General features: G+C 51.5%; 53 protein-coding genes and 2 pseudogenes (1 of these 55 only partly in view). 52 read left to right on the top strand and 3 right to left on the bottom strand.

All coding sequences use genetic code 11. From position 1 onward, the window contains the following. The 12 genes in view from FGQ86_RS04170 to FGQ86_RS04115 are tightly spaced (at most 4 nt apart) and all read left to right on the top strand, a layout consistent with a single transcriptional unit that may run on beyond the window. Positions 1–314 carry the final stretch of a glycosyltransferase gene (locus tag FGQ86_RS04170; RefSeq protein WP_033124826.1) on the top strand. It extends 727 nt beyond the left edge of the window, so only the last 314 of its 1,041 coding nucleotides appear in the window; its start codon lies beyond the left edge, outside the window; its stop codon occupies positions 312–314. After that, positions 295–1,710, top strand: coding sequence for a hypothetical protein (locus FGQ86_RS04165; protein ID WP_138303057.1), 1,416 nt, complete (start codon positions 295–297; stop codon positions 1,708–1,710). Before FGQ86_RS04170 ends, FGQ86_RS04165 begins: the two co-directional genes overlap by 20 nt. Beyond that, entirely contained in the window at positions 1,685–2,746 is a 1,062-nt protein-coding gene (locus tag FGQ86_RS04160) for a glycosyltransferase (protein WP_052083860.1), read from the top strand. The genes FGQ86_RS04165 and FGQ86_RS04160 overlap by 26 nt, the downstream gene beginning before the upstream one ends. Before the next feature lie 2 nt (positions 2,747–2,748). Next, positions 2,749–3,318: a hypothetical protein gene (locus FGQ86_RS04155; protein WP_033124828.1), complete on the top strand. Its 570-nt coding sequence runs from the start codon at positions 2,749–2,751 to the stop codon at positions 3,316–3,318. Next, on the top strand, positions 3,303–4,277 hold the full coding sequence (locus FGQ86_RS04150) for a glycosyltransferase (RefSeq protein ID WP_052083862.1): 975 nt from the start codon (positions 3,303–3,305) through the stop codon (positions 4,275–4,277). Before FGQ86_RS04155 ends, FGQ86_RS04150 begins: the two co-directional genes overlap by 16 nt. A 4-nt stretch (positions 4,278–4,281) precedes the next feature. Then, positions 4,282–5,298, top strand: a complete 1,017-nt coding sequence (locus FGQ86_RS04145) for a glycosyltransferase family 2 protein (protein WP_033124829.1) — start codon at positions 4,282–4,284, stop codon at positions 5,296–5,298. Then, the gene (locus tag FGQ86_RS04140; RefSeq protein WP_033124830.1) at positions 5,295–6,320 is read left to right on the top strand and encodes a glycosyltransferase family 2 protein; all 1,026 of its coding nucleotides are present in this window, start codon (positions 5,295–5,297) and stop codon (positions 6,318–6,320) included. Before FGQ86_RS04145 ends, FGQ86_RS04140 begins: the two co-directional genes overlap by 4 nt. Before the next feature lie 3 nt (positions 6,321–6,323). Next, positions 6,324–7,391, top strand: a complete 1,068-nt coding sequence (locus tag FGQ86_RS04135; RefSeq protein ID WP_033124831.1) for a polysaccharide pyruvyl transferase family protein — start codon at positions 6,324–6,326, stop codon at positions 7,389–7,391. After that, on the top strand, positions 7,384–8,937 hold the full coding sequence (locus FGQ86_RS04130; protein WP_052083864.1) for an oligosaccharide flippase family protein: 1,554 nt from the start codon (positions 7,384–7,386) through the stop codon (positions 8,935–8,937). Before FGQ86_RS04135 ends, FGQ86_RS04130 begins: the two co-directional genes overlap by 8 nt. After that, entirely contained in the window at positions 8,921–10,075 is a 1,155-nt protein-coding gene (locus tag FGQ86_RS04125) for a Coenzyme F420 hydrogenase/dehydrogenase, beta subunit C-terminal domain (RefSeq protein ID WP_138303056.1), read from the top strand. Before FGQ86_RS04130 ends, FGQ86_RS04125 begins: the two co-directional genes overlap by 17 nt. Then, on the top strand, positions 10,021–11,061 hold the full coding sequence (locus FGQ86_RS04120) for an acyltransferase family protein (protein WP_081957953.1): 1,041 nt from the start codon (positions 10,021–10,023) through the stop codon (positions 11,059–11,061). The genes FGQ86_RS04125 and FGQ86_RS04120 overlap by 55 nt, the downstream gene beginning before the upstream one ends. Then, positions 11,058–11,750, top strand: a complete 693-nt coding sequence (locus tag FGQ86_RS04115; RefSeq protein ID WP_138303055.1) for a Wzz/FepE/Etk N-terminal domain-containing protein — start codon at positions 11,058–11,060, stop codon at positions 11,748–11,750. Before FGQ86_RS04120 ends, FGQ86_RS04115 begins: the two co-directional genes overlap by 4 nt. On the opposite strand, the gene FGQ86_RS04110 is transcribed toward FGQ86_RS04115, so the two are convergent. Further along, complete coding sequence (locus FGQ86_RS04110; protein WP_033124839.1) at positions 11,732–12,706, bottom strand: hypothetical protein; 975 nt, start codon at positions 12,704–12,706, stop codon at positions 11,732–11,734. The genes FGQ86_RS04115 and FGQ86_RS04110 overlap by 19 nt on opposite strands. A 114-nt stretch (positions 12,707–12,820) precedes the next feature. On the opposite strand from FGQ86_RS04110, the gene FGQ86_RS04105 reads away from it, so the two are divergent. The 7 genes from FGQ86_RS04105 to FGQ86_RS04075 all read left to right on the top strand — a co-directional run bounded on the left by FGQ86_RS04105 (position 12,821) and on the right by FGQ86_RS04075 (position 21,711). After that, complete coding sequence (locus FGQ86_RS04105) at positions 12,821–13,690, top strand: metallophosphoesterase (protein ID WP_171031509.1); 870 nt, start codon at positions 12,821–12,823, stop codon at positions 13,688–13,690. Between the two features lie 435 nt (positions 13,691–14,125). Next, on the top strand, positions 14,126–15,529 hold the full coding sequence (locus FGQ86_RS04100; RefSeq protein WP_033124841.1) for a 2-isopropylmalate synthase: 1,404 nt from the start codon (positions 14,126–14,128) through the stop codon (positions 15,527–15,529). Positions 15,530–15,534: 5 nt separating this feature from the next. Continuing rightward, a complete protein-coding gene (locus FGQ86_RS04095; protein WP_033124842.1) occupies positions 15,535–16,203 on the top strand; it encodes a GntR family transcriptional regulator in 669 nt (222 codons plus the stop codon). 46 nt (positions 16,204–16,249) lie between these two features. Further along, positions 16,250–17,449 (top strand): NADP-dependent isocitrate dehydrogenase, encoded by a 1,200-nt coding sequence (locus FGQ86_RS04090; protein ID WP_033124843.1) that lies wholly within the window; start codon positions 16,250–16,252, stop codon positions 17,447–17,449. A 305-nt stretch (positions 17,450–17,754) separates the two neighbouring features. Further along, a complete protein-coding gene (locus tag FGQ86_RS04085; RefSeq protein WP_052083871.1) occupies positions 17,755–18,666 on the top strand; it encodes a substrate-binding domain-containing protein in 912 nt (303 codons plus the stop codon). Continuing rightward, positions 18,645–20,756: a polyphosphate kinase 1 gene (gene ppk1, locus FGQ86_RS04080; RefSeq protein ID WP_330635873.1), complete on the top strand. Its 2,112-nt coding sequence runs from the start codon at positions 18,645–18,647 to the stop codon at positions 20,754–20,756. Before FGQ86_RS04085 ends, ppk1 begins: the two co-directional genes overlap by 22 nt. Before the next feature lie 43 nt (positions 20,757–20,799). Next, positions 20,800–21,711: a CorA family divalent cation transporter gene (locus FGQ86_RS04075; protein ID WP_033124845.1), complete on the top strand. Its 912-nt coding sequence runs from the start codon at positions 20,800–20,802 to the stop codon at positions 21,709–21,711. Between the two features lie 54 nt (positions 21,712–21,765). On the opposite strand, the gene abc-f is transcribed toward FGQ86_RS04075, so the two are convergent. After that, positions 21,766–23,697, bottom strand: coding sequence for a ribosomal protection-like ABC-F family protein (gene abc-f / locus FGQ86_RS04070; protein WP_138303053.1), 1,932 nt, complete (start codon positions 23,695–23,697; stop codon positions 21,766–21,768). Between the two features lie 186 nt (positions 23,698–23,883). Here abc-f and FGQ86_RS04065 point away from each other — a divergent pair, with 186 nt between their 5' ends. From FGQ86_RS04065 to FGQ86_RS03935, 27 genes are all read left to right on the top strand, one after another. After that, positions 23,884–24,537 (top strand): redox-sensing transcriptional repressor Rex, encoded by a 654-nt coding sequence (locus FGQ86_RS04065; RefSeq protein ID WP_033124847.1) that lies wholly within the window; start codon positions 23,884–23,886, stop codon positions 24,535–24,537. A 147-nt stretch (positions 24,538–24,684) separates the two neighbouring features. Then, entirely contained in the window at positions 24,685–26,181 is a 1,497-nt protein-coding gene (locus tag FGQ86_RS04060; protein WP_033124848.1) for a bifunctional ADP-dependent NAD(P)H-hydrate dehydratase/NAD(P)H-hydrate epimerase, read from the top strand. A 3-nt stretch (positions 26,182–26,184) separates the two neighbouring features. Further along, positions 26,185–27,354 carry an alanine racemase gene (gene alr, locus FGQ86_RS04055; protein WP_033124849.1) on the top strand — a complete coding sequence of 390 codons (1,170 nt, stop codon included), beginning with the start codon at positions 26,185–26,187 and terminating at the stop codon, positions 27,352–27,354. An 80-nt stretch (positions 27,355–27,434) separates the two neighbouring features. Continuing rightward, entirely contained in the window at positions 27,435–27,782 is a 348-nt protein-coding gene (locus tag FGQ86_RS04050; RefSeq protein ID WP_033124850.1) for a type II toxin-antitoxin system PemK/MazF family toxin, read from the top strand. A gap of 57 nt (positions 27,783–27,839) precedes the next feature. Further along, positions 27,840–28,613, top strand: a complete 774-nt coding sequence (locus FGQ86_RS04045) for a hemolysin family protein (RefSeq protein ID WP_330636985.1) — start codon at positions 27,840–27,842, stop codon at positions 28,611–28,613. A 46-nt stretch (positions 28,614–28,659) separates the two neighbouring features. Then, entirely contained in the window at positions 28,660–29,391 is a 732-nt protein-coding gene (locus FGQ86_RS04040) for a YebC/PmpR family DNA-binding transcriptional regulator (protein WP_033124852.1), read from the top strand. 12 nt (positions 29,392–29,403) lie between these two features. Then, on the top strand, positions 29,404–30,168 hold the full coding sequence (locus FGQ86_RS04035; protein WP_052083874.1) for a CFI-box-CTERM domain-containing protein: 765 nt from the start codon (positions 29,404–29,406) through the stop codon (positions 30,166–30,168). A 22-nt stretch (positions 30,169–30,190) separates the two neighbouring features. Next, positions 30,191–31,471, top strand: a complete 1,281-nt coding sequence (locus FGQ86_RS04030) for an O-acetylhomoserine aminocarboxypropyltransferase/cysteine synthase family protein (protein ID WP_033124853.1) — start codon at positions 30,191–30,193, stop codon at positions 31,469–31,471. Positions 31,472–31,523: 52 nt separating this feature from the next. Continuing rightward, the gene (locus tag FGQ86_RS04025) at positions 31,524–32,276 is read left to right on the top strand and encodes an ATP-dependent Clp protease proteolytic subunit (RefSeq protein ID WP_242842804.1); all 753 of its coding nucleotides are present in this window, start codon (positions 31,524–31,526) and stop codon (positions 32,274–32,276) included. A gap of 175 nt (positions 32,277–32,451) precedes the next feature. Then, a complete protein-coding gene (locus FGQ86_RS04020) occupies positions 32,452–34,917 on the top strand; it encodes a DNA translocase FtsK (RefSeq protein ID WP_033124854.1) in 2,466 nt (821 codons plus the stop codon). Between the two features lie 58 nt (positions 34,918–34,975). Then, complete coding sequence (locus FGQ86_RS04015) at positions 34,976–36,646, top strand: formate--tetrahydrofolate ligase (RefSeq protein ID WP_033124925.1); 1,671 nt, start codon at positions 34,976–34,978, stop codon at positions 36,644–36,646. Positions 36,647–36,703: 57 nt separating this feature from the next. Then, positions 36,704–38,053 carry a chitobiase/beta-hexosaminidase C-terminal domain-containing protein gene (locus tag FGQ86_RS04010; protein ID WP_033124855.1) on the top strand — a complete coding sequence of 450 codons (1,350 nt, stop codon included), beginning with the start codon at positions 36,704–36,706 and terminating at the stop codon, positions 38,051–38,053. 138 nt (positions 38,054–38,191) lie between these two features. Beyond that, positions 38,192–39,205, top strand: coding sequence for a GH25 family lysozyme (locus FGQ86_RS04005; protein WP_052083877.1), 1,014 nt, complete (start codon positions 38,192–38,194; stop codon positions 39,203–39,205). 374 nt (positions 39,206–39,579) lie between these two features. Next, positions 39,580–40,617 (top strand): recombinase RecA, encoded by a 1,038-nt coding sequence (recA, locus tag FGQ86_RS04000; protein ID WP_033124856.1) that lies wholly within the window; start codon positions 39,580–39,582, stop codon positions 40,615–40,617. Between the two features lie 3 nt (positions 40,618–40,620). After that, on the top strand, positions 40,621–41,238 hold the full coding sequence (locus tag FGQ86_RS03995) for a regulatory protein RecX (RefSeq protein ID WP_033124857.1): 618 nt from the start codon (positions 40,621–40,623) through the stop codon (positions 41,236–41,238). A gap of 72 nt (positions 41,239–41,310) precedes the next feature. Next, positions 41,311–42,864, top strand: a complete 1,554-nt coding sequence (rny, locus tag FGQ86_RS03990) for a ribonuclease Y (RefSeq protein ID WP_033124858.1) — start codon at positions 41,311–41,313, stop codon at positions 42,862–42,864. 70 nt (positions 42,865–42,934) lie between these two features. Further along, complete coding sequence (locus FGQ86_RS03985; protein ID WP_033124859.1) at positions 42,935–43,477, top strand: NUDIX hydrolase; 543 nt, start codon at positions 42,935–42,937, stop codon at positions 43,475–43,477. An 89-nt stretch (positions 43,478–43,566) separates the two neighbouring features. Further along, positions 43,567–44,103: a hypothetical protein gene (locus FGQ86_RS03980; RefSeq protein WP_033124860.1), complete on the top strand. Its 537-nt coding sequence runs from the start codon at positions 43,567–43,569 to the stop codon at positions 44,101–44,103. A 53-nt stretch (positions 44,104–44,156) separates the two neighbouring features. Then, on the top strand, positions 44,157–44,894 hold the full coding sequence (locus FGQ86_RS03975) for a tyrosine-type recombinase/integrase (RefSeq protein WP_033124927.1): 738 nt from the start codon (positions 44,157–44,159) through the stop codon (positions 44,892–44,894). A 199-nt stretch (positions 44,895–45,093) separates the two neighbouring features. Beyond that, positions 45,094–46,275, top strand: coding sequence for an iron-containing alcohol dehydrogenase (locus FGQ86_RS03970; protein WP_033124861.1), 1,182 nt, complete (start codon positions 45,094–45,096; stop codon positions 46,273–46,275). A gap of 167 nt (positions 46,276–46,442) precedes the next feature. After that, complete coding sequence (locus FGQ86_RS03965) at positions 46,443–47,330, top strand: sulfide/dihydroorotate dehydrogenase-like FAD/NAD-binding protein (protein ID WP_033124862.1); 888 nt, start codon at positions 46,443–46,445, stop codon at positions 47,328–47,330. Further along, positions 47,330–48,718, top strand: coding sequence for an NADPH-dependent glutamate synthase (gltA, locus tag FGQ86_RS03960; RefSeq protein ID WP_033124863.1), 1,389 nt, complete (start codon positions 47,330–47,332; stop codon positions 48,716–48,718). Before FGQ86_RS03965 ends, gltA begins: the two co-directional genes overlap by 1 nt. Before the next feature lie 99 nt (positions 48,719–48,817). After that, positions 48,818–49,297, top strand: coding sequence for a 23S rRNA (pseudouridine(1915)-N(3))-methyltransferase RlmH (rlmH, locus tag FGQ86_RS03955; protein WP_033124864.1), 480 nt, complete (start codon positions 48,818–48,820; stop codon positions 49,295–49,297). Positions 49,298–49,380: 83 nt separating this feature from the next. Continuing rightward, positions 49,381–49,908: an SMI1/KNR4 family protein gene (locus FGQ86_RS03950; protein WP_347562474.1), complete on the top strand. Its 528-nt coding sequence runs from the start codon at positions 49,381–49,383 to the stop codon at positions 49,906–49,908. A 230-nt stretch (positions 49,909–50,138) separates the two neighbouring features. After that, entirely contained in the window at positions 50,139–50,840 is a 702-nt protein-coding gene (locus FGQ86_RS03945) for a hypothetical protein (RefSeq protein WP_033124866.1), read from the top strand. Between the two features lie 155 nt (positions 50,841–50,995). Then, positions 50,996–51,841, top strand: a complete 846-nt coding sequence (locus FGQ86_RS03940) for an AraC family transcriptional regulator (RefSeq protein WP_033124867.1) — start codon at positions 50,996–50,998, stop codon at positions 51,839–51,841. Further along, positions 51,831–52,742: a DMT family transporter gene (locus FGQ86_RS03935; RefSeq protein WP_138303052.1), complete on the top strand. Its 912-nt coding sequence runs from the start codon at positions 51,831–51,833 to the stop codon at positions 52,740–52,742. The genes FGQ86_RS03940 and FGQ86_RS03935 overlap by 11 nt, the downstream gene beginning before the upstream one ends. Here FGQ86_RS03935 and FGQ86_RS16660 read toward each other — a convergent pair. Next, positions 52,732–52,986, bottom strand: a pseudogene (locus tag FGQ86_RS16660) (FKBP-type peptidyl-prolyl cis-trans isomerase); the annotation flags it as partial. The gene FGQ86_RS03935 and the pseudogene FGQ86_RS16660 overlap by 11 nt on opposite strands. Before the next feature lie 757 nt (positions 52,987–53,743). Between FGQ86_RS16660 and FGQ86_RS03925 the strand changes: the two are divergent. The 6 genes and pseudogenes from FGQ86_RS03925 (at position 53,744) to FGQ86_RS03900 (ending at position 57,564) form a co-directional block, all read left to right on the top strand. Then, positions 53,744–54,136, top strand: a complete 393-nt coding sequence (locus tag FGQ86_RS03925) for an RNHCP domain-containing protein (protein ID WP_138303050.1) — start codon at positions 53,744–53,746, stop codon at positions 54,134–54,136. Then, positions 54,120–54,530 carry an RNHCP domain-containing protein gene (locus FGQ86_RS03920; RefSeq protein WP_033124928.1) on the top strand — a complete coding sequence of 137 codons (411 nt, stop codon included), beginning with the start codon at positions 54,120–54,122 and terminating at the stop codon, positions 54,528–54,530. The genes FGQ86_RS03925 and FGQ86_RS03920 overlap by 17 nt, the downstream gene beginning before the upstream one ends. A 123-nt stretch (positions 54,531–54,653) precedes the next feature. Next, positions 54,654–55,385, top strand: coding sequence for an HAD family hydrolase (locus tag FGQ86_RS03915; protein ID WP_138303049.1), 732 nt, complete (start codon positions 54,654–54,656; stop codon positions 55,383–55,385). Positions 55,386–55,421: 36 nt separating this feature from the next. After that, positions 55,422–56,075, top strand: a pseudogene (locus tag FGQ86_RS03910) (formate/nitrite transporter family protein); the annotation flags it as partial. A gap of 79 nt (positions 56,076–56,154) precedes the next feature. Then, positions 56,155–57,171, top strand: a complete 1,017-nt coding sequence (locus tag FGQ86_RS03905) for an aldo/keto reductase (protein WP_138303047.1) — start codon at positions 56,155–56,157, stop codon at positions 57,169–57,171. A 15-nt stretch (positions 57,172–57,186) separates the two neighbouring features. Next, positions 57,187–57,564, top strand: coding sequence for a DUF5655 domain-containing protein (locus FGQ86_RS03900; protein WP_033124873.1), 378 nt, complete (start codon positions 57,187–57,189; stop codon positions 57,562–57,564). Positions 57,565–57,671: the final 107 nt, after the last annotated feature.

Here is a 57,671-nt window from a genome sequence, read left to right as displayed (position 1 = left end):
AAGACAAAAGAATCTCATCCGGTCAGCTTGTCATTTTACAGGCAAAACAATTTGCAAAGCCTGTAATTGTGACAGAATCACGGGCCGTGGAAGAATATATAAAAGATGGGGTTGACGGATTTATTATCAGAAAGAGTGAGGGGGAACTGGTGGAGAAAATCTGTATGCTTTCCGAGGATCCGATCTTGTACAGGCGCATGTGCGAGGCTTCCAGGAAAAGTTATGAAAACAGTTTTTCTTTGTATGCGTTGGGTGAGCAGATTGTAAATTGTTTAAAAAAGACAGGCAGGCTATATGATGAAAATACAAGGTAAAAAGAAAACGTTTCTTCTTTTCATAGCGGGATATGCAATCGTCTTTGCTATGATGTTTATAGGAATCAGAGAAGATTATATGATACTGGAGACAGCAGCGCTTTGTGGTGGGGGATGTATTCTTTTACTTTTGAGGCGTCCGGCCTGGATCATCTACCTGATGATCTTTTACTGCTGTGTGGAAAAATGGATGATTTCTCAGTTCGGGATGCCGGATAGCCTTGATTTAGCTATGGATCTTATGATGCTCCTGTGCCTGGGACTGGCTTTGAAAACTCTGTTTGAAAAAAACGATAGATACTATTTTGTGTTTCCACTTGTTCTGGCCGGCGCCTTTTTTGTGATAGGTACGCTGTCAGCACTTTTCCAGCAGGTGGATATACTGCTGATCTGTTGGTCCTACAGAAATCTAATGAGGTTTTTTCTGTTTTTCTTCTCCTGTGTTGTTATTCTAGATGTCGATGATGTGGAAAATCTTATGCGGCTTTTTTCCTGGCTTTTTCATGCCAATATTCTTATCGTATCTTTCCAGTTCTGGATACAGGGATACAGTCAGGATAATCTGGGAGGACTATTTGGAACGCAGATGGGATGTAATGGATATATGAACACTTATTTGTGTATATATGTCTCTTTTGTCTGCGTGATGTATATGGCTCGGAGACTTTCGTTTTGGATCTTTCTGTATGTCTCTGCGGGAAGTTTGTATATAGCTGCTCTGAGTGAGTTGAAATTCTGGTTTATGGAATATGTGCTGATCCTGGCAGTAAGTATACTTCTGACGCGGTTTTCTTCCAGAACAATCTTGATGCTGATAGGGGCGGCCGCAGGACTCTTTATAGGATTGCAGTTGTTTAATGCAGTCTTTCCGGGATGGGAGTTCTCTGTGAATCAGATTCTGGATTATACGGGACAGGGGGGATACAGTACGGAGACAGACTTGAACCGTCTGACGGCTATATCCCGGATTTGCAATGAATTTCTGCATACCATTTCGCAGCGGTTGTTTGGATTTGGTCTGGGAAGCTGTGAGACTTCCACATTTTTTAACAGCGGCTTTTTCCAGCAGTATGGCGAGACGATCCATTATACTTATCTGCTGCAGGCGTTTTTGTTTCTGGAGACAGGATTTGTCGGATTATTCCTGTACCTTGGATTTTATATAAGCATATCTGCAAAAGCACTTATTATGCGCCGTTTTCTGGATGAAACGGCCCAAATCTATTGCGGGACAGCAGCCATATGTGCTGTTACTTGTATTTTGCAGGTGTTTTATAACAGTGCTCTACGTGTGGAAAACAGTGGTTATCTCGCGTATTTTATGCTGGCAGTGCCTTTTATCTTTATGAAGGGAAGGAGTGGGGAAGAGAATGATGAGTCCATTAAAAAAGATTAGTATTATTGTACCTGTATATAACACTGGAATCTATCTGGATAGATGCATGGAAAGTCTTGTCAAACAGTCTTTGAGAGACTTTGAAATCATTATCGTAGATGACGGATCTGAAGAAATATGCAGCCGGCAGTGCGATCAGTGGGCTGTTAAGGATAACAGAATCTGTGTGATACATAAAAAAAATGAGGGCCTTGGGTATGCACGGAATACTGGTATAGCTGCGGCAGAGGGAGAGTATGTTGCCTTTGTGGATTCGGATGATTACATAGCACCTGATATGTGTGAAAAGCTGTATGACAGAGCAAAAGCATCCAACGCGGATTTGGTCGTGGGCGGTTATATAAAAAAATATGACAGCGGATATGAGCAGTGTTTCCGAAATGAAGGGATTCCTGATAAGATTATCGGCGAGGATGTTATCAGGATCCTGCTAGCCAATATGTTGGGCTCCCGGCCGGAAGACAGATATGATGATCGTATAGGGATGTCTGTTTGGAAAAATCTGTATTCCAGACAGTTGTTTGATAACGAAGATGTTCGGTTTCCGTCAGAAAGGGAATATATTTCTGAGGATATTATTTTTCACATCCGCTGCCTGAAATATGTAAGATGTGCGGAAGTGCTCCATGCCCCGGTATATTATTATTGCCAGAATGCGGGAAGCCTTTCAAAGTCATACAGAAGCGATAGATTTGAAAAGATAATCCGGCTATTCTGCTATGAGAAAAAGCTTCTGAAGGAGATGGGAGCATACCAGTATGGGAAGTTGCCATTGCAGCGCACTTTAATTGCAAATGTGCGTACCTGCATCATGATGGAGGCATCTGTCGGCAGGAGAAATGGTGAAGCGGGAAAGTCAAAAAGAAAGATACTTGCATATTGCCGTGAGAGTCATATTTCTGAGGTCCTGCGGGAATATCCCTGGCAGAAGCTGCCGGTCAAGCAGAGGATATTTTCATTGGCAATGCTTTTAAAATGGAAGAACATTTTGTATATCCTTGCCTGTCTTCAAAATAGATACAGAGGAGGAAACTGACTGTGATTGATACAAGAGAAAAGTTAAAGGCATGCCTGAAAAAGGAAAAAGCTTTTTATATTACTGGAAAAACAAAGCGTACTCGGCTTGTAGAATGGGTTGCGCAGGATCCCTGTGTCAGAATATGGAAGTATCAGAAAGCGCTGAGATATACAGAATTTTTTTGCAGTCAGTCCGGCATTGTGAAGTGGATCATGTATCCTTTGATGAGAAGAAAGAAAAACCGGCTTGGGCTGAAACTCGGATTGGAAATTGTGGAGAATTCTTTTGATGAGGGCCTGATTATCTATCATACAGGGAATATCGTGGTAAACGGATATGCCAGGATTGGGAAAGACTGCCGTCTTCACGGCTCGAACTGTATAGGAAATAATGGAGTATCTGAGGAAACACCAAGGATTGGAGAAAGGGTGGATATAGGTGCAGGAGCAATTCTGATAGGCGGAATTACGATTGCCGATGACATTACGGTGGGAGCAGGCGCTGTTGTGAATACTTCTTTTACAGAGCCGGGTATTGTGATAGCGGGAATTCCCGCCAGAAAGGTGAAAAACAAATGGACAGAGGCATAATGAGAGGGAAGGAACAGCCGGTTTTGTCCATCATTGTTCCTGTTTATAATGTTGAGAAGTATATTAGGGATTGCCTGGACAGCATCCTCGCACAATCTTTTCAGGAGTTTGAAGTAATCTTAATCGATGATGGATCCAGTGATCAGAGTGGAGCAATCTGTGATTTGTATGCGGAGAAGGATGAACGGATCCATGTGGTCCATAAGGAAAACGGAGGACTTTCCTCTGCTAGAAATACGGGATTGGATCTGGCAAAAGGTCTATATGTGGGGTTTGTCGATTCGGATGACTGGATCTCTGCCACTATGTATGAGCACCTTCTTCAGGCGGTGAGAACAGAGGACGCAGATATAGCCGCCTGTCGCTGGGTGGAAGAGGAACATATACAAAAGTTTAAGAGTGTACATACATATACCTGGAATAGCGAAGAGGTCCTCAGACATTTTTTCCTGCGTCAGATTACAGAGAGCGTATGTGACAAGGTGTTTGCCGTAGAAATGTGGAGGAATGTACGTTTCCCAGAAGGTGAGATCAATGAGGATACGATTACTTTGTTCAGTCTGCTCCTAAAGTGCCGTCGTGCTGTCTTTGTGGACACAGAGGAGTATTATTACCGTGCGAGAGAGGGAAGTATCACAAAGTCTGGGTATTCACGGAAATTCCGTATTGTAGAAAGCCATCTGAGGAAAATGCGAGAAAAGGTTTTAGATCGACTTCCTTCGCTGAAAAAATATGTGGACTATTTCCTAAGCGTACATTACTATTGTTTGCTCCTCTCTGTTTTGAAGAGCGGGGAATTCCATACTTTTAGGGATGACTACAGATATTACCGGAAAAGATTTGCAGAAGTATTTCCAGCTTTTATGTGGAGGGGAACTGGGAAAGAAAAGGACAGGGTGATAGGGCTGGCTTTGCGTTATAGTCCGGTTTGCTTGATCAGACCTCTGCTTCGGAGATAAGACAATGGAAAAAGTTACAATCATAATACCGGCCTATAATGCCGAGGGAACAATAGAAAAATGTATACGAAGCGCCTGCGGACAGACATATCCGGAATTGGAGATCATCGTAATCAATGACGGATCTTCCGATAGAACGGAGGAAATATGCAGGTGTTTTGGGGAGAAAGATTCCCGTCTTATTGTCAGGACGACAGAAAATCGTGGGGTAAGTGCGGCAAGAAATCTTGGACTAGAGTTGGCTTCAGGAACTTGGATCGTCTTTTTGGATGCAGATGACATTCTTTTGGAGGACGCAGTAAAAGAGCTGATGAAATACCGGACAGGCACAGATTGGGTTATCGGGAACTACTATATGTCAGAGCAGGGCGGCAAGGGAACAATTATGAGACATGCACAGTATTTTACGGAAGCTGTCCACAGGGGTATGAAAAGTGAACTTCCTGAGTTGTGCTGTAGCAGGAATTTTCACTGTGTGTGGGGAAAATTGTTCAAGGCGAAGCTGATCTCGGAGTATGGCCTCTACTTTCATGAGGACAAAAGCTATGGGGAGGATCTGCTGTTCAATATGGACTATTTTTCTTTTGTGCGCAATTTTACTATTCTGCGGAAGGAGGTATATGGGTACTGTTATACATATGGAAAGGGCCTGGGGACCAGACTGATTGACAATGAGTGGGAGATCCAGAAGGATATATTCCGCGAAATGGAGTACCGCATAAACAATGTCTATCGAATCGATGAGACAGCATACGAAAGGATCAATCATTTTTATTTTTCACAGGCGGTTTCGGTCATCCAGAGGATTGCAGGGGAAAAAAGACTTGAAAGATTAGAGAGAAAGAGGAGAATACAGACTGTAACGGACTCTTGGGAATTTCGGGAGATCGTTCAAAGAGAAGCTGCGTCCGGAAGATTGCATCCTTTGGATCGGATTCTGCTGAGGCACGGTTTTTTATACAGCAAAATTCATGAGTTTTATGCTGCTCATAAGCTTAGACGAAATCAGGAGGAAGCATGAAGACAATTCATATCAGTATTATCATACCTGTGTATAATGGGGAACTCTATTTTCAAAGATGTGTGGATTCCATATATAGACAAAAGGAAGATAGATATGAGGTCATACTTATAGATGACGGGTCCACAGACAATTTTTATGAAAAATGCAGGGAATACATAGAAGGAAACATGAAGTTCCGCCTTATCAGACAGAAAAACAGAGGGGTAGGCGCCGCAAGGAATCTGGGCATATCAAAGGCCCAGGGAGAGTGGATTTATTTTCTGGATATAGATGACGAGTTGGAGGATGGTGCTCTGGAGGAAATGCTGCAAATGACAGATTCTGACATTCAGTGGCTTGTCATGAATTTTTATAAGCATGTGGTGGGAGAAAAAAAGAAGGCACCGCTTGCACTTTCTGACTATATCATAGGCATGCACTCCGGATATGATAATCTTCCTAGAATGTTGAATGAAGAGCTCTTCATGTATCCGTGTGCCAAGTTATACAGTAGGCAGATTATTGTGGAAAACGGGCTTCAGTTTCCGCAGGGGATCAAGTATGGAGAGGATATCAGGTTCAACCTGGAATACTTCAGATACGTGCGAAATTACAGAGTGGAGAGCAAACCAGTCATGACCTATCATATTGATCAAGGAAAAGGTGCTGGTAGTGCTTACTATAAAAACTCATTTGAAATGCAGATGGATATAGACAAAAAAATACTGGAAATGGATCAGACATACTATCATATCAGTCTGAATGCACAAAAGGAACTGAATCACTATTTCTTTCGTCAGGGGATCAATACGGCAGCCGCCTATCTGACTGTATGGAAGAGCCTTCCTTTTTTGTATCGTATCGGTCAGATACAGGAGGTTCTGTCAGATAAAAGATTTCAAACATTTCTTGAGAGAGAAAGAGAAAATGGGAGAATAAAAAAACTGGATCATTATCTGTTGAAAAAGAAAAAATTCTTGGTTTATTATGTGATTCATTATATGTATACAAAGATAAAAGCAATCAGAAAAGGAAGATAGACTGTGAAAATAGGAATCATTACGATTACAAATGGAGAAAATTACGGGAACCGGCTGCAGAACTACGCTGTCCAGGAGGCATTAAAGGAGACAGGTGCCGAGGTCGAGACTGTGCATAAAGTGACCAATGTCTTTGATGCAGAGAATTTTGTTTATCTGAATAAATTGCGTCTCAAGAAACTCTTACATTATCATCTTACGGTGGAAGAGAGGAGGAGACTGAGTTTTTATAGATTTACGAAAAGATACATAAAGAGGAGCAGATATGTCATCAAAGATTCGGCGCCGGAGAAACTGGACTCCTCCTATGACTGTTTTGTGGCAGGGAGTGACCAGGTATGGAATCCTTATCTTGCATATGTGACGTGTGATAATTTCCTGACTTTTACAAGTGCGGAGAAGAAAGTTGCTTTTGCCCCCAGCATTGCTGTGGAGGACATACCGGAGGAAAAGAAAAAAGAGTATGCTGCCTGGATCCAGGATTTCCGCCTCCTTTCGGTCAGGGAAAAAGAGGGGGCGACATTGATCTATCGTTTGTGTGGGAGGAAGGCGGAAGTACTGCTGGATCCAACTTTTTATCTTTCTGCTTCACAGTGGAGAAGGATAGAGAAAAGAGTGAAGATGAGAGAAAATCGATATATACTGGCTTATTTTCTGGGTGAATATACGCCAGAATACAAAGAGCGTGTGGAGGAGTTCGCTCGCTTTGCAGGATGCGTGGTCTACCGTCTTCAGACAGAGGAACATTTTCAGATAGCACCGGATGAATTTCTCTATCTTGTGGACCACGCGTCAATAGTATGTACAGATTCTTTTCATGGAACTGCTTTTTCAATCATATTTAAAAAGAACTTTGTCGTTTTCCGCAGAAAAGAGGCGTTTGCAGATATGGGATCTCGGCTTCATACTCTGCTGCAAAGATTCGATATGGAAGACAGATATTGGGAGAGAGTAGGTTGCAATTCCGTAAAGGATACAGACTTTTGCAAGTCAGAAGCAATTATAGAAGAGGAGAGAGAAAAGACCAGAGACTTCCTGTCCTGCATTTATAAAGGAGAGCGCTATGCTTAGAGCAAGATCATTTAACCAATTGAAAATGGGGACGTTTTTGAGTTATGTATCAATCGGCATCCAGAATCTGACGGCAATGATTTATACGCCGGTCATGCTACGACTTTTGGGACAAGATCAATATGGCCTGTACCAGCTGAGCAACTCAACGGTCGCCTACTTGGGATTGCTGACATTTGGGTTTGGCAGTTCTTACGTGAAATTTTATTATGATTATAGGGTACAAAACGATGAGGAAGGTATCCGGAAGCTGAACAGCATTTTTCTCCTTGTATTCTTGGCCATGTCAGTTCTGTGTGTGATTGCAGGAGCAGGTATGGTCCTGTCTGCAGATTTTCTGTTTGGAGGGAGCCTGACCCCTGGAGAAATACAGGAAGTGCGAATTCTTATGGTAGTATTGATCATAACCATGGCGCTCACCTTTCCCAATATTATTTTTGACTGCTACATAACGGCGCATGAGAGGTACATTTTTCAAAGAATGCTTCTGATTATGGTAAACGTGCTGAACCCTTTCATCGGGCTACCGCTTTTGCTGATGGGATACAGATCCATGTCTCTTGTAATGGCCAATCTGATTTTGTCGCTTTTGCGTGTGGGACTGAATGTCTATTACTGTGTGAGAAAGCTGCATATGAAATTTCAGTTCAAGGGAATGGAACGTGGCGTCCTGAAAAGAGTGGGGACTTTCTCTTTTTATGTTTTCCTAAATGAAGTGGCGAATCAGATTAACTGGAATATTGACAAGATGGTCCTTGGAGCATTTCAGGGAGCGGGAATCGTAGCGCTTTATTCTGTCGGAAGTCAGTTCAATCAGTACTTTATCAATATGTCCACAGCGGTATCCAATGTATTCATTCCTAGAGTGAATAAAATGATTGCAGAAGGCCAGGGCGATGACAAGCTGACAGAACTGTTTGTGAAGATAGGAAGAATACAGTATATTATTCTCGGGGCAGTACTCACCGGCTATTTATTGTATGGAAAGTTTTTTATCATCAAATGGGCAGGACAGGAATATGAAGGATCATATCTGATTGGGGCAGTCATTATGTTGCCGACTATGATTCCTTTGATTCAAAATATCGGTATAGAGATACAGAAAGCAAAAAACAAACATAAATTCCGGTCAGTCACCTATTTCCTGATTGCTCTCGCTAATTTGATTGTCAGCATTCCGTTAGCAATTCGTTTTGGGGCACTTGGATCTGCGGCAGGTACGGCTCTGGCTACGGTTGCAGGAAATGTTTTACTGATGAACTGGTATTACGATAGGCATGTCGGGTTGGATATCTATGTCTTTTTCCGGAGTATGCTGCGTCCGACGGCAGCCCTACTCATAGCGGCGGCAGTAGGGCTCTGTGTTCGGCTGTTTATCCCGGTTGATTCATGGCCTGCTTTTATCGGAGAGGCGGTCCTGTTTTTGGGAGTGTATCTTCTTTGTCTATGGTATTTTGGATTTTCATCTGATGAAAAAGAACAGGCAGAAAGAATCCTTGCAAACTTTAAGATAAAAAGAGAGGAGAAAAATGGAGCAGATTTATAGATATGACTGTACGGGATGTGGAGCCTGCCAAAATGTCTGCCCTGTGCATTGTATTTCTATGTGCCAGGATCAGGAGGGATTTCCCTATCCGAAAATAGATGCAGAGAGATGTACAGGATGTGGCCTGTGCAGACGGACATGTCCAGAGACTAATAGGTCAGAAGAAAGTTTTTGTAAGCCCTATGCGATGTATGCCAAAGATGAGGATGTCCGTCGCAGAAGTTCTTCAGGGGGGTTTTTCTTTCTCCTTGCAGCGTATGTCCTGGAAAGTGGAGGCATTGTGTTCGGGGTGAGAATGGAACGAGAGACAGCACGTTTTTGTTGGACGGACCAAATAGACGGCCTACGAGATATACAGGGGTCAAAATATCTGCAGGCTGATACAGGCCATTGTTACTCCAGCGTAAAGAGTTTTTTGGAAGCAGGTAGGCCAGTCCTTTTTTCTGGAACGCCCTGTCAGGTAGCCGCACTATACCGATTTCTAGGGAGAGAATATGACGGGCTGATCACCTTTGATTTTATTTGCCATGGAGTCAGCTCTCCGGAGATTTTTAAAAAATATCTCCGGAAAACAGCAGGTACACAGGAGGTGGAACGGGTAGAGTTTCGAAATAAGGCGTTGGGATGGCGGGAGTTCTCTATGCGCATTTCCTTTCAAAGCGGAGAGGTGTATGCAAGATCCATGAAAAAGGATGTATACCTGCAGTCTTTCCTCAGAAACCTAAATCTCCGTCCATCTTGTTTCTTTTGCAGATTCAGAGAAAAGAACAGGATTAGTGATTTTACGGGGGGCGATTTCTGGGGATGTGAATATCTTGCAGAGAAATGGCGGGATGATCGAGGGTATTCGGTTGTGATCGTGCACAGTAAAAAGGGGGAAAAGCTTCTGGAGAAAATCTGGCCTCTGGGCTGCTGGGACGAAATCAGGATAGATGACGTGACAACATATAACAGCAGTTATACAGTTTCCCCCTGGGATCTGTATTCTAGGAATCTTTTTTTCAAGTATACCGGTCGGTATTCTCTGGAAAAAAGCATAGAAATGGCTTCTAAAAATGGAATCCGAAAGAAGGCAGGAAGAAAATGGTTAAAGTGGAAAATGATGAACAGAAAAAAATCAAAAGAAACAATTCTATAGATATGATTAAACTAGTCTGCGCCTGCCTGGTTGTGTCTATTCATATCAAACCGCTCTTTGATCTGTCGGAGAGTGCGGGGATCTTTCTGACAGAAATACTTTCCAGAATTGCGGTCCCTTTTTTCTTTGCGGTGTCAGGCTATTTTTTCGCGTCTAAATGGAAAGGCGAAAAAAGGTATCTGGGAAAAGCAGTCTGTGGTCTAATGAGATACTATGCCGTTTTTTCTGTTTTTTATATATTATGGGATGCTTTAAAAGGAAGCTATGCTGATTTCAGCGCAGCGGAATTGGCAAAGCTTTTGATCCAGCGGATTCTATTTTATGGCGCTTACTACCACTTATGGTATTTCCCCAGTGCGATTGCATCTCTGTGTGTGCTATATATATGTGAAAAGAGAAAAATATGGAAATATGTGGCGGCTGTCTCCCTGCTTTTCTTTGCAGGGGGAGCGTTGACCTACACATGGAATGTGGCGGCTGTCAGTCTGCTTCCTGTCCTGGAAACACTGGAGGAAAATTTTTATTTTGATTATCTGCGGCGTTTTCTATGCGATGCTATACCTTTTACTATGATGGGTGCCGTAATCTGGCACACTCAAATACAGTGGCAGACAGTCAAAAGAAGCAGGTCTTTGCTATGCTGCCCATGGTGGCTTGTTGTGAATACAGCTGAAACAGGTCTGGCTCTCTTTATAGGAGCAGATAGAGGAACAACGCTCTCTTTCTCCCTTATGCCTCTTGTATGTACGATCTTGATGCTTGCGTTGCAAAGACCTGCCTGTAAATGGGAAAGAGTAGGGAGCTTTTGCAGGGAGACGTCCATTGTTGTCTATGGCATGCACCCGCTGCTTTTGGAAATAATCTGGAAGCTGATGCCTGCCGCCTGGAATGTTGGAGAGACGGCTGTTTTCAGCCTTGTATTGACGGTATGTCTGGTTTTATCTTTCTGCCTTTGGCATGTAGAGCAAAGGAGGTGTGAGAATTGAGGGAAAAGGATGAACTGATTCTACAGATAAAAGAAATTGTAGAATATATAAAAAAATATAAAAGAGTTGTTTTACTGTGGATTGTTCTGGCAAGTATAACAGGAGGAATCATAGCCGGATTTATGACACAGAAAGTATATTATTCTTCAGCAGAAATCTATGTGCGACCTATCCGGGCAGATGGAGAAATCCTTTCGGATGATTTGAATGCCAGCCAGCAGCTTACACAGGATTTTATTGAGATTATGCAAAGTAGATCGGTGTTGGAGAATGTGATTACAGACATGGGTATGGAAGATATTCTTAACGCCAAGGCGCTTCAGGACTTGATCTATGTGTCGTCAGATTATCAGAGCAGAATCGTTCACATTTTGGTGGCTGGAACGGAGCCATCCCAGACACAGCAGATTGCAGAAAAACTCTGCTTTCATGCGGTAGAAAAGGCTGAGGAGGCGACAGGTGTGCCGTGGGCTGTCGTCTCTGACGAACCCAATTTGCCCCGTAGACAAGCCTACCCTGTTTTGTGGCGGTCTGTCCTTCAGTCTGTTGCTTTGTCCGCCGCTTTGCTGTTTTTCTTTCTTATTATCGTTACATCTGGCCAGAGAAAAATTAATGATAAGGGAGATGTCCAAAGATATCTGGACATCTCTGTGCTGGGAGTGATTCCTGACTATTCCTTAAAGGGATAAAGTCCATAGTCGAAAATGTGGACATGTTCATATCTGCCGCTGTTCAGAAAGACAGCGGCCATTGTCCCTGTACAGTTTCCGCCTACCAGTGATGTGCATCGGGAGAGGAGAGTGATAGAAGAAAGGTACTCAAGTCCGGATAAATAGTCATCATTTTCTCTTTGGAAATGTACATCTTTTATATATTGAATGGAGTTGTCGCTATAATAGATATCATCATAATATTTTCTTTTATTTTCAAGTATTTTACCAGGAAATGCTGCTGCAAAGGCGTCTCGTATTTTTCTTTCCTCTGTGGCTAGATAGATGGCATCATAAGGTGTATTCTTCATATGCTCTTGGCAATAGGAAATCACTTCTTGGACGGAAGGCTGAACCGGATGGCCAGGCGGATGAAGAGAGGTGTAGTCTGTCCCCCTACAGATGATTCCCAGCACTCGTTTGTAGGGGGATATAAGAGAGCGGTATTCTTCTTGAATATAAGAGTATGTACTCGTGTTGAAGCACATACACTGGTTGTATATCTTTCCCCAGAGCTTTATCATTTCCGGATTATATATATCTTCAAAATGGGGCTGGAAGGAAGCACTGCGTCGAGGGCAGATTTCCTCCTGACATGGGATAGTCGGTTCTATATGGAAAGGCTGCTCGAAATACCAAGTCCACTGGATTTGAGAGGATTTTGAGTGATTGATTTCTATAGAGGGCAGGAACCCACTGCGCAGGCAGAAGATGACAAGCGACAGGACATTATTAAGGTAGCAGAAGTTGAAATATTCATACTCGTACTCTCCTTCGCAAATGCGCATAACTTTCTGGTATTTTTGACTGATATCAGAGGCAAAGTTTTCCGGAAGAGAGACAACATAATTTCTGTATTTAACAGAGTCAAATTTTGTGAACAGGTATTGAAGATTTGGATATATTTTCTTTTGATATAATTCGATTAATTTCATTATTAAAGATTTCCTTTTCAATATTTTCTGTTTTGTTATCTATTATTATATAGGATAAAAGACAGTATAACAAGCATAACAGACATTAGAATGTGTGAAGAGCAGGAGGATTTTATGATTAGAAAAATTAGAAAGAAGAAAAACAAGCTTTGGATATATAGCAGAATTTTATACCTGACAGTAATCGTTGGCGTCTGTATCTGGATTTATCTATCGCAATATCAGCTGGTTGTAGAGAAGTATACAGTTATTTCACCCAAGATTCAAGAGACTATCCGAGTCGTACAGCTCTCAGATCTGCACAATCGAAGCTTTGGAAAAGATAATGAGAAGCTGATTAAAATGGTAGAGGAGCTGACTCCGGACATCATCTGTATGACAGGAGATATGCTCAACAGGAACGAAGAGTCTCTGGATGTTGTTGAAAATCTTGTTAAACAGTTATCTGATATGGCACCAGTCTATTTCTCTTATGGGAACCATGAAGAAGACTATGAAGATTATTATCAGACATCCATACGAGACAAAATAGAAAAAGCAGGAGCAACTGTATTAGACAATGAATCTATAGAGACAGTGATTGGCAATACAATGATAAATATAGGCGGAGCGTCCCAATATGGTATGATCGAACCGAGGGGCGACGGAGATGAATATCAGTTTTTAAAGCAGTATGAAGAATCAGATGATTTTAAACTCCTTTTGTGTCACATACCAGCAGGCATGCTTCTATGGAGAGGCCTGGAGCTGTGGAATGTTGATCTGGTCCTTTCCGGACATGAACATGGAGGACAGATTATCGTTCCGGGAATAGGTGGGCTTTACAGTCAGGATGAAGGTTTCTTTCCTGAATATACAGAGGGAATATTTACAGAAAACGGCCATACATTGATCTTGTCCAGGGGACTGGGAAGTGGAAATATAGTTCCAAGAATTAATAATACATCGGAAATCGTCTGTATAAATCTTGAGCCATCAGCATAGCAGGGTCAGCCCTTTCTGTGAAGCCGAATATATTTTTCCTGCTCCTGGTCGGAACTATCCTGCTGCCCATTTCTTTTTGAAGCGGCAGCACAGACAAAACACAAGAAAAGAAATATAAAAAAGAGAAATAATAAAACAGTAAATAAAACAACCATATTTACCCCTTCTTTCTCATCTTATTATTTAGGCAAGTTCAAGGATTATTAAAATTATAAACTGAAAAGACAGTATTATTCAAAAGAAATGCGAGTATTGATTCAAAAGAATAATGTGTTGTATAGCAATAGTGAATTATATTTATTATATTATAACACGTAATATGTATACTGGCAACTGCAATATCATCTATTATTACAAGTTATCGGAAATTGTTATTGACATCAATTGTATGATTGTATACAATTATACAAGAATAATCTAAAGGAGAGATGACACATGCAGGACAGGAAGGTTTACCTTGATGAACACACAAATCTGCTTCAGCTTGAGGAGCATATGTATCCCCTCGTGGACGTAAAAGAGCCGAACGTATTCAGAAATCTTTTCCACTACGACGAGATACCGAAGATTGCATTTAACGACAGGATCGTGCCCCACAGCATGCCGGACGAGATCTGGATCACAGACACCACGTTCCGCGACGGACAGCAGTCCAGGGCGCCCTACAGCACGAAGCAGATCGTGGACATTTACGACTATTTTCACAGGCTGGGCGGGCCGAAGGGCAAGATCCGCCAGTGCGAATTTTTCCTGTACAGCAAAAAGGACAGGGACGCCGTGTACCAGTGTATGGAGAAGGGCTACCAGTTTCCGGAGATCACGAGCTGGATCCGGGCCAGCAAGAAGGATTTTGAGCTGGTGAAGGAGATCGGCATGAAGGAGACGGGTATCCTTGTGAGCTGCTCGGACTACCATATTTTCTATAAGCTGAAAATGACGAGAAGGCAGGCCATGGAGCACTATCTCTCCGTTATAAGGGAGTGTCTGGAGACCGGCGTCAGCCCCAGGTGTCATCTGGAGGACATCACCAGGTCAGACATTTACGGGTTTGTCATTCCCTTCTGCCTGGAGCTCATGAACCTGATGAAGGAGTACCAGATCCCGGTGAAGATCCGCGTCTGCGACACGATGGGATATGGCGTCAACTACCCCGGAGCCGTGATCCCAAGGTCCATCCCGGGCATCATTTACGGGCTTAGGGTCCACGCGGGCGTGCCCAGCGAGCTCATTGAGTTCCACGGACACAATGATTTTTACAAGGCGGTCAGCAATTCCTCCACAGCCTGGCTCTACGGGGCAAGCGGCGTGAACTGCTCCATCTTCGGCATCGGGGAGAGGACAGGAAACACGCCTCTTGAGGCCATGGTCTTTGAGTACGCCCAGCTGAGGGGTACCCTGGACGGCATGGACACCACCGTGATCACAGAGCTGGCCGAATATTACGAGAAGGAGATCGGTTACCACATTCCCTCCAGAACGCCCTTTGTGGGAAAGAATTTTAACGTCACGAGAGCCGGCATCCACGCGGACGGCCTTTTGAAGAACGAGGAGATCTACAATATATTTGACACGGACAAATTCCTGAACAGACCGCCCCTTGTGGCTGTGTCCAACACCTCCGGGCTGGCGGGCATTGCCCACTGGATCAACACCTACTTCCATCTGCCGGAGGGGAAACAGGTGGACAAAAACACAGAGCTTGTGTCTATCGTCAAGGACTGGGTAGACCAGGAGTACGAGAGCGGACGCGTCACGGTGCTGACAGACGAGGAGCTCTTAAAGGTCATTGACGACGCGTGCCGCAGGACAGGCGTGACGCTGACAGCGCAGGAGGACTAAAGGCAATGGAAGAGTACCAGGACCAATCTCTCCGGGGAAGGGTGTTCCGCAGACTGCGGGAGGACATCCTCTCCGGTGTCTACAAGGAAAATGATGAGCTCCGGGAGGCCGCCATCGGGGAGGAGCTGGGGGTCAGCAGGACTCCGGTGCGGGAGGCGCTGCGCCAGCTGGAGCTGGAGGGCCTTGTGTCCATCATCCCCAACAAGGGAGCCTACGTGACCGGCATTTCCCTGAAGGACGTGCACGATATTTACATGATCCGGTCCATGCTGGAGGGACTCTGCGCCAGATGGGCCACCAGGTATATCACGGAGGAGCAGATCGAGGAGCTGGAGGAGGTGATCCTTCTGTCCGAGTTCCATCTGAAAAGAAAGAGTGCGGACAAAAAGGGTGCAGAAAAGGCACAGCAGGTGTCAGAGCTGGACGGAAAATTCCACAAGGTCTTGTATCACGCCTCCAATAGTCGTATACTGGAACATGTACTGTCAGATTTTCACAAATATGTGAAGATGGCCAGGACCATGTCCGTGGAGGAGGAGAGCCGGGCTGAGAAATCCATCGAGGAGCACCGCTCTATCCTGGAGGCCATCAAGTCCAGAGACGAGGATCTGGCAGAGCGACTTGCCAACGAACACATCATGAAGGTGATGAAAAATCTTCATATAGAAGAATAAAAACGCTGATCCAAATAATTTATTTAAAGAAAAGGAGAATACGAACATGGAAAAGATCAAGATGACCACCCCGATCGTGGAGATGGACGGAGACGAGATGACAAGAATCCTCTGGAAGATGATCAAAGAGCATCTTCTGGAGCCGTTTATCGAGCTCAACACAGAGTACTATGATCTGGGACTGGAGCACCGCAACGAGACCAATGACCAGGTGACCATTGACTCCGCCAACGCCACAAAGAAATACAAGGTGGCAGTGAAATGCGCCACCATTACTCCCAATGCGGCCCGCATGACTGAGTATGATCTGAAGGAGATGTGGAAGAGCCCCAACGGAACGATCCGTGCCATCCTGGACGGGACTGTGTTCCGGGCGCCCATCGTTGTGAAGGGGATCGAGCCCTGTGTGAAGAACTGGAAGAAGCCCATCACCATCGCAAGGCACGCCTACGGGGATGTGTACAAGGGAACTGAGATGAAGATCCCGGGAGCCGGCAAGGTGGAGCTCGTCTACACAGCTGAGGACGGACACGAGGAGAGAGAGCTTGTGCACAGCTTCACAGGGGCGGGTATCGTGCAGGGTATGCACAATGTCAACGACTCCATCGCAAGCTTTGCAAGGAGCTGCTTCAACTATGCCCTGGATACAAAGCAGGATCTGTGGTTTGCCACAAAGGACACCATCTCCAAGAAGTATGACCACACATTCAAGGACATTTTCCAGGAGATCTACGATAAAGAGTACGCCGAGAGGTTCGAGAAGGCGGGCATCGTATACTTCTACACCCTCATCGACGACGCGGTGGCCCGCGTCATGAAATCCGAGGGCGGCTACATCTGGGCCTGCAAGAACTACGACGGAGATGTCATGAGCGACATGGTGTCCTCCGCCTTCGGCTCCCTGGCCATGATGACCTCTGTTCTCGTATCCCCGGAGGGCTATTACGAGTACGAGGCGGCTCACGGGACTGTGCAGCGCCACTACTACAAGTACCTGAAGGGCGAGGAGACATCCACCAACTCTGTGGCAACCATCTTCGCCTGGACCGGCGCCCTGAGAAAGCGCGGCGAGCTGGACGGCAACAAGGAGCTGATGGCCTTTGCGGACAAGCTGGAGAAGGCCACCATCGACACCATCGAGGAAGGAAAAATGACAAAGGACCTGGCGCTGATCACCACAATGGAGAACCCCACTGTGCTCAACAGCGAAGAATTTATTCTGGCAATTGCAGAAAAACTGGCGTAGTTTAATTGCAGACGTAATACTTTGCAAAAGTATTACGTCTGCAATTAACGTAATTGGTGCGCAATTGTGCCGGGATGCCGGCACAATTACTGCTACTGCGGCCCTTCCGGGAATATTCACCTATATTATCAGTACAACAGGGGATATTTTGAAAGATATTGATACGATTGAAATGGCGCTGGGCGAGTTTGCATGTCCCGGCGTCAATTTTACATAGATTTAACATAAATTCGGATTACAAATTCATGAAAACCATTTATAATAGGGAAGAATATGTATTATAAAAAGGACAGGAATGTATGCGAATGAAAAAATGGAGACGTATGACAGCAATTACAGCGATTGCGGCGGCAGCGGGTGCGGCCTGCCTTCTAGGAGCCTGCAGCGGCAGCGAGCCGGCGGATGGTGGCGACAGGCAGGCTGAGGAGCTGACAGCCCTCGGACAGATCAAGGTGATCACCAGAGAGAGCGGGTCCGGCACCCGCAGCAGCCTTGCCCAGGCCCTGGGCCTTAACGAGGAGGGCGTGGACGACAGGGACTATATTCTGGAGACGGCAAAGACTGCGACCTCCGGCCAGGATGTGATCGCGGCGGTGGGAAGCGATAAGAGCGCCATCGGCTATGTGAGCTGGGGCACAGATATTTCCGGGGACGACAGCGTGAAGGAGCTGGCGGTGGACGGCGTGAAGGCGGACGACCAGACTATTGAGAGCGGTAAGTACCCGCTGGACCGGACCCTCTACCTTGCCAGTGCGGACGATCAGAATGCGCTGAAGGAGGATTTCCTGACTTTTGTGACAGGAAAGGGACAGGAAATCGTGGGAGAGTTCTTTGTACCTGCCGGGGAGGGAAAGGATGTGTTCCTCTCCTCGCAGCCGGCCGGGACACTTCGGATCCACGGATCCACCAGTCTGGCTCCGGTGATGGAGGCGCTGGCTGAGGCCTACGAGGAGGCAAACCCGGGCGCGGACATCCAGGTGACGGCATCAGACTCCTCCCAGGGGATCACAGACACCCTGACAGGAGACTGCGATATGGCTATGGTTTCCAGAGAGCTGTATGATTACGAGAAAAATGTGCTGGATCCGGTCCCGGTGGCAAAGGACGGCATCCGGATCATCGTGCAGGCGTCCAATCCCCTTGACGACCTGAGCGCGGACATGCTGGCGGACATCTACAGAGGCGACATTGCCGAGTGGGCAGATACAAAGGAATAATAAAAGAGGAGGATACGATGGAGAAAGAAAAGGCAAAAAAACAGGTGTTTATGAACAGAGAGCTGTCCTGGCTGAAATTCAACGAGCGGGTGCTTGAGGAGGCGGAGGACGAGCGGGTGCCCCTGTGCGAGCGGCTCAGCTTTGCGTCCATCTACCAGAGCAACCTGGATGAATTTTTCATGGTCCGCGTGGGCTCCCTGCAGGACCAGATGCTGCTGGGAAAAAAGATCCGGGACAATAAGACCCATATGACCTCGGCGGAGCAGATCAGAGAGATCCTGAAAAAAGTGCGTGAGCTCAGCGGGAGAAGGGACAGGGCCTACAACACCCTGATGGAGAAGTTGGAGCCCTGCGGTGTGCGGCTGACAGATTTTGGCCGTCTCTCCGAGGAGGAGAAGGACAGCCTGTCCAGATTTTTCCAGATGGAGATCGCCCCCCTGATCTCCCCCACAGTGGTTGGAAAGAGACAGCCCTTCCCCTTCCTGCGCAACAAGGAGATCTACGCGGTGGCTGTCCTTGAGACGAAGAACAAAAAGGAGAGACTTGGCATTATCCCCTGCACCAACACCATGGTGGAGAGGCTGATCCCAGTGCGGGGGCAGGAGGGCTGTTACATGCTGGCAGAAGAGCTGATCCTCCACTATATTCCCAGAGTGTTCGACGGCTACCAGATCAAGGCCAAATCTCTGATCCGTGTAACAAGGAATGCGGACATTGACGCGGACGCCCTCTACGATGAGGACCTGGACTACCGGGAGTTCATGGCAGACCTGATCAAGAGGAGAAAAAAGCTCTCCCCGGTCCGCCTGGAGCTCTCCAGGGAGATGGATGGGGATGTGGTGGAGACACTCTGCAAATATCTGGATCTGGACTCTACCCACGTGTTCCGGAGCCAGGCGCCCCTGGATCTGTCCTTCCTCTTCCAGATACAGGACATCCTGCGGAAAAATCCGGAGCTCTTCTTTGAGAAGAGAGTGCCTCAGAAATCCCCCGCCTTCCAGGAGGGAAGAAGCCTCATAGAGCAGATCAAGGAGGAGGACAAGATGCTGTCCTATCCCTATGAGTCCATCCGGCCCTTCCTCCGCCTGCTCAGCGAGGCGGCTGAGGACGAGAACGTCATCTCCATTAAAATGACCCTCTACCGTCTGGCAAAGCAGAGCAAGGTGGTTGAGGCTCTCATAGAGGCGGCTGAGAACGGAAAAGAGGTCGTGGTCCTTGTGGAGCTGCGTGCACGCTTTGACGAGGAAAACAATATCGAGTGGTCCAGACGGCTTGAGGCGGCCGGCTGCCAGGTAATCTACGGTTTGGAGGGCTACAAGGTCCACTCCAAGCTCTGCCTGATCACCAGAAAGGCTGAGGGCCGGGTAGAGTACATCACCCAGATCGGAACCGGAAACTACAATGAGAAGACGTCCCGCCTCTACACGGATCTGTCGCTCATGACAGCAAATGTGGATATCGGGCTGGAGGCGTCAGCTGTGTTCCAGGCTCTTTCCAAGGGCGAGGTGGTGGAGAAGTCCGATAAGCTCCTGGTGGCGCCCAAGTGCCTCCAGAACAGAGTGCTGGATATGATCGACGGGGAGATCAGCCGGGCTCAGAACGGGGAGGAAGCCTACATCGGGCTGAAGCTGAACTCCCTGACAGACAAGAAGATCATCGACAAGCTGATCGAGGCCTCCTGTGCCGGCGTGAAGATCGACATGATCATCCGGGGCATTGCCTGTCTCATCCCAGGCGTGGAGGGCAGCACGGAGAACATCCGGATCATCAGTATTGTGGGCAGATTTCTGGAGCACTCCAGGATCTACATCTTTGGAAGGGGCCAGCGGGCAAAGTACTACATCGCCTCTGCGGACTTTATGACGAGAAACACGGTGCGCAGAGTGGAGGTGGCTGCCCCTGTCCTCCAGGAGGACTTAAAGGAGCGCCTGCAGTCCATTTTTGACACTATGCTGAGAGACAATCAGAAGGCCAGGGAGGCCTGCAGCGACGGGGAGTACAGACATGTGGCCCAGAAGGAGGGGGAGGAGCCCCTGAACGCCCAGGAGTATTTTTACCAGGAGGCCTACGAGAAGGCGGGGAAGGCATAAAATCGGAAAGCGCATAACATAGAGAGAAAAGGTGTTGAGAAGCATGATATGGAAGATGGGAGAGAGGCTGGAAAAAATGGACGAGGAGGCGTGGAGGCTGGAGCAGTGCCCCGCGGTCTTCCTCACCGACTCCCGGAACTCCAGGCGGGTTCTCGACCTGTCCGGCATCCAGTATGAAAATGATATCCAGCTGGGACAGATCGGCTTCTGCAAGCTGGAGACACAGCAGGAGTGCCTGGTTGGGACCCTGTGTATCCCCAAGCTGTTGGATGTGCTGGGAAGCCGCTACCGGATCTATTTTTTCATCAACCAGAATCATGTGGTGCTGGTGGACGACGAGGATTTCTCCATGCGGCTGATCCGCAGGATCAAGAGCAAAAAGGCTCACCAGGGAGAGACAAAGGAGCGGTTTATCTACAATTACATTGCCGAGTTCATGAGCAGGGACCAGGAGCTGCTGATGCAGTACGAGAAGACGCTGATGCACATGGAGGAGGACGCCATGCAGGGGAAGATCGAGAATTTCCAGCAGGAGCTGATGCCCATCAGGAGAAAGCTTCTGAACCTGCGCAGCTATTACGACGAGATGATGGATATGGGGAGAGAGCTGGAGGAAAATGAGAACGGCTTTTTCGCCAAAAAGCAGCTCAAATACTTCGGGACACTCTCAGACCGGGCAGACCGACTCATGAGCCGCACCTCCCACCTGCTGGAGTACGCCCAGCAGGTGCGGGACGTGTACCAGGCTCAGGTGGATGCAAGGCAGAACAGCAACATGCAGTTCCTCACCGTCCTGTCCACCATCTTCTTTCCGCTGACTTTGATCACGGGCTGGTACGGCATGAATTTTAAGGATATGCCTGAGCTGCAGAACGGCTATCCCGGGGTTATCGTGCTGAGCCTGATCGTCATCATTGTCTGTATTCTGATCTTCAAGAAGAAGAAAATATTATAGAGAAAAAATGCCATAAAATATGCGCCTGCATTACAAAAGAGGGAGGAGCCTGCCTTACGCAAGCTCCTCCCATTTTTTGTACAGCTCCTCCAGCCGGGCGGCTATGTCCGCCTTTTCCTTTGCCAGCTCCTGGCATTTCACAGAGTTGGTGTACACCTCCTCTGTGGCCATGAGCTCGTCAATCTGTGCGTCCCGCTCCTCCAGACTGGTGATCAGATCCTCTGTCTTCTTCAGGTCGTTCTGTCTTTTGCGCTCCCTGGCCTGGGCCTCCTTTTGCTCCTGCCAGCTCAGCTTGGCCTCGGACACTGTCTCAGCGGGTGCGGCTTTCCCGGTCTTCGCTGAAGCGGGTGCGGAAGAGGAGGACGCGTAGGCGGCGGTCAGCTCCTCCCGCTTTTCCAGGTAGTAATCGTAGTTGCCGATGTAGTTCACAAAGGTGTGGTTCACCAGCTCCAGGATGCGGGTGGCCGTCTGGTTGATAAAATACCGGTCGTGGGATACATAGAGGACCGTGCCGGTATAATTGTTCAGGGCGTTTTCCAGTATCTCCTTTGAGGCGATGTCCAGATGGTTGGTGGGCTCGTCCAGGATCAGGAAATTGGCCTCTGAGAGCATCAGCTTTGCCAGGGATACCCGGCCCCGCTCGCCTCCGCTTAAATCTCCGATCCGCTTGAACACATCGTCCCCCGTGAAGAGGAAAGCGGCCAGCATGTTGCGGATCTGGGTGCCCGTCAGATCCGGGTAGTCGTCCGAGATCTCCTCGAACACAGTCTTCTCCATGTGGAGCACGTGGTGCTCCTGGTCGTAGTAGCCCACGTGGACGTTGGCCCCCAGGGTGAAGCTGCCGCTGTCTGCGGGGAGCACGTCGTTCAGGATCTTGAGGAGAGTGGTCTTTCCCGTCCCGTTGTCGCCGATGACGGCCACGTGCTCGCCCCGGCGGATGTCGAAGCTGACATCAGTGAAGAGCGTCTGATCCGGGAAGGCTTTGCTCAGGTGTTCTACCGAGAGAACATCGTTTCCGCTGACACAGGAGGGCTCCAGCGTCAGGTGGATGTCTGTCTTCAGCTCCGCCGGCTTCTCGATCCGCTCCATCTTGTCCAGCATTTTCTCCCGGCTCTCCGCCCGCTTGATGGACTTTTCACGGTTGAAGGAGCGGAGCTTCTCGATGACCGCCTCCTGGTGGCGGATCTCCAGCTGCTGGTTCATGTACTCCTTCAGGCGTGCCTCCCGGACCTGCTTTTTCTTCTCCGCGTAGGCGGAGTAGTTGCCCATGTAGGTGGTCAGCTTCCCCTGCTCGATCTCGACCACCTTTGTCACTACCCGGTTCAGAAAATACCGGTCATGGGACACGATGAGCACAGCCCCGGGGTAGTTCAGAAGATAGGTCTCCAGCCAGGAGATGGAGTTTAAGTCCAGGTGGTTGGTGGGCTCGTCAAGGAGCAGCACATCCGGTCTGGTGAGGAGCAGCTTCCCCAGGGAGACCCGGGTCTTCTGTCCTCCGGAGAGGGTGTCCACAGCCTTGGAGAAATCCTCCTCCCCAAAGCCCAGTCCCTTCAGAACGCCGGTGATCTCGCTCTCGTAGGCGTAGCCGTTCTCCCGCTCAAACTGCTCCGTCAGCCGGTGATAGGTGTTCAGCCGCTCTGTCAGGGCATCCCCCTGGAGGGAGGGCAGCTCCTCCTCGATCTGCCGGATCTCCCTCTCGATGGCGATGATCTGCGCCTTGGCGGTCTTCACCTCCTCGTAGATCGTGTTTCCCCCTGTCAGGTCCTGGTGCTGGGCCAGATAGCCCAGGGTGCGGCCCTTTGCCAGGGTGACTGAGCCGCCGTCCAGAGGCAGCTCCCCCACGATCATCTTGAGGATGGTGGATTTCCCGGCCCCATTGCTTCCCACCAGGGCTGCCTTCTCGTGGTCTTCTATATGGAAAGAGCCGTCGCGCACGATGACCTCCTCCCCAAATGATTTTTCTATATTGTGACATGCCAGTATCATGGTGTACCTCCTGCGTAAAAACCGTGCATTTTAAAGCCTTAACTATTATATCGGGGAACCTGCGGCGTGTCAATTTCCAGAAGGCTGTCAGCGCTGATTTGAGGAACTTTTGAGAACAATAAATTGACTTTATTGTAACAATTCTATATAATAAAATCTGAGAAACTGAAATGGAAGGTGGATAAAGTGGAAGGCAGAGAAATTTCGCAGGCAGTCATACGTAGACTTCCAAGATATTACCGCTATTTAGGGGAGCTGCTGGAGAACGGCGTGGAGCGCATTTCCTCGAACGACCTGAGCAAGAAAATGCATGTGACAGCATCCCAGATACGGCAGGATCTGAACAACTTCGGCGGCTTTGGCCAGCAGGGGTATGGATATAATGTAAAATATCTCTACACAGAGATAGGAAAGATACTTGGCCTGGAGGAGGATCATGACATGGTCATCATCGGGGCCGGTAATCTGGGACATGCGCTGGCGAACTACGCGGCGTTTGAAAAACGGGGATTTGTGCTCAAGGGTATCTTTGATGTCAATCCCACACTGAAGGGGATGACGATCCGGGGCGTGCCCATCCATATGATGGACGAGCTGGAGGACTTTGTTAAGAACAATGACATAGAGATCGGTATTCTGACGATCCCGAAGGCAAAGGCGATTGAGGTTGCCAACCAGTTGGTGTCGTACGGAGTGAAGGCGATATGGAACTTCGCACATACGGATCTGAATCTTCCGGATGATGTGATCGTTGAAAATGTCCACCTGTCAGAGAGCCTGATGCGGCTGTCCTACAATATCAGCCGTTACAAAGAGGAACAGAAAAAATCAGAGAAGTAACAGGACTTTGAGACGTGTAAAGCCGGCGTGTGTGAGACAGGCCTTCTTTACACGTCTTTTGCGTTGCCGTGGACCTGTCTGAGCGCAGCGGGACGGCGGCTTCAAAAACAAACCTGCCTGTGGCGCAGGGAAAGGGAGGGTGATTTTATGCTATTTCTGCCAGACGGAAGACAGATGAAGGCGGCGGACAGCTATACCATACGGGAGAAAAAGATCCCGTCGCTGATCCTGATGGAGCGTGCGGCCCGCACGTTTGTGGAGACGGTCATGGACAGAGGCTTTGACCTGTCCTGCGTGTGCGTGGTGTGCGGCTCCGGCAACAACGGGGGAGACGGCTTTGCCATCGCAAGGCTGCTGCTTGAGAAGGGGGCCGGAGTGACTGCGGTGATGGTGGGAAATCCGGACCACTGCACAGAGGAGACAAAGAGGCAGATCGAGCTTTTCAAGGAGGCCGGAGGCGTCCTGGGAAACTCTTTCGAAGAAGGAGAATATAGTATACTGATAGACGCCATTTTCGGAGCCGGCTTAAGCCGCCGGGTGGAGGGGAGCTATCTCGCCTGTATCCAGGCTATGAACCGGTCCGGAGGCGTGAAGATCGCGGTGGATGTTCCCTCCGGCGTCTCCACCACCAACGGGGAAGTGGCCACGAGCGCTTTTAAGGCGGATCTGACAGTGACCTTCCAGTGCGCCAAGCTGGGATGTACCCTGGATCCCGGCCGGGATTACGCCGGGGAGTTGGTCGTGAGGGATATCGGTGTCGATACCTCGGGCCTGGAGGGAGACAGCAAGGTGGCCTACGCCCTGGAGGAGAAGGACGCGGGGAGCATGCTTCCCAGGAGACGGCCCGACTCCCACAAGGGGGATTACGGGAAAGCCCTTATCATAGCCGGGAGCCAGGGCATGGCGGGGGCCGCTTATCTGGCAGCCCTGGCAGCCTACAGGACAGGGGCGGGGCTTGTGCAGATCTACACGCCGGAGGACAACCGGACCATCCTGCAGACCCTGCTGCCGGAGGCCATCATCCGCTGCTATGACTTCTTTGACGAGAGGGAGCTCCTAAGGCTCCTTAGCTGGGCGGACGTAGTCAGCATCGGGTCCGGACTTGGCACAAGTGACAAGGCAAGGCGCATCCTGCAGACTACGCTGGAGAACGTGCAGGTTCCCTGCGTGGTGGATGCGGACGGCCTGAACCTGCTGGCGGAGCACACCCGCTATCTGGGAAAGCTGCCCCACGAAAATTTCGTATTCACGCCCCACATGAAGGAAATGTCAAGAGTCACAAGAAGGCCGGTGGAGGAGCTGAAGAGGAACCGATTGGATGTGCTGGCCCAGTTCACGGGAGAGTACCGTGTCACCTGTGTGCTGAAGGACGCCAGGACCTGCGTGTGCAGGCAGGGGGAGCACCCCTTTGTGAACCTGTCCGGCAACGCGGCGATGGCAAAGGCCGGAAGCGGCGATGTGCTGGCGGGAGTCATCACAGGGCTCCTGGCCCAGGGGATGTCCTGCTTTGACAGCGCGGTTCTGGGCGTATACCTGCACGGGCTTGCGGGGGACGCGGCCCGGGAGGAGAAGGGCATATACAGTGTGCTGGCAAGAGATCTGGCAGACGCGGTAGGGACGGTATTGAAAAGACTGGAGGAATAGAGCATGAAGAAATACACCAGGATCTGTGCCAGGATCGACCTGGATGCGATCGAGTACAATCTGGAGATGATGAGAAGGAGACTCCCTTCTGACACGAAGATGATCGGCGTCATCAAGATGGACGGCTACGGCCACGGGGCGGCCCAGATCGCGAAGTACGTTATGGAGGAGAAGAACTACATCTGGGGCTACGCGGCCGCCACGCCCGACGAGGCGGCGCTGCTCAGGAAGAAGGGGATACAAAAGCCCATCCTTGTGCTGGGGTGCACCTTCCCGGAGCAAAGAGACGAGATGATCCGGCAGGAGATCCGCATGACCTGCTACACGGAGGAGATGGCCCGGGACGTCTCCGAGAGGGCCGGAAGGCTGGGAAAGACCGCTTACATCCACATCAAGCTGGACACCGGTATGTCCAGACTGGGCTTTCTCATCAGCGAGGAGAGCGCGGACGCCATTGCCCGGGCTGCCGGACTTCCCGGCATTGAGGCGGAGGGGATGTTTACCCACTTCTCCAAGGCAGATGAGACGGATAAAGCATTTACCCGGGGCCAGATGGAGAAATACCTGTGGATGAAGGCCCGGCTTGCGGACAGGGGCGTTGCGTTTAAACTGTGCCACTGCTCCAACAGCGCCGGCATCATCGACATGCCGGAGGCGGCCATGGATCTTGTCCGGGCAGGCATCGCCATGTATGGGCTGTACCCCTCCGGGGAGGTGCAAAAGGAACTGGTGCCCTTAAAGCCCGCCATGGAGCTCATAAGCCATGTGTCCCACGTCAAATGGGTGGAGCCGGGAACCTTCGTCAGCTACGGGGGAACCTATGTCACAGAACGGAGGACAAAGATCGTCACAGTGCCTGTGGGATACGGGGACGGCTATCCAAGAAGCCTGTCAGGTAAAGGATATGTGCTGATACATGGGAAAAAAGCCCCCATCCTGGGGCGGGTGTGCATGGATCAGTTTATGGTGGACGCAACAGATATAGAGGACGTACAGTTTGGCGACCGGATCATCCTGGCGGGGGAGGAGAAGGGCACAGGGGTCTCCATAGACACCCTGGCAGATCTGTCCGGCAGGTTTAATTACGAGTTTGTCTGCGATATCAGCAAACGCGTGCCCAGAGAGTACATCCGGAATGGTCAGGTCGCAGAGCAGATGGACTATTTTGAATAGCATCCACGCACGATTTGGAATACATCCGAGAAAGCTGGCAATACTATCAGTATCTTGAGTAAATCGGAGTGTGACAAAAAGTGCAGGTAAAACGCGGTGATATTTATTATGCAGATTTAAGCCCTGTAGTGGGGTCTGAGCAGGGCGGCGTGCGCCCGGTGCTGATCATTCAGAACAATATCGGGAACAGGCACAGCCCCACAGTCATCTGCGCGGCCATCACATCCCGCATGAATAAGGCAAAGCTGCCCACCCATGTGGAGATCGATGCTAGCAGATACAGGATTGTAAAGAACTCTGTCATTTTGCTGGAGCAGATCCGCACCATCGACAAGCGGAGGCTGAAGGACATGGTCTGCCACCTGGACAGGGAACTGATGGATAAAGTAGATGAAGCGCTCAAGGTCAGCTTTGAGCTTCATACATAGATACAAAAAAGGAGCGATAGAGGAGAGATTATGGAAGAAGGAAGCTTGTTTCAGAGGATGAAACAGATGTTTCAGGAGGATGAGGACCTGAGGGAAAAGCCCGAGCTCGGCCAGGAGGCCACAGAGCTCATCCGAAATATTTTCCGGTACATGGACAAGGACGCCAGGGACATCATGACCCACAGAAGAGACATTGTGGCCATTGACGGGGAGGAGACATTGGAGGATGCGCTGAAGTTCATGCTGGAGGAGAACCACTCCCGATTTCCCATTTACCACGAGGATATTGACGAGATCATCGGCACCATGCATCTGCGGGAGGCCATGGTCTGCTACATGAACGAGGAGCTGCGCGAAAAGCCGGTCAGAGAGTTGAAGGAGTACATACGCCCGGTCACCTTCATACCGGAGTCCAAGAGCATTGACACTCTCTTCAAGGAGATGCAGGCGAAAAAGAAGCACGTGGTCATCGTGCTGGACGAGTACGGCCAGACATCAGGGCTTGTGGCTATGGAGGATATCCTGGAGGAGATCATGGGCAATATCCTGGACGAGTACGACGAAGAGGAGGAGACCATCGTCAGACAGGCTGACGGCTCTGTGACGGCCAGCGGCTTTACGGACCTGGAGGATCTGGAGGAGATGCTGGGCATTTCCATGGACACAGAGGAATATGAGACTCTAAACGGCTTCCTGACAGGGCAGCTTGACCGGATCCCCGGGGAGGATGAGCACTGCGTGGTGGAGTTCGGGGGCTACAGATTTACCGTGCTGAAGGTGGACAACAACGCTATCCAGTCAGTCAGGATTGAAAAAATGGGCGGGGAGTGATAGAATAGAAAAAGTGTGAATATAGAAGATACAAGGAGAGAGGAAAATGTCAGGACATTCAAAATTTGCCAATATCAAGCATAAGAAAGAGAAAAATGACGCGGCAAAAGGAAAGATCTTTACAAAGATAGGGAAAGAGCTTGTGGTTGCCATCAAGGAGGGAGGCAGCGCGGACCCGGCCAACAACAGCAGGCTGCGTGACGTAATCGCCAAGGCGAAGGCCAACAATATGCCCAACGACACCATCGAGAGAAATATAAAGAAGGCGGCGGGCGACGCGGACGCCTCCAACTACGAGCACATTACATACGAGGGATACGGCCCCGGAGGAACGGCCATCATCGTGGAGACGCTGACGGACAACAAGAACCGCACCGCCTCCAATGTGAAGAGCGCCTTTACAAAGGGAAGCGGAAATGTGGGAACCCCGGGCTGTGTGTCCTTCATGTTTGACAGGAAAGGACAGATCCTGGTGGCCAAGGAGGAGTACGAGGGGGATCCGGACGAGCTGATGATGCAGGCTCTGGACGCAGGCGCCGAGGACTTTGCCGAGGAGGAGGACAGCTACGAGATCATCACAGACCCGGATGACTTCAGCAACGTGCGCCTTGCTCTGGAGGAGGCAGGCATCCCCATGGCTCAGGCGGAGGTGACCATGATCCCCCAGACATGGGTGGAGCTCTCTGACGAGAAGGATATCCAGAACATCCAGAAGACGCTGGATCTGCTGGACGACGATGACGACGTGCAGAACGTCTACCACAACTGGGATATGTAGGCGGGATATGCTATGGAATTGGAAGCATTACAGCAGAAGCTGATCGATTTGTTTGTGGAAATGCAGGATTACCGCCAGTTTTTTAAGAGAAAGCTCTATGCGGATGCTTTTATGAAATGCTGGGAGAAGAACCGGGAGCTGGTGGCAGCCCTGAGCGAGGCCTGCGAACAGGCTGAGGACGAGGAGAAGACGGTGGAGGCGCTGGCAGGCGCTATCCCGGACTACGCCCACAGGCAGATCGAGGCGGTAAAGAGCAAGAATAAAAGAGAAGGCCTGATGATCGACTACAATATGGCCATGGTCACCTTTGTCATGCCTGTGCTGGGCTACGACAAAAATGAGCACTGCAGCCGGATCATCGACCGGATGGTGGAGCGGTGGAACGAGCCGCCGGTGACCATGAAGATCAGCCGGTCTGATTTTGAGAGCCTGAAGGACGGCTTTAAGTCCCATCCCTGCTATATCACCACCGCCGTCTGTGCCAGCAGGAACCAGGGGGACAACTGCTATGAGCTGAACCTCCTGCGGGATTACAGGGATCACTACCTGATTTCCACGAAGGAGGGGGAGCGGATCGTGGAGGAGTACTACAATGTAGCCCCCACTATCGTCAACCGCATTAACAAAGAGGCGGATGCGTCCCGGATATACGACGACATCTACAGCTCCTATCTGCGGCGCTGCATTGAACTGATCCAGGCGGACAGGCTGGAGGAGTGCAGGGAAGTGTACGCGTCCATGGTGGAGGATCTGGAGAAAAAATATTTGTTCTCATAAACGAGCAGGAAAGGAAGGAAACATGAGCGATTACAGGATAGAGACAAAATGTATCCAGTCCGGATACACACCGAAGAACGGGGAACCCAGGGTTCTTCCCATTTACCAGAGCACAACATTCAAATACGAGACAAGCGAGCAGATGGGACGGCTTTTTGATCTGGAGGAGTCAGGCTATTTCTACACACGCCTCCAGAACCCGACAAACGATGCCGTGGCGGCCAAGATCTGTGACCTGGAGGGCGGATATGCCGGTATGCTGACCTCCTCCGGACAGGCGGCTAACTTCTATGCGGTCATGAACATTGCCCAGGAGGGAGACCATATCGTGTGCGCCTCCGCTCTCTACGGCGGTACATACAATCTGTACGCCCACACCATCAAGAAGATGGGCGTGGACGCCACCTTCGTGGATCCGGACTGCAGCGAGGAGGAGCTGAACGCGGCGTTCCGCGACAACACAAAGGCGGTCTTTGGAGAGACTATTGCCAATCCGGCCCTTGTTGTCCTTGATATCGAGAAGTTCGCAAAGGCGGCCCACGCCCACGGGGTGCCGCTGATTGTGGACAACACCTTTGCCACCCCCATCAACTGCCGGCCCTTTGAGTGGGGAGCCGACATTGTGACTCACTCCACTACCAAGTATATGGACGGACATGCCTCCTGTGTGGGCGGGGCTATCATTGACAGCGGCAATTTTGACTGGGAAGCCCATGCGGAGAAATTCCCGGGACTTACCACCCCTGATGAGACATACCACGGCATCGTGTACACCCAGAAATTCGGAAAGGGCGCCTACATCACAAAGGCCACCGCTCAGCTTATGCGGGACCTGGGATCCATTCAGGCTCCCCAGAACGCGTTCCTTCTGAACATTGGGCTGGAGACGCTGCACCTGCGGATGCCCAGACACTGCGAGAACGCCCTGAAGGTGGCCCGCTACCTGAAGGGACATGAGAAGGTGGACTGGGTGCACTGCCCGTCTCTGGAGGGAGATTCCTACTATGAGCTGGCACAGAAATATATGCCGAAGGGCACCTGCGGCGTCATCACCTTTGGCCTGAAGGGCGGAAGAGCCGCGGCGGAGAAGATGATGGATCACCTGAAGCTGGCGGCCATTGTGACCCACGTGGCAGACGCCAGGACCTGCGTCCTTCACCCGGCCAGCCACACACACCGCCAGATGAACGACCAGGAGCTGCGTGAGGCCGGCGTACAGCCTGAGCTGATCCGGTTCAGCGTGGGAATTGAGAACGCGGAGGATATCATCGCGGACATCGAGCAGGCTCTCGCTCAGATTTAATGCATAAAAAGACAGAGGCACTTCCATACTAACACTATGGAGGTGCTTTTTTATGGAGATGAAAAGACAGGAAGGCGAACCGGAGAAGAGCCAGGAAGAGAAGCAGGAGGAGATCAGGGAGATGGGGACCATGGACCTGGAGGAGGGCGGCGGCCGGGAGGGCACTCCCCACAGGATCAAGCTCATCACCATCATTGGGGAGATCGAGGGCCACGAGGCAGTGTCAGGCAGTACAAAGGCCACGAAATACGAACATCTGCTGCCCATGCTGGCGGAGATTGAGGACAGTCCGGCCATCGACGGGCTCCTCATCCTTCTGAATACTCTGGGAGGGGACGTGGAGGCAGGGCTCTCCATCGCGGAGGTGATCGCCTCCCTAAGTAAGCCCACAGTCTCCCTCGTACTGGGAGGCAGCCACTCTATCGGGGGGCCCCTGGCTGTGGCGGCGGACTACTCCTTTATCGTGCCCAGCGGCACCATGATCATCCACCCGGTGAGGTCAAACGGCATGTTCATCGGCGTCATGCAGAGCTTCCGGAATATGGAGAGAACCCAGGATCGGATCACCGGATTTCTGGCCAGGCACTCCCACATGAGCCAGGAGAGGATCGAGGAGCTGATGCTCAACTCCACCCAGCTGGTGAAGGATGTGGGGACCCTCCTGGAGGGAGAGGAGGCTGTGAGGGAAGGGCTTATCGACCAGGTAGGAGGACTCTCTGACGCTCTTGGGAAGCTGCACGAGATGATCGACGCGCGGCGCATTGGCGGACAAAGCCAACATACACCGGCTGGCATAAAACGCTGACAAAAACCATGAAAATAGCTGATGACAGTTTTTTTTGAAAATGGTATACTAATATTGTATATGCTTATATAGTCGGCCGTCTGAAAGAGCGGCCCGGCTTTTTCTGCTGCTGACGTGCGCAAGGGAGTTAGCGTCAGCAGGGTTTACAGGTAAGAAACAATAAGGGGGAAATAAAATGGCATCTAGGTCAGGGACCGGAAGAAGAAAAAAGAAGACGGGGAGAAAGAAGACAGGCGCCCAGCAGAGCTTTGTGGCAGATGAGATCACCATCTGGCTGACGCTGGCGGTGAGCATTCTTCTCCTCCTCAGCGCTTTCGGGCTCGGGGGAGCGGCCGGAAGCGCTGTGTCAGCTCTCCTGTCAGATCTCTTCGGCTACAGTACATATCTCGTCCCGTTCCTGCTTTTCGGGGCGGTGACCTTTCTCATATCCAACAGAGGAAACAGAGCGGCCTATGTGAAGACGGGGGCGGCCCTCCTGCTGTTTGTCCTCATCACCACCTTCCTGGAGCTCCTTCTGGAGGAGGGGGGACTGCTGGGAGGAGCGGTGACAGGCATCCTCGTCCCATCTATAGGAACTGCGGGTACCTACGTGGTGGTGGTGATTTTGATGATCATATGCGCGGTTATCATCACCGGTAAATCGGCAATCAAGGGCGTCAGGGAGAGAGGCGGCCAGGCCTACGGAAGGGCCAGGGAGGACGCGGCCAGGCGCAGGGAGCTGGCTGAGACAAGAAGGCTCATCCGCCAGCAGGAGGCGAAGAAGGAGCTGGAGGAGGCAAAGAAGGAAGCCCAGGCTCTGGAGAAAGAGGAAAAGGCCAGAGGCCGGCGCAAGGACCGGCATGTCTCCGGCGTCTCCTTCGACACCACTCTGGGCGAAAAAGGAAAGTCTCCCGAGGTGAAGGAGCTCACCTCCCCCGATATGGAGGAGCTCTTCGCGCCCCAGGAGGAGCCATCCTTTGTCATCAACCGTGCCCAGGCTTTGGAGGAGCCGGAAGCGGAGGAGGCGCAGCAGCCGGAGCGAATTGAGGAGGAGCTCCCCGGTGAGCCGGCCGGGGATGAGAAGAAATCCCGCAGGGCCACAAAGATGGGAGCCGAGGCTGTGGCCATGGAGGCAGCCCAGGTGGAGCAGATGGCCGCCCAGACGGACGCGGCCCCGAAGAAGGAGTACAGGACCCCTCCGCTCTCCCTTCTGACAAAGGGAAAGAAGGCGGGCGGAGACTCCGATGCCCACCTGCGGGAGACGGCCAGAAAGCTGCAGGAGACGCTCCACAATTTCGGTGTCAACGTGACCATCACCAATGTCAGCTGCGGCCCTGCGGTGACCCGGTATGAGCTGCAGCCTGAGCAGGGTGTGAAGGTCAGCAAGATCGTGGGACTGACAGACGATATCAAGCTGAACCTGGCGGCGGCGGACATCCGTATCGAAGCCCCCATCCCCGGGAAGGCGGCAGTGGGAATCGAGGTGCCCAACAAGGAGAACGCGGTGGTCCACCTGCGGGATCTGCTGGAGTCGGGAGAGTTTAAAAACAGCTCCTCGGCCATCGCCTTTGCGGCGGGCCGGGACATCGCCGGCAAGCCGGTGGTGGCGGACATCGCCAAGATGCCCCACCTTCTGGTAGCGGGCGCCACCGGCTCGGGAAAATCTGTCTGCATTAACACCATGATCATCAGCATCCTCTACAAGGCATCGCCGGAGGATGTGAAGCTCATCATGATCGACCCCAAGGTGGTGGAGCTGAGCGTCTACAACGGAATTCCCCACCTCATGATCCCGGTGGTGACAGACCCGAAGAAAGCGGCCGGAGCCCTGAACTGGGCGGTGTCGGAGATGATGAAGCGGTACGAGCTCTTCGCCAAATACAATGTCAGGGACATCAAGGGCTTTAACGAGAAGACCGAGAGCATGACTCCCGAGGAGAGGGAGGGAAAGCCCGGGAAAATGCCCCAGATCGTCATCATCGTGGACGAGCTGGCGGATCTGATGATGGTGGCTCCCGGCGAGGTGGAGGAGGCCATCTGCCGTCTGGCACAGCTTGCCAGGGCGGCGGGCATCCACCTGGTAGTGGCCACCCAGAGGCCCTCCGTGAACGTCATCACAGGTCTCATCAAGGCGAACATGCCATCCAGGATCGCCTTTTCCGTCACCTCGGGCGTGGACTCGCGGACCATCATCGACATGAACGGGGCGGAGAAGCTGCTGGGAAAGGGAGATATGCTCTTTTACCCTTCCGGCTATCAGAAGCCGGCCCGCGTCCAGGGAGCCTTTGTCTCGGACAAGGAGGTTCAGGCTGTGGTGGAATACCTGAAGAAGCAAAACGGCGAGGCCTCCTACAGCGAGGAGATCGTCAGCGAGGTCAACTCCACCGCCTCCGGGCTGGGAAGCGGCTCTGCCGGTGAGTCTTCCGGCGACAGCGGCGGACGGGACGCCTACTTTGCCGAGGCCGGCAAATTCATCATAGAGAAGGAGAAGGCCTCTATCGGCATGCTGCAGCGCATGTTCCGGATCGGCTTCAACCGGGCGGCCCGGATCATGGACCAGCTCTGCGAGGCCGGGGTGGTGGGCCCCGAGGAGGGGACAAAGCCCAGGAAGGTGCTGATGTCTATGGAGGAATTTGAAAAATACCTGGAAGAAAATATGTGAGAGAAGACGCGGGAGCGTCTTTGAAAATAAAAATACAAAAGGAAAGGAATGGATAAGTATGAAATCAGATATTCAGATCGCGCAGGAAGCAGAAATGATGCACATCAGGGACGTGGCAGCCTCTGCCGGCATCCCGGAGGAGGACCTGGAATTCTACGGAAAGTACAAGGCAAAGCTCTCCGATGAGCTCTGGGAGAAGATCAGGGACAGGAAGGATGGAAAGCTGGTCCTTGTGACAGCCATCAACCCCACCCCCGCAGGAGAGGGAAAGACGACCACCACGGTGGGGCTCGGTCAGGCCATGGCCAAGCTGGGGCAGAAGGCGATCATCGCCCTCAGAGAGCCCTCTCTTGGACCCTGCTTCGGTATCAAGGGCGGCGCTGCCGGCGGAGGCTATGCCCAGGTGGTACCCATGGAGGATCTGAACCTGCATTTCACAGGGGATTTCCATGCCATCACCTCCGCAAACAACCTCCTGGCCGCACTTCTGGACAATCACATCCAGCAGGGAAATGAGCTGGGCATCGACCCGAGGCAGGTTGTCTGGAAGCGCTGCCTGGACATGAACGACAGGAGCCTTCGGAATATTGTCATCGGACTGGGAAGAAAGGCCGACGGCATGGTCAGGGAGGATCACTTTGTCATCACCGTTGCCTCCGAGATCATGGCTATCCTCTGCCTGGCGGACGATATGAAGGACCTGAAGGAGAGACTGGGCAGGATCATTGTGGCCTACAATTTCAAAGGGGAGCCTGTGACTGCGGATGATCTCCACGCCACAGGAGCCATGGCGGCTCTTCTCAAGGACGCCATCAAGCCAAATCTCATCCAGACACTGGAGCACACACCGGCTCTGGTCCACGGCGGCCCCTTTGCCAACATCGCCCACGGCTGTAACAGCGTGCGGGCCACAAGGATGGCTCTGAAGCTGAGCGATATCACGATCACAGAGGCGGGCTTTGGAGCGGATCTGGGAGCTGAGAAATTCATGGATATCAAGTGCCGCATGGCAGGATTTAAACCGGATGCAGTAGTTTTGGTTGCAACTGTCCGCGCTTTGAAGTATAATGGAGGAGTTGCGAAGGATCAGCTCTCCGAGGAGAACCTGGACGCCCTCGCAAAAGGAATTGTAAATCTTGAAAAACATATAGAAAATGTACAGAAATATGATGTACCTGTCGTTGTGACGCTCAACTCCTTTGTCACAGACACAGAGGCGGAGATTGCCTATGTCCGCAGCTTCTGCGAGGAGAGGGGATGCGAGTTCGCCCTGTCAGAGGTATGGGAGAAAGGCGGAGAGGGCGGCATTGCCCTGGCTGAGAAGGTTCTGGAGACTCTGGAGAACAAAGAGAGCCATTTCCATCCGTTGTATGAGGACAACCTCTGCCTGAAGGCAAAGATTGAGACTATCTCAAAGGAAATTTACGGCGCGAGAGGCGTGGTCTACGAGCCGGCAGCGGAAAAGCAGCTGGCCAAGATCGAGGGCATGGGCTTTGGAAGCTTCCCTGTCTGTATGGCGAAGAACCAGTACTCTCTGTCCGACGACGCCACAAGGCTGGGCCGGCCGGAGAATTTCGACATCCATATCCGGGAGGTCTATGTCAATGCGGGCGCCGGGTTCGTGGTGGCTCTCACAGGAGCGGTTATGACCATGCCGGGACTTCCGAAGGTACCTGCCGCGAACGGAATCGACGTATCGGAGGACGGGCACATCACAGGACTGTTTTAAGGAGAGATAGAAAATGCCCCAGAGGGAAAGCGGCATAATAATAGGGGGTATCGGGCGATGAGATGCACAAACTGTGGAAGCGAGATACCAGAAGGCCAGTTATACTGTAAAAGGTGCGGAAAGGAAGTCCGCATTGTGCCGGATTACAATCCTCTCGACGATGTGCTGGCGGCACAGGTAAAGGGAGGAATAGACGGAGGCGACAGGCCTCTGGATGATTATGACTATGAGAAATCCTACACTTCGGATCTGCGCAGGGGAGAAGGGCAGAGAGCGGAGCGAAGGAGAAGGGACGAGACCCGGACCATGCGCGGTACATCCGCCGCGGGAGGCAGGACCTCCCGCACCTCCGGTACCGGGCGTGTTTCCCGCAGCACCGGAACCGGACGGGTTTCCCGAAATACCGGGAACGGCGGAAAGAGGGGCGGCACTTCCCGCATGACGGGGACTGTGGACCCGGAGCGCCGCCGCAAAATGGCTGAGAAAAAGCGGGAGAAGAAAAAGAAGCTGAGAAGGAGGATCATCCTCGGATTTATTATCCTGATCGCGGCGGTGGCCGCTGCGGTCTTTTTCCTGTACCGCAATTCCTATGCAGGACAGATCGGGCAGGGAAATCGGGCCTTTTCCGAGGGAAACTATGACCAGGCTGCGGGCTATTTTAACAATGCCATCGGGAAGGCGCCGAAGAGAGGGGAGGCCTACACGGCCCTCGCCAAGGTGTATCTGGCAAAGGATGACCAGGACAGTGCAGAACAGATGTTTCTGGATGCTCTGGAGTCCTACCCGGATGAGGTGCCCATCTATGAGGCCTGTATTGCGTTCTATATAGATACAGAGCAGCCCCAGGAGGTATCTGTGATCCTGGAGGACGCCCCCGATGATGTCCGCTCTGAGCTGAGCAAGTACGTGTCAGAGGGGCCCAGCTTCAGCCTGGATGACAGCGAGGTCTTTGACGATGTGCAGCAGCTGTCACTGGAGTCTGACGGGGAGGCTATCTACTACACTACGGACGGAAGCGAGCCGGACACCTCCAGCCAGAAGTACACTGACCCCATCCAGATCGAGGAGGGGACGACCACAGTATCAGCGATCTCCGTGAATGAGGCCGGTATACCCAGCCTCCCTGTGACGAAGGAGTACACGGTGGAGTTCCCTGTGGAGGACGCGCCGGCAGTGACTCCCTCCACAGGTCAGTATGAGCAGCCTACGCAGATCGTGATCCAGGTGCCGGACGGCTATACGGCCTACTATACGATGGATAAGAGCGATCCCACGGAGGCCTCTACTAAGTATACAGGCCCCATCGACATGCCGGAGGGCAACACCATCTTCAAGGCGGTGCTGGTCAACGGGAAGGGCAGGCTGACAGGAGTCACCACAAGAAACTACGAGCTGGTGCTGAACTAGATAGGACGGCGGCGAAGGCGGTAAGAAGCCGGAGCCGCCGTCTTTTTGCGCCCTTTGCCCGGCCTGTCCGGCAGTATTTGTCAAAAACAGGCGAAACTGCATAAGATAAGGTGACGAGACAAAAAGTGAGCTGATCATATGAGCATGAACGGCATTGACATCAGCAACCACCAGGCAGGCATCGATCTTGCGCGGGTTCCCTTTGACTTTGTGATCTGCAAGGCCACAGAGGGAACCGGATTTGTGGACAGATACTGCGATGGTTTTATCCGGACCGCGGCAGGTCTGGGAAGAAAGACGGGGGTGTACCATTACGCCACAGGGCAAAGCTCCGGGAAGGCGGAGGCAGAATACTTTTACGCGAATATCAAGGGATATGTAGGCACCTCCCTTTTGGCTCTGGACTGGGAGGGCGGCGCTGTGGAACAGGGCCCGGCCTACGCGCTGGCTTTTCTGGACCGCCTAAGAGAGCTGACAGGAGTAAAGGCTCTGATCTACATGAGCAAGAGTGTGTGCAGGGCCTACGACTGGAGCGGCGTCGCCGCCGGTGACTACGGGCTGTGGTGTGCCCAGTACGCGGACAGCAGTCCCACCGGCTACCAGGCGTCTCCCTGGACCGATGACGGCGGCACGGGCGCCTTCCCCGGGATGGCCATTTACCAGTACAGCTCCACCGGGCGGCTTGACGGCTACGACGGCAATCTGGATCTAAACATCGCCTATATGGACGGGGCGGCCTGGGATCGGTATGCCAATCCGGGCGGCGGGGCGGATGAGCCCTCCGTCCCTGTGACGGCGCCTCCCGCAGCCCCGGAGAAGCTGGCAGTGGACGGTTCCTTTGGCCCGGCTACGGTCAGGCGGACGCAGGCCTACTTTGGAACGGTGGTGGACGGGATTGTCAGCTACCAGCCGGAGTCCAACCGGAAGTACCTCTACTCGGCCTATGCCGGCTGCTGGCAGTTCCTGAAGACCGGGTATGGCCCCGGTTCAGATATGGTCCGGGCCATGCAGAGAAGGTTCGGCGCGGCGGTGGACGGATGGGCCGGCCGGGATACGGTGCTCCACATGCAGGCTTTCCTTGGCGTTGCCCAGGACGGCAGCATGGGGCCAAAGACGGTATCCGCCTGGCAGTCCTGGATCAACTCCCACTAAAGACGCGGGACCGGTCGGCGGGGAAAATCCCCCGCCGACCGGTCCTGATCAAGAAGGTATCCATCCATAAAAGGAAAAGGATTGCCAATAAAATAAAAAAGAAATGAGTTGACATATAAAGAATACCGTGATATACTTTACCTACAATTCAGCCGGAAGTTCATTCCGGCGACCTATAAATTTCGATCAGGCAGTGCACTGCCGCGTCTTCTGTGCGTGATCATGCGGCGAATATCCCAGGGCAGAGACAGGACAGAGAGGGGCATCCCCGAAAAAGAAAATGTCAAAACTTTATTGACATTTGAGGGCAACTATAATACTATATTGTACATAGGAGCGAACATCCGTTCGTGCTTGATAAGGAGAAAGAGATTATGGCAAGTGAAGATAAGAAGAAGGCATTGGATGCCGCGATTGCAAAACTGGAAAAGGATTTTGGAAAAGGCACCGTCATGAAGCTGGGAGATCCCAAGGCCCATGTCCATGTGGAGACCATTCCCACAGGCTCCTTAAGCCTGGATCTGGCGCTGGGGCTGGGCGGCGTGCCAAGAGGCCGCGTGGTGGAGGTCTACGGACCGGAGTCCAGCGGTAAGACGACGGTGGCCCTGCACATGATCGCCGAGGTGCAGAAGCGGGGAGGTATTGCAGGCTTTATCGACGCCGAGCATGCCCTTGACCCGGTGTACGCAAAGAATATCGGCGTGGATATCGATGAGCTCTACATATCCCAGCCGGACAGCGGTGACCAGGCGCTGGAGATCGCGGAGACGATGGTCCGCTCCGGAGCTATGGATATCATTGTCATCGACTCCGTGGCGGCTCTTGTGCCCAGACAGGAGATTGAGGGCGACATGGGAGACAGCCATGTGGGACTGCAGGCAAGACTCATGTCCCAGGCCCTGAGAAAGCTGACCCCTGTCATCAGCAAGTCCAACTGCGTTGTGATCTTTATCAACCAGCTCCGCGAGAAGGTGGGCGTCATGTTCGGCAATCCGGAGACAACCACCGGCGGGCGGGCGCTGAAGTTCTACGCTTCCGTGCGGATGGACGTGAGAAGGACGGAGACCCTGAAGCAGGGCGGAGAGATCGTTGGAAACCATGTGCGTGTGAAGATCGTGAAGAACAAGATTGCTCCTCCTTTCAAGGAGGCGGAGTTCGACATCATGTTCGGAAAGGGTATTTCCCGTGAGGGAGATATACTGGATCTGGCCACCGGCATCAACCTTGTCAACAAGAGCGGCGCCTGGTATGCCTACAACGGCGACAAGATCGGACAGGGAAGAGAGAACGCCAAGAGCTATCTAGCAGAGCACCCTGAGGTGATGGAGGAGCTGGAGGCCAAGGTGAGAGCCTACTACCACATTGACGGAAGCGAGGAAGAGACGCAGGAGAACGCTGAGGCAGAGGAATAGAAGATGACAGTCACACAGATAGAAGCCATGTTTGGGTCCAGGTCCAGATACAGAGTGTACCTTGACGGACAGCCCGCCTTTGTTCTGTACAGGGGCGAGCTGTCCCGCTATCATATCAGGGAGGGACAGCCCCTGGGGGAGAAGGAGTACAGTGAGATCCGGGAGCTGCTCATAAAGCGCGCCAGAGTACGGGCTATGAAGCTGCTGGAGATATCCGACCGGTCCGAGGAGGCGCTGCGCAGGAAGCTCTCTGAGGGCGGGTATCCGCAGAGCATTGTGGAGAATGCGATGGACTATGTGAAGTCTTTCGGCTACCTGGACGACAGGCGCCTGGCGGAGAACATTGTGGACAGCCGCAAAGGGCAGAAGAGCAGGGCGGAGCTGCAGGCCTATCTTCTTCGGAAAGGGCTTTCCCGCGAGCAGGCGGAGGAGGCTCTGGAAAAATCTTACACCCGGGAGGACGCACAGGAGGCGATCCGCCGTCTGGCAGAGAAAAAACACTTTGATCCGGAGCGTGCCACACTCCAGGAAAAGCAGAAGTTATGCGCCTATTTTCTGCGGAAAGGATACCGCTATGAGGACGTCCGTCAAGTGATACAAGTTTCCGACTGGAATACTTGACATCTTTGTGAAAACAGTATAAAATTTAACTGTTGTATTTGTACAATGAAAATTTAATAAGGAGGTGCTCCTGTGCCGAATGTTATAATCATTGCTGTGGCTGTGGTTCTCGTGATAGCAGCAGCGGTTATCAGTCATTTCGTGACAGTCTCCAATCTGAAGAAGAATGCCGAGTCAAAGATTGGAAGTGCGGAGACAAAGGCCCGCGAGATCATTGATGATGCGGTGAAGACAGCGGAGGCCAAGAAAAAGGAATCCCTCTTGGAAATTAAGGAAGAATCTATCAGAACAAAGAATGAGCTCGAGAAAGAAACAAAAGAGAGAAGAGCAGAGTTACAGCGTTATGAAAAGAGAGTCCTCTCCAAGGAGGAAGCTTTGGACAAACGGTCCGATGCTATGGAAAAGCGGGAAGCAGGGTTTACAGCAAAGGAAGAGCAGCTTAAGGCTCGTGAAGCGAAAGTGGATGAGCTGAGCAGACAAAGAGTACAGGAACTAGAAAGAATCTCAGGACTAACCTCCGAACAGGCAAAAGAATATCTGTTAAAAACTGTTGAAGAAGATGTTAAACATGACACTGCAAAAATGATCAAGGAGATGGAAGCGCAGGCCAAGGAAGAGGCGGACAAGAAGGCAAAGGAATATGTTGTCACCGCCATTCAGAGATGCGCTGCTGATCATGTGGCAGAAACTACGATTTCAGTCGTTCAGCTTCCAAGTGATGAGATGAAGGGACGGATCATCGGACGTGAAGGAAGAAACATCCGTACGCTGGAAACTCTCACAGGAGTAGAGCTGATCATCGACGATACACCCGAAGCGGTTGTATTATCAGGGTTTGATCCCATCAGGCGTGAAGTCGCAAGGATCGCTCTGGAGAAGCTGATCGTGGACGGTCGTATCCATCCGGCAAGAATTGAGGAGATGGTGGAAAAGGCCCAGAAAGAAGTAGAGGCAGTGATCCGTGAGGAAGGAGAGGCAGCGGCACTCGAGGTCGGCGTGCATGGAATTCATCCGGAACTGATACGACTTCTGGGAAGAATGAAATTCCGGACCAGCTATGGTCAGAATGCGCTGAAGCACTCAATTGAGGTGGCACAGCTGTCGGGACTTCTCGCAGGGGAGATCGGACTGGATGTCCGTCTTGCGAAGCGGGCAGGCCTTTTACATGATATCGGCAAATCCATCGACCACGATGTGGAAGGATCACATATCCAGATTGGTGTTGAATTGTGCAGAAAGTACAAGGAGTCACCGACCGTCATCAATGCAGTGGAAGCACATCACGGCGATGTTGAGCCAGAGTCTCTGATCGCATGTATCGTTCAGGCGGCAGACACGATCTCCGCTGCAAGACCGGGCGCGAGAAGAGAGACGATTGAGACATACACAAACAGATTAAAACAATTAGAAGATATCAGCAACCAGTTCAAGGGTGTTGAAAAATCTTTTGCTATTCAGGCAGGTAGAGAGATTCGTATTATGGTAGTTCCAGAGCAAGTATCTGACGCAGATATGGTATTACTGGCCAGAGATATTTCCAAGCAGATTGAATATGAGCTGGAATATCCGGGGCAGATAAAGGTAAATGTTATCAGGGAATCCAGGGTAACAGACTACGCCAAATAAATGTAAACCGAAAGCAGAAGACCAGCCGTAACAGGCTGGTCTTTTATATTGAAAAGAAAGGGAAGAAAACATGAGCAATGAGATCAAGAGGATAGACAGAAAGCTGGCATATGAGGGAGCTGTGATCAATGTCTACCAGGATACAGTCCAGTTCCCGGACGGACACACGGCAAAATGGGATTATATCCATCACGACGGAGCTGCGGCGGTGATACCGGTGCTCCCGGACGGCAGGATCCTGATGGTAAAGCAGTACAGAAACGCGCTGGACAGATTTACATTGGAAATACCCGCAGGTAAGCTGGATGACCCGAAGGAGGAGGGGATTGCCTGTGCGTCCCGTGAGCTGGAGGAGGAGACGGGCTACCGCTGTGAGCATCTGGAGCCTCTTCTTGTCCTCAGAACCACAGTCGCATTCTGCAATGAGAGGATAGAGGTGTTTGCGGCCAGGGACCTGATCCCCTCCCATCAGCATCTGGATGAGGATGAATATATCGACCTGCAGGCCTGTACCCTGGCGGAATTGAAGGAGAAGATCTTCAGCGGGGAGATTCAGGACTCCAAGACCGTGGCGGCCATCCTGGCCTACGCGGTAAAATACGGCAAGGAGTAAAGGGAAGGGGAAAAGAGTAAGGACAGAGGGCATATTTCCTCTTGGCCGGCATATAATGAAGTATCTTTGCGGCGGGAGGAAGAGTGGATATGCGCAGTTATGGGAAAATATTCCTGGCCCTGTGCCTGGCGGGCTTTGTAGGAGGAATTCTGTACGCCAACACAGGGGCCCGGGATCATATACTGGCGGCGGGCATTTTCAGCGATTATTTTCTGGAGCAGTACACCCAGGCGGAGATCCAGACGCAGGACTATTTCTGGTACATCCTGTCGGTCCGCGCCGGACTGCTGGGGGTTATCGCCCTGATGGGGCAGATGAAGAAGCTCCGCAGATGGATCGTGGCTGCTGTGCTCGTCTGGACAGGCTTCCTGGGCGGACTCTTTTTTACCGCCGCTGTGATCAAGCTGGGACCTGTGGGGATCCTGTTCTGTCTGGCTGCTATTATCCCTCAGGCGCTTTTCTATATCGCCGGGTACGGAATCGTCCTCTGGTATTTCTATTCTTTCCCCAGGGCATCGTGGAATTCGGCCAAAACAGTGGGTACTATTCTGACGATTGGAGTTGGAATTATATCGGAAAGTTATTTAAATCCAATTTTTCTGAAAATATTTCTAAAAACAATTTGATTTTTTCGTTATTTCTTCGTATAATTTAGAGTATACGATGGGAGATAAAGAGTATGGAAAAAATAGTGTTAGAGTATGTAGAGTATTTAAAAGAAGTGAAGGGGATTTCTCTGAACACAGAGATGGCGTACAGGCGTGATCTTATGAAGCTCGTGCGTTATCTGGACTCTCAGGGAATTCATGAAGTGGCGCAGATCACGGCGACAAACCTCAACTCCTATATGCTTCACATGGAGAAACAGAAGCTGACCAATACGACTATATCCAGAAATGTGGCTTCAATCAAGGGATTTTTTAACTATCTCTTCAAAAAGAAATATATCAAAGAGGATGTGTCAGAGGGGCTGACCAGTCCAAAGATCGAGCGCAGGGAGCCGAAGAGCGCCTCCAAGGAGGATGTGGAGAAGGTTCTTGCCATTCCAAATGGAAAGACGCCAAAGCTGCTCCGGGACAAGGCTATGATCGAGCTTTTGTATTCCACAGGAATCATGGTGGAGGAGCTTGTAAGTCTCAAGATACAGGATGTCAATCTGGAGATGGGCTATCTGCAATGCCATTTTCCAGGTAATCAGAACGCGTACCCGATCGACAAGCAGGCGCTGAAAGCTATGAAGGCGTATCTGAAGAACGGACGGGAGCCGCTGCTCAAGGGACATGGATCGGACGTGCTTTTCCCGAATATCAGCGGCAGAAAGATGAGCAGACAGGGCTTTTGGAAGATCCTGAAGGGCTATGCCGCCAAGGCAGGCATCGAGGGGACCATCACTCCCAGCATGCTGCGCCATTCCTGATGTAAAAAGAAAAGTCAGAATAACAGTAAGAGAGGCCGACAGTTTTGAGGACTGTCGGCCTTGTTGCATTTCTTAAAAAAAAATCTCCAAATTCTGTGAAAGTTATTGCATGTGCACAGAAAGAGAGCTATAATATTGATAAATAATTAACAAGGTCGGCTTTGCCCGATCAATATCACAAAAAGGAGATGCAGCAGCAATGAGCAGATTTTGTTTACCAAGAGACATTTATCATGGAAAGGGAAGCCTGGAGGAGCTGAAAAACCTGAAGGGCAAAAAGGCGATCCTTGTAGTGGGCGGCGGCTCCATGAAGCGCCAGGGATTTCTGGACAAGGCAGTCAATTATCTGAAGGAGGCCGGCATGGAGGTGCAGACGTTTGAGGGCGTGGAGCCTGATCCGTCTGTTGAGACTGTCATGAGAGGCGCTGAGGCCATGAGAGCCTTTGAGCCAGACTGGATCGTTGCCATGGGCGGAGGCTCACCTATCGACGCTGCCAAGGCAATGTGGGCTTTCTACGAGTATCCGGATACAACCTTCGAGGATCTGTGCATCCCCTTTAATTTCCCGGAGCTGAGACAGAAAGCGAAATTTGCGGCGATCCCCTCCACATCGGGAACAGCTACAGAGGTTACAGCATTTTCCGTTATCACAAACTATCAGACCGGCGTAAAATATCCGCTTGCTGACTTTAACATCACACCGGACATCGCCATTGTCGACCCGGATCTCGTAGCCGGGCTTCCTGTAAAACAGGTTGCCTATACAGGAATGGACGCGCTGACACACGCCATTGAGGCCTATGTGTCCACGCTTCACGGACCATTTACAGATCCTCTTGCCCTGCAGGCCATTGAGATGGTGCTGGACTATCTGCCTGCATCTTACAACTGCAACATGGAGGCGAGAGAGCAGATGCACTATGCGCAGTGCCTGGCCGGAATGGCATTTTCCAACGCTCTCCTGGGCATTGTCCACTCCATGGCACACAAGACAGGCGCCGCCTTCTCAACAGGACATATTCCCCACGGCTGCGCAAACGCCATCTATCTGCCCTACGTAATCAAATACAATGCGAAGGATGAGACGGCGGCCAAGAGGTATGCGGAGATCGCCCGCAGAATGGGACTTCCGGGAACATCAGAGAAGGCGCTCATCAACAGCCTCTGCGAGAAGATTGATGAGTTCAACGTGAGACTGAACATCCCGAAGACGCTGAAGGACTTCGGTATCAACGAGGATGAGTTTAAGGAGAAGGTTGCGAAGATTGCGGAGCTGGCAGTGGGAGACGCGTGCACAGGCTCCAACCCGCGTGCCATCGACCCGGCTACAATGGAGAAGCTTCTCACCTGTACATACTATGGAACAGAGGTTGATTTCTAAAAAATCTTACAGCGGATCGCAGGATCAAGCGGACGGGCGCCCATTAAAAGGCGCCTGTCTCATTTCAGATTATTAAAACAAATTAAAACAAATTCAGTGATAAATTATTGCTATTTCTCTATGTTTGGATTATTATAAAATAAGTTTGATGATTAGGAGGATGCAAGATGTATAAGATACGGAAAGCTGAAAAACTGGCTGATAAGATCTATCTTATGGATGTGGAAGCACCGCGTGTCGCAAGGCACTGTGAGCCAGGGCAGTTTGTGATAGTGAAGTTGGACGAAAAGGGAGAGCGAATTCCTCTGACGATCTGTGACTATGACAGGGAGGAAGGAACTATCACCATCGTGTTCCAGACAGTTGGCGCGTCTACAGAGAAGTTTGCAGCCCTGAAGGCGGGAGATGCGTTCCAGGATTTCACAGGACCTCTCGGATGTCCCTCAGAGCTGGTCCATGAAGATATAGAGAGCCTGAAGCAGAAAAAGATCCTCTTTGTGGGAGGCGGCGTTGGATCCGCTCCTGTTTATCCCCAGGTAAAATGGCTGAAGGAGCACGGTGTTGACGCGGATGTCATCATCGGCGCCAAGACAAAGGATATGCTCATCCTGGAGGATGAGATGAGAGCTGTGGCCGGAAACTACTACCCCTGTACAGACGATGGTACATACGGCCATGCGGGTATGGTTACGACCATGGTCGAGGAGCTGGTAAACGAGGGAAAGAAATATGACCTGTGCGTGGCCATCGGACCGGTGATCATGATGAAGTTTACCTGTCTGCTCACAAAGAAGCTGGGCATCCCGACTGTTGTCAGCATGAACCCTATCATGGTGGACGGAACCGGCATGTGCGGCGCCTGTCGTCTCCACGTGGGCGACGAGATCAAGTTTGCCTGTGTGGACGGACCGGAATTTGACGGACATCTTGTGAATTTTGATGAGGCGATGAAGAGACAGCAGATGTACAAGACCCAGGAGGGCCGGGCTCTGCTGAAATTACAGGAAGGCGATACCCATCATGGCGGATGCGGCAACTGTGGAGGTGACGAATAATGGCAGATATGTTAAAGAGAGTTCCTGTCAGAGAGCAGGATCCAAAGGTAAGAGCGACAAACTTTGACGAGGTTTGCTATGGATATAACAAGGAAGAGGCAATGGAGGAGGCATCCCGCTGCCTGAACTGCAAGAACGCAAAATGTATCCAGGGATGTCCGGTGTCTATCAATATCCCGGGATTTATCGCAAAGGTGAAGGACGGGGATATCGAGGGGGCCTACAAGGTGATCGGAGAGTCCTCCGCCCTGCCGGCCATCTGCGGGCGGGTATGTCCCCAGGAGTCCCAGTGTGAGTGCAAATGTATCAGGGGTATCAAAGGTGAGCCTGTATCCATCGGAAAGCTGGAGCGCTTTGTCGCTGATTACGCCCTTGAAAATGATATCAAGCCCCAGAAAGCGGAGAAGATGAACGGCCACAAGGTGGCTGTCATCGGTTCCGGCCCGTCAGGTCTTACCTGCGCCGGCGACCTTGCCAAGCTGGGCTACGATGTGACTGTGTTTGAGGCCCTCCACGAGCTGGGCGGCGTGCTTGTATACGGTATCCCTGAATTCCGTCTTCCCAAGGAGAAGGTGGTAAAGAAGGAGATTGAGAAGGTCAAGGAGCTGGGCGTGAAGTTTGAGACTAACGTTGTGATCGGCAAGTCCACTACCATTGACCAGCTCATGGAGGAGGAAGACTTTGAGGCTGTGTTTATCGGCTCAGGAGCCGGACTTCCTATGTTCATGGGCATCCCGGGAGAGACGGCCAACGGCGTCTTCTCTGCCAACGAGTATCTGACAAGAAGCAACCTGATGAAGGCCTTTGACGACTCTTACGACACTCCTATTGCCGCAGGTAAGAAGGTGGCGGTTGTAGGCGGCGGAAACGTGGCCATGGATGCGGCCAGAACAGCACTGCGGCTCGGCGCTGACGTGCACATCGTATACCGCCGGAGCGAGGCAGAGCTTCCCGCCAGAGTGGAAGAGGTTCACCACGCAAAGGAAGAGGGCGTTGTGTTCAACCTGCTGACCAACCCGAAGGAGATCCTTGTGGATGAGAACGGATGGGTGAAGGGCATGAAGGTGATCAAGATGGAGCTTGGAGAGCCGGACGCCTCCGGAAGACGCCGTCCTATCGAGATCCCGGGCTCCGAGTATGAGATCGAGCTGGATACAGTGATCATGGCTCTTGGCACGACACCGAATCCGCTGATCGCTTCCACCACAAAGGGGCTGGAGACAAACAGGAGAAAATGTATCGTGGCTGAAGAGGAGAACGGCCAGACATCAAAGGCCTGCGTATTTGCCGGCGGAGATGCGGTCACAGGAGCTGCCACGGTCATCCTCGCCATGGGCGCAGGAAAGGCAGGAGCCAAGGGTATCCACGAGCTGCTGTCACAGAAATAGACTGAAAAGTGAACTGATCGGGAGAGGAATTCGGGTTAGCCCGGCCCTCTCCCTTTTTTTGTTTTATTTTGTGTGGGTGAACAGGAGGAGACAGAATAGGTGAAGATCACAGTGATCACAGTGGGAAAGATAAAGGAAAAGTATCTGAAGGATGCCATCGCCGAGTACAGCAAGCGGCTTGGCCGCTACTGCAGGCTGGAGATCATAGAGGTGGCGGATGAGAAGACGCCGGACCAGGCCAGCGAGGCGGCAGAGGAAAGTATCCGCGCAAAAGAGGGAGAGCGTATCATGAAGCATATAAGAGAAGACATGTACGTGATCACTCTTGAGATTGCGGGAAAAATGCTCTCCTCCGAGGAGCTGGCGGACAAGATCAATGCCCTTGGGCTGTCCGGCAAGAGCAGCATTGCCTTTGTCATCGGCGGTTCCATAGGGCTTGCCAGAGAGGTGATGGCAAGGTCGGACTTTGCCCTCAGCTTTTCGAAGATGACCTTTCCCCACCAACTCATGCGGGTCATCCTGCTGGAGCAGGTGTACAGGAGCTACAGGATTATCAATGGGGAGCCATATCATAAGTAAGTGCGGTTTTTCGTATTTGGTTGTAATATGGTATGGGTGGTGAGCTTTCAGAGCGATGATTGGAATTTGGGGGTGTGCAGAGAATGTTTGAAGGATTTGATTTTACAAACTTTTGGGAAGACAGTGAGTACGCGCTGAAAGAATATGTCAGCGAATTGCCGTCTGATGAACTGATCGCCAGCGTTGAGCAGGAATTGGGCTACAAGCTGCCAGTTTCTTATATTTGGCTGATGAAGCAACATAACGGAGGTATTCCTGTCAACACCTGTTTCCCTACTGATGAGCCTACCAGCTGGGCAGATGACCATGTAGCTATCACAGGAATTTTCGGTATTGGAAGAGAGAAAACATATTCGTTATGTGGGGAGTTTGGGAGTCAGTTTATGATTGAAGAATGGGAGTACCCTGCTATCGGAGTGGCTATTTGTGACTGCCCCAGTGCCGGACATGATATGATTTTTCTGGATTATCGGGAGTGCGGTCCAGACGGGGAACCCAAAGTAGTGCATGTGGACCAGGAGTGGGACTACAAAATCACTCCTTTGGCAGATAGCTTCGAGAAATTTATCCTTGGCCTTGTAAACGAAGAGGATTTTGAGTTAGAAGATTAACCACTATTGAAGATTAGATATGGACGTGAGAATAAATATATTAACAGCAGATATGTTATACAGGAAAAGGGGATTTGAAGGAAAGACCCTGCGAATGGGATGGTCCGGGAATGTCAAACTTGACAACCAATAAAATCTTCGATTAGTTATATGCCAACAGCTGCGTATGAATTGGCCTATGCCGGAGGAGCATATCAGGAGAGACGCATCACAGGAAGGGACGCTGTAATATGAAGGTTACAGGAACAAAATGCTACGTACAGATTGAAGATGATGCCGGGAATATCGCAAGATTTGACGGGGAAGTCTGCTTTGGAGAATTTTGCGCACTGGCTGACTCGATCGAATGGGTCCGGCACAGCGGTGAGGCGACAGAGCAGGACAGGATTGACCTGAGTTATCAGGCGACACGATATGGAAAAGACACTGGCACAAAAATACTCTTTTTCAGCTCTGATGGCCAGGTGATGTTTGAAGACGAGCTTGGACTGAAAACGGAGGTATACTGTTCCAAAACGTATCTGGTCATCGTGGCCGTGGTGGTCGTGTCCCTGCTTTTTCCTGCTCTGCTCATAGCTGTGCTGGATGTTGCAAGTCTGAGATTTACCACAGGTTTCGGTATTGTGACTGTTCTCCTCGCCAGCCCATTCCTTGCCTGGGCGCTTCAGATATGGAGGTTCCGGATTACAGCCGAGGGGGCTGTCGTAACGGTCAGGCCTGCGGCAGGAAGAACCTGGCAGTTTTCTGCGTCCGATATAACCAGGGTTGTCCGAAAGGTTAAGATGGATTCCGGCTGGGAGATGATACAAAAGGTTAGGTTTTACACAAAAGATAAGCGTGTGTCGCTAAATCAGACCATGACAGGTATTGAGGACATGGACGCATATCTTCTGCGGCATGTTGACGCGAAAAAAATTACTACAAAGAAATGAGTGAGCTCTATGTGGATGGACAGGAAAACTTCGTATCTGTAGAGGCAGACAGAGATTTGAAGATATTTTACAAGCCCTCCGGCCATGCCCTGTGCTACAATAGAAGGGCTGAATAAAATGCAAGATCCTGAACAGGGGTTAATGGGAGGCGGGCTATGAGAAAAGAGACAAAGACTGCGGTGTACGATGAGGAGCTGGGACTGGAAGCCTACCGTTTTAAGGGCATAGCCCAGCCCTTTCCCAACCATTTCCATGAGTACTATGTGATCGGCTTTGTGGAGGAGGGGGAGCGCCGCCTGTCCTGCAGGAACCGGGAGTACATGATCCGCAGGGGCGATGTGGTCCTGTTCAATCCGGGCGACAGCCATGCCTGTGTTCAGGTGGACGGAGGAGCCCTGGACTACAGGGGATTTAACATCTCAAAGGAGACTATGCTGGATCTGATGGGGGAAGTGACAGGCAGGCGGAGTCTTCCGGGATTTTCAGAAACCGTGCTCCGCGACGAGGAGATCTCCTGTTATCTGCGCCCTCTCCACGGGCTTGTCATGGAGGGCTCCCGCGAATTTGGAAAGGAAGAAAATCTTCTCCTTGTGCTGTCTTTGCTCCTGGGGCGATGCGGACAGCCCTTTGAGGAATGTGTCCCGGAGTGCCGGGAAGAGATCGAGAGGGCCTGTGCGTTCATGGAGAGACATTATGGGGAGCGCATCTGTCTGGACCAGATATGCCGCCAGGCAGGGCTGAGCAAGTCCACGCTGCTGAGGGCATTTGTCAGGGCAAAGGGAGTCACGCCCTACTGTTATCTTGAAAATATCCGCATTGGCGCGGCGAAGAAGCTGCTGGAGAAGGGAGTGCCTCCGGCAGAGGCAGCCCTGCGGACAGGATTTTCCGACCAGAGCCATTTTACAAATTATTTCAGCCGGTTTATCGGCTTTACGCCCGGTGCCTACCGGGATATTTTTTTGAAAAAGAACAGAACGGAGGACAGACAGCATGGAAAATAAAGCATCAAGAGGGCACCTGGCGGCTCTGCTCACAATTTTGATCTGGGGGACTACCTTTATCTCCACAAAGGTATTGCTGGTGGATTTCCAGCCTGTAGAAATCCTCTTTTTCCGATTTGTCCTGGGACTTCTGGCCCTCCTGATCGTCTGTCCCCGCCGGCTGACAGGGACAACGCTCAGACAGGAGATCGTATTTGGCACCGCAGGACTGTGCGGCGTATGTCTGTACTACCTGATGGAAAACATTGCGCTGACCTATACAATGGCTTCCAATGTGGGGGTCATCATCTCCGCGGCTCCGTTTTTTACGGCCATTTTGTCCCATCTGCTCCTGAAGAAGGAGGAGAAGCTGGGGGCTGCTTTCTTTGTGGGATTTCTCATCGCGATGGCAGGGATTGCATTGATCAGCTTCAACGGCTCTGCCCTGCAGCTCAATCCGACAGGGGATCTGCTGGCCCTGCTGGCCGCCTTTTTGTGGGCCTGCTATTCCATTCTCACGCGCAGGATCAGCGGATACGGATACAATACGATCCTGACAACGAGAAGGATCTTTTTCTACGGCATTCTGTTTATGGTCCCGGCCTTGTTCCTGTTTGATTTCAGGCTGGAGCTGGATCGGTTTGCGAACCCTGTCTATCTTTTGAACATCCTCTTTCTGGGATTAGGGGCATCCGCGCTCTGCTTTGTCACGTGGAATTTCGCGGTCCGGCTGCTGGGCGCGGTCAAGACCAGCGTTTACATTTATCTGGTTCCTGTCATTACCGTGGCAGCTTCAGTGGTGATCCTGCGGGAGCCCTTTACATGGATGACCGGAGCCGGGACAGTCCTCACTCTGGCAGGGCTTTTGCTCTCGGAAGGTAAATGGGGCGGCAGGAGAAATATTATTCGTAAATCCCATTGACTGTCACAGTGAACACAGCTTCCTTTCCATTCAGCTCATCCACTCCATAGTCCTCCGGGAAGGTGACAGTGACGTCCACTGTGTCGCCGGGGTGGGCGCCAATGAGCTGATCCTCAAAGCCGTCGATGTAGGAGCCGGAGCCGATCTCCAGATCCGCGCCGGAGCCATTTGTGCTGCCTCCCTCAAACTCCACGCCGTCCACCGTTCCCACATAGTCGATGTTGACAGTGTCTCCGCTCTCCACAGTGAGAGAGGTGTCAGTTGAGTAGGAAGGGCTGTCCGTATCGTTGATGCCGGTATCTGACGCATCTGCGGCGGATGTGTCTTCCGCAGCCGTGTCGGCAGAGGAGCTGTCCCCGGATGAGGACCGGGAGGAGAGAGCGATGGCTGTAATGAGAATAATGACGGCAAGGCAGGGGATGGCGATGATGAGGAGTTTTTTGAGCTTCCGTATGCGCTCTTTTTTGCGGCGCTCCCGGGCTCTCCGCTGCTGTGCCATTTTTCGGTTTTCTTTTTTCATAGTGTGATCTTACCTCGTTTCATTAAAATATCTTTTTTTATTTTACAGAGAAAATATGGTGAAACTGTGATTTTTACAGAGAAATAAAAAAATCTGCACAAAACAGAGGGCTCAGGGCTTGTACAGACAGGCCGGCTGTGCTATGATGTGGAGAGCAAAACAAGGGAGGTGGCTTGATGTCGGCTATTCGCTAACAAAAGGAACAACGGATTTTGTCTCATCTTCAGCATTGAGATGGGTTTATTTGTTGTATCTGTCTGCGGATAGTAACATCAGGCTGGCTTTTTATTGAAAGGCAGTTCTATTTCCTGCGGGATTTTTCTGCGAAATTTTTGTGTGGATTTTTCAGAGCCTGATACAGCAGGGCAGACAGACGGATAACCCGGATCAATGGGTTGTCCTTTTTTTATTCTGAAGAGGACCTGTCCGGTTTGTTCCGAGCATAAAAGGGCGCAAATCGACGACTTGGAGGAGAAAGATCATGAAAGAAGAAACAAAGTATATCTGTCCCAGCTGTGGCTGGACATCAAACCTGGACGAAAAAGAGAGCTGGCCGGACCACTGCCCCAACTGCCTGTCCGGCATACATGAGACGGACGAAGAGGGAGGCGAGTGCGGGGGCATGCTGGAGCCGGTAGGCATCTGGGTGAGAGAGAGCGATGCCTGGGAGATCGTGGAGCGGTGCAGACTCTGCGGGGAGATGACTGCTGTGGAGATGTCAGACAGGGACAATCTCATCAAGGTCATGTCCATCGCGTCAAAGCCCCTGTCCTCCCCTCCCTTCCCCATTGAGAAAATGGAGGAGTTGACAAGGATCATGGGAGGTCAGGGAGAGATAAAACGAGGAGGAAGGAAAAATGAACAGAGAAAATAAAAAGCGCAAATATGACAAGAAGTATTTCAGGACACATCCCTGTATGGATCCCTTTACGTGCAAGGTGTGCGGATGGCCGGTGGTGCCGGCGGGAGCAGGGAGCGGCCACAGGAACCACTGCCCCAACTGCCTGTACAGTCTGCATCTGGACCAGGAGCCGGGGGACAGGGCGTCGGACTGTCACGGACGCATGGAGCCCATCGGCGTGTGGGTGAGAAAGAACGGGGAGTGGGCCATCCTGCATCGGTGTCAGCGGTGCGGCAAGATCGGTTCAAACCGCATTGCGGCGGACGACAATCCTATGAAGCTCATGGCCCTGGCCATGCGTCCCTTTGGGAGCAGCGCCATCTCCAGGGAGGAGATCCGGGACATGACAGCCTCCATGGAGGGATAGGCGGAGGAGCGCAGGTGAAGGATCTGAGAAAGCAGGAACTGGGAAGGAGAACTGAGAAAGAGATATTGTCTATCCTCTGGATTGAGGGTATAATAAAAAAGATAAAATGAAAGGAGGCCGGGAATGTACGAGACCTGTATTTTTGACCTGTACGGCACGCTTGTGGACATACACACAGACGAAGAAAAGGAGGAGCTGTGGGAGAGACTGGCTCTGTTTTACGCCTTTTACGGCGCAGCCTACACGCCGGGGGAGCTTAGAGCGGCCTACCGGCGGCTGACAGAGGAGCAAAGCGCCGGCAAGAGAGGAGTCAGGAGGGACGCCCATGAGGCGTTTCCGGAGATACAGATCGAGGACGTCTTCCGGTCGCTTTTCCTGGAGAAGGGGGCAGAGGCAGACGAGCCTCTGGTGCGGCACGCGGGTCAGTTTTTCCGCATCCTCTCCATAGACTATCTGAGGCTCTACGAGGGGACGAAGGAGATGCTCCAGGCCCTGCGGGAGAAGGGGAAAAAGCTTTACCTTTTGTCCAATGCCCAGAAAATATTCACAGAGTATGAGATGAACGCTCTGGGGATCACTCCGTATTTTGACGGCATTTTCATTTCCTCGGAGCAGGGCTGCAAGAAGCCGGACCTGGCCTTTTACGAGTCCCTCCTCACAGCCTTTGCCATTCCCAGGAAGACGGCGGTCATGACGGGAAATGACGGCCTGTGCGACATCGAGGGAGCGAAGAGGGCCGGGCTTGCCACGGTCTACGTGCGGACAGAGATTTCACCAGAGGAGCCATTCCCCGCGGCGGATCACGTCCTGGAGAGGATGGACATGAAAAAGCTCAGGGATATCCTCCTTGGATAGAAGAGATACCAGAAAAAAAGAACAGAAGAGGAAAATGACATGAAAGAAAAATGGATGAGCAGCGTTATGGCCGGTGTGTTTATTTCCATGGGAGCCATGACCTATCTCGCAATCCCCAACACATTGGTGGGAAGCCTGTTTTTTGCGGTGGGAATTCTCCTTGTGCTCAACCTCCACAACATGCTTGTGACAAGGGTGTGCCCGCTGATGGTGTATGACAGAAGATATCATTGGAGCGATGTAGCGGTGGCCTGGGCGGGCAACGGCATAGGGACGCTGATCGCGGCGGCCGCTGTGCAGGGGACAAGATTTAAGGAGACGATCCGGGAGCCTCTGGCCAGGATCGGTGAGACGAAGCTTCAGGACGCTCCTTTGAGCCTCTTTATCCTGGCTGTGTTCTGCGGGTTCTTTGTGGCCTTTGCAGTGCTTATCGGCGCCAGGTATGAAAACGGCTCCTTTGCCCAGATCTTCTATGTGTGGCTCTTTATCACCGCCTTTGTGTTCTGCGGGTTTGAGCATATCGTGGCGGATATGTTTTACCTGTCCTGCTGCTGGCTCCAGTTCGGGATCAGCGCGCTGGAGGCTTTGAAGGTGCTGGCCTTTGTCTCGGCGGGCAATCTGGCCGGGGGCATGTTCATCGCCTGGGCTGTGCGCAGTCTGGATAAAAAGAAGAGTGCTACCGGTGCATAGGGTAAATGAGCAGGCAGCATAAGCGAACAGAAGCAATGGAAAACACAAAAAGTACAAATAGAAACGGAGGAAACAAAGCATGGACAAAGTGATTTTAGGAAAGACCGGGATCGAGGTCAACAAGAACGGATTTGGGGCCCTGCCCATCCAGCGCATCATGAAGAAGGAGGCTGTCTATCTCCTGCAGAAGGCATTTTACAACGGGATCAACTATTTTGATACCGCCAGGGCCTACTCGGACAGCGAGGAGAAGCTGGGCGCTGCCTTTGAGTACACAAGGGACAAAATCGTCATCAGCACGAAGACTGCTGCCCAGACGGCAGAGGATATGTGGAAGGATCTGGAGGAGAGCCTTACAAAGCTGAAGACAGACTACATAGACATCTACCAGTTCCACAACCCGGCCTTCTGCCCGAAGCCGGGAGATGAGTCCGGGCTTTACGATGCGGCTCTGGAGGCAAAAAAGCAGGGAAAGATCCGCCACATCGGCATCACAAACCACAGGATCGCTGTGGCGAAGGAGGCGATCCAGTCCGGCCTCTATGAGACATTGCAGTTCCCCTTCTCCTATCTGGCGTCAGATACAGACCTGGAGATCGTAGAGGAGTGTAAGGCGGCGGATATGGGATTTATCGCCATGAAAGGGCTGGCAGGGGGACTGATCCACAATTCAGCCTGCGCCTACGCCTTTATGGCCCAGCCGCAGTTCGCCCACGTGGCTCCTATCTGGGGCGTGCAGAGGGAGTCGGAGCTGGATGAATTTCTCTCCTATCAGGTCTGTCCGCCTGCGCTTGACGGGAACCTCCTCGCAGAGATCGAGAAGGACAAGAAGCAGCTCTCCGGTGATTTCTGCAGAGGCTGTGGCTACTGCATGCCCTGTCCCGCGGGCATTGAGATCAACAATTGTGCCAGGATGAGCCTGATGCTCCGCCGGGCGCCCCAGGAGGGATGGCTCTCCAAGGAGTGGCAGGAGAAGATGAAGAAGATTGAGAACTGTCTCCACTGCGGCCATTGCATGAGCAAATGTCCCTACGGCCTGAATACGCCGGATCTGCTGGCAAAGAATTACGAGGACTACAAGACCTTTCTGAAATAAAGAGGAGCCGGGAAGATGGATGACAGAGTGCTGCAGTTTTTTGAGCAGATGCCGGAGGCTTTGCCTCTGTATGTGAAGTTCGAGAAAGAGGTTCTCTCCCGGGTAGAGAACGTGCGCATCAAGGTGCAGAAGACTCAGATCACCTACACCAACAGACATGTCTTTGCCTGCGTCTCCTTCGCGAAGGTGAGAAAGGCGAAGGAGCGGCCGCCGGTCTATATTGTAATTACCTTTGGGCTGGCCTGCAAAAAGGAGTCGCCCCGCATCGACATCGCCACCGAGCCCTATCCCAACCGGTGGACCCACCATGTCCTTGTGTCCCGGGAGGAGGAGATTGATGAGGAGCTGCTCGGCTGGGTGGAGGAGGCGGCCGCCTTCTCAGCGGCGAAGTGACAGGAAAGATTTTTTGGACGGAGTCTTGACAGATGGAAGAAAAACTATCATAATAGGCTCGTTGGGAAATGAATACGGAAATATGGCAAGGGAGCTGTGAGATGAGA

The sequence above is a fragment of the Clostridium sp. BSD2780061688st1 H5 genome, from assembly GCF_005845155.1.
GTDB classification, from domain to species: domain Bacteria; phylum Bacillota; class Clostridia; order Lachnospirales; family Lachnospiraceae; genus Claveliimonas; species Claveliimonas intestinigallinarum.
The sequence above is the reverse complement of the archived record's forward strand: the minus strand, read 5'-3'. Positions and strand labels throughout refer to the sequence as shown.

What these genes read in the sequence shown, in the direction of transcription:
- FGQ86_RS04010 (WP_033124855.1), top strand. Translation starts at nt 36,704, where the DNA reads ATGAGATGCACAAACTGTGGAAGCGAGATACCAGAAGGCCAGTTATAC.
- FGQ86_RS03940 (WP_033124867.1), top strand. Translation starts at nt 50,996, where the DNA reads ATGAGAAAAGAGACAAAGACTGCGGTGTACGATGAGGAGCTGGGACTG.
- FGQ86_RS04005 (WP_052083877.1), top strand. Translation starts at nt 38,192, where the DNA reads ATGAGCATGAACGGCATTGACATCAGCAACCACCAGGCAGGCATCGAT.
- FGQ86_RS04025 (WP_242842804.1), top strand. Translation starts at nt 31,524, where the DNA reads ATGGAGATGAAAAGACAGGAAGGCGAACCGGAGAAGAGCCAGGAAGAG.
- FGQ86_RS04060 (WP_033124848.1), top strand. Translation starts at nt 24,685, where the DNA reads ATGCTATTTCTGCCAGACGGAAGACAGATGAAGGCGGCGGACAGCTAT.
- FGQ86_RS04090 (WP_033124843.1), top strand. Translation starts at nt 16,250, where the DNA reads ATGGAAAAGATCAAGATGACCACCCCGATCGTGGAGATGGACGGAGAC.
- FGQ86_RS03935 (WP_138303052.1), top strand. Translation starts at nt 51,831, where the DNA reads ATGGAAAATAAAGCATCAAGAGGGCACCTGGCGGCTCTGCTCACAATT.
- FGQ86_RS03950 (WP_347562474.1), top strand. Translation starts at nt 49,381, where the DNA reads ATGTTTGAAGGATTTGATTTTACAAACTTTTGGGAAGACAGTGAGTAC.
- FGQ86_RS04140 (WP_033124830.1), top strand. Translation starts at nt 5,295, where the DNA reads ATGAAGACAATTCATATCAGTATTATCATACCTGTGTATAATGGGGAA.
- FGQ86_RS04110 (WP_033124839.1), bottom strand. Translation starts at nt 12,706, where the DNA reads ATGAAATTAATCGAATTATATCAAAAGAAAATATATCCAAATCTTCAA.
- FGQ86_RS04125 (WP_138303056.1), top strand. Translation starts at nt 8,921, where the DNA reads ATGGAGCAGATTTATAGATATGACTGTACGGGATGTGGAGCCTGCCAA.
- FGQ86_RS04105 (WP_171031509.1), top strand. Translation starts at nt 12,821, where the DNA reads ATGATTAGAAAAATTAGAAAGAAGAAAAACAAGCTTTGGATATATAGC.
- FGQ86_RS03920 (WP_033124928.1), top strand. Translation starts at nt 54,120, where the DNA reads ATGAACAGAGAAAATAAAAAGCGCAAATATGACAAGAAGTATTTCAGG.
- abc-f (WP_138303053.1), bottom strand. Translation starts at nt 23,697, where the DNA reads ATGATACTGGCATGTCACAATATAGAAAAATCATTTGGGGAGGAGGTC.
- FGQ86_RS04100 (WP_033124841.1), top strand. Translation starts at nt 14,126, where the DNA reads ATGCAGGACAGGAAGGTTTACCTTGATGAACACACAAATCTGCTTCAG.
- FGQ86_RS03945 (WP_033124866.1), top strand. Translation starts at nt 50,139, where the DNA reads ATGAAGGTTACAGGAACAAAATGCTACGTACAGATTGAAGATGATGCC.
- FGQ86_RS04085 (WP_052083871.1), top strand. Translation starts at nt 17,755, where the DNA reads ATGAAAAAATGGAGACGTATGACAGCAATTACAGCGATTGCGGCGGCA.
- FGQ86_RS03975 (WP_033124927.1), top strand. Translation starts at nt 44,157, where the DNA reads ATGGAAAAAATAGTGTTAGAGTATGTAGAGTATTTAAAAGAAGTGAAG.
- FGQ86_RS03980 (WP_033124860.1), top strand. Translation starts at nt 43,567, where the DNA reads ATGCGCAGTTATGGGAAAATATTCCTGGCCCTGTGCCTGGCGGGCTTT.
- FGQ86_RS04035 (WP_052083874.1), top strand. Translation starts at nt 29,404, where the DNA reads ATGGAATTGGAAGCATTACAGCAGAAGCTGATCGATTTGTTTGTGGAA.
- FGQ86_RS03925 (WP_138303050.1), top strand. Translation starts at nt 53,744, where the DNA reads ATGAAAGAAGAAACAAAGTATATCTGTCCCAGCTGTGGCTGGACATCA.
- FGQ86_RS03965 (WP_033124862.1), top strand. Translation starts at nt 46,443, where the DNA reads ATGTATAAGATACGGAAAGCTGAAAAACTGGCTGATAAGATCTATCTT.
- FGQ86_RS04120 (WP_081957953.1), top strand. Translation starts at nt 10,021, where the DNA reads ATGGTTAAAGTGGAAAATGATGAACAGAAAAAAATCAAAAGAAACAAT.
- recA (WP_033124856.1), top strand. Translation starts at nt 39,580, where the DNA reads ATGGCAAGTGAAGATAAGAAGAAGGCATTGGATGCCGCGATTGCAAAA.
- FGQ86_RS04045 (WP_330636985.1), top strand. Translation starts at nt 27,840, where the DNA reads ATGAAACAGATGTTTCAGGAGGATGAGGACCTGAGGGAAAAGCCCGAG.
- FGQ86_RS04150 (WP_052083862.1), top strand. Translation starts at nt 3,303, where the DNA reads ATGGACAGAGGCATAATGAGAGGGAAGGAACAGCCGGTTTTGTCCATC.
- FGQ86_RS04040 (WP_033124852.1), top strand. Translation starts at nt 28,660, where the DNA reads ATGTCAGGACATTCAAAATTTGCCAATATCAAGCATAAGAAAGAGAAA.
- FGQ86_RS04095 (WP_033124842.1), top strand. Translation starts at nt 15,535, where the DNA reads ATGGAAGAGTACCAGGACCAATCTCTCCGGGGAAGGGTGTTCCGCAGA.
- gltA (WP_033124863.1), top strand. Translation starts at nt 47,330, where the DNA reads ATGGCAGATATGTTAAAGAGAGTTCCTGTCAGAGAGCAGGATCCAAAG.
- FGQ86_RS03995 (WP_033124857.1), top strand. Translation starts at nt 40,621, where the DNA reads ATGACAGTCACACAGATAGAAGCCATGTTTGGGTCCAGGTCCAGATAC.
- FGQ86_RS04015 (WP_033124925.1), top strand. Translation starts at nt 34,976, where the DNA reads ATGAAATCAGATATTCAGATCGCGCAGGAAGCAGAAATGATGCACATC.
- FGQ86_RS04020 (WP_033124854.1), top strand. Translation starts at nt 32,452, where the DNA reads ATGGCATCTAGGTCAGGGACCGGAAGAAGAAAAAAGAAGACGGGGAGA.
- FGQ86_RS04075 (WP_033124845.1), top strand. Translation starts at nt 20,800, where the DNA reads ATGATATGGAAGATGGGAGAGAGGCTGGAAAAAATGGACGAGGAGGCG.
- FGQ86_RS03970 (WP_033124861.1), top strand. Translation starts at nt 45,094, where the DNA reads ATGAGCAGATTTTGTTTACCAAGAGACATTTATCATGGAAAGGGAAGC.
- FGQ86_RS04165 (WP_138303057.1), top strand. Translation starts at nt 295, where the DNA reads ATGATGAAAATACAAGGTAAAAAGAAAACGTTTCTTCTTTTCATAGCG.
- FGQ86_RS03900 (WP_033124873.1), top strand. Translation starts at nt 57,187, where the DNA reads ATGGATGACAGAGTGCTGCAGTTTTTTGAGCAGATGCCGGAGGCTTTG.
- FGQ86_RS03985 (WP_033124859.1), top strand. Translation starts at nt 42,935, where the DNA reads ATGAGCAATGAGATCAAGAGGATAGACAGAAAGCTGGCATATGAGGGA.
- FGQ86_RS03905 (WP_138303047.1), top strand. Translation starts at nt 56,155, where the DNA reads ATGGACAAAGTGATTTTAGGAAAGACCGGGATCGAGGTCAACAAGAAC.
- FGQ86_RS04145 (WP_033124829.1), top strand. Translation starts at nt 4,282, where the DNA reads ATGGAAAAAGTTACAATCATAATACCGGCCTATAATGCCGAGGGAACA.
- FGQ86_RS04030 (WP_033124853.1), top strand. Translation starts at nt 30,191, where the DNA reads ATGAGCGATTACAGGATAGAGACAAAATGTATCCAGTCCGGATACACA.
- FGQ86_RS04160 (WP_052083860.1), top strand. Translation starts at nt 1,685, where the DNA reads ATGATGAGTCCATTAAAAAAGATTAGTATTATTGTACCTGTATATAAC.
- FGQ86_RS03915 (WP_138303049.1), top strand. Translation starts at nt 54,654, where the DNA reads ATGTACGAGACCTGTATTTTTGACCTGTACGGCACGCTTGTGGACATA.
- alr (WP_033124849.1), top strand. Translation starts at nt 26,185, where the DNA reads ATGAAGAAATACACCAGGATCTGTGCCAGGATCGACCTGGATGCGATC.
- FGQ86_RS04130 (WP_052083864.1), top strand. Translation starts at nt 7,384, where the DNA reads ATGCTTAGAGCAAGATCATTTAACCAATTGAAAATGGGGACGTTTTTG.